The 56,988-nt window shown below is 42.9% G+C and carries 66 protein-coding genes, 1 tRNA gene and 1 other RNA gene (2 of these 68 running past the window's edge); 30 read left to right on the top strand and 38 right to left on the bottom strand.

The window, feature by feature from the left end; translation table 11 throughout:
- Together NV379_RS14900 and NV379_RS14895 are read left to right on the top strand one after the other, a co-directional pair.
- Positions 1-1,032: the 3' portion of a YqhG family protein gene (locus NV379_RS14900; protein WP_258208106.1), read on the top strand. Its footprint begins 30 nt before the window's first position; 1,032 of the gene's 1,062 nt are visible here — the last part of the coding sequence; its start codon lies off the left edge, out of view; its stop codon occupies positions 1,030-1,032.
- 124 nt (positions 1,033-1,156) lie between these two features.
- Positions 1,157-2,113 (top strand): hypothetical protein, encoded by a 957-nt coding sequence (locus tag NV379_RS14895; RefSeq protein ID WP_258208105.1) that lies wholly within the window; start codon positions 1,157-1,159, stop codon positions 2,111-2,113.
- A gap of 38 nt (positions 2,114-2,151) precedes the next feature.
- Here the strand turns inward: NV379_RS14895 and NV379_RS14890 are convergent, their stop codons facing one another.
- Positions 2,152-2,379 carry a YqzE family protein gene (locus NV379_RS14890; protein WP_258208104.1) on the bottom strand — a complete coding sequence of 76 codons (228 nt, stop codon included), beginning with the start codon at positions 2,377-2,379 and terminating at the stop codon, positions 2,152-2,154.
- 151 nt (positions 2,380-2,530) lie between these two features.
- Between NV379_RS14890 and NV379_RS14885 the strand changes: the two genes are divergently transcribed.
- The gene (locus tag NV379_RS14885) at positions 2,531-2,731 is read left to right on the top strand and encodes a hypothetical protein (RefSeq protein WP_258208103.1); all 201 of its coding nucleotides are present in this window, start codon (positions 2,531-2,533) and stop codon (positions 2,729-2,731) included.
- A gap of 59 nt (positions 2,732-2,790) precedes the next feature.
- Here the strand turns inward: NV379_RS14885 and NV379_RS14880 are convergent, their stop codons facing one another.
- From NV379_RS14880 to NV379_RS14860, 5 genes are all read right to left on the bottom strand, one after another.
- The gene (locus NV379_RS14880) at positions 2,791-3,447 is read right to left on the bottom strand and encodes a Bax inhibitor-1/YccA family protein (protein WP_258208102.1); all 657 of its coding nucleotides are present in this window, start codon (positions 3,445-3,447) and stop codon (positions 2,791-2,793) included.
- A gap of 84 nt (positions 3,448-3,531) precedes the next feature.
- The gene (locus NV379_RS14875) at positions 3,532-5,046 is read right to left on the bottom strand and encodes a serine/threonine protein kinase (RefSeq protein ID WP_258208101.1); all 1,515 of its coding nucleotides are present in this window, start codon (positions 5,044-5,046) and stop codon (positions 3,532-3,534) included.
- A 130-nt stretch (positions 5,047-5,176) separates the two neighbouring features.
- The gene (locus NV379_RS14870) at positions 5,177-5,782 is read right to left on the bottom strand and encodes a winged helix-turn-helix domain-containing protein (protein ID WP_258208100.1); all 606 of its coding nucleotides are present in this window, start codon (positions 5,780-5,782) and stop codon (positions 5,177-5,179) included.
- 12 nt (positions 5,783-5,794) lie between these two features.
- Positions 5,795-7,060 carry an MFS transporter gene (locus tag NV379_RS14865; RefSeq protein WP_258208099.1) on the bottom strand — a complete coding sequence of 422 codons (1,266 nt, stop codon included), beginning with the start codon at positions 7,058-7,060 and terminating at the stop codon, positions 5,795-5,797.
- A 249-nt stretch (positions 7,061-7,309) separates the two neighbouring features.
- On the bottom strand, positions 7,310-8,557 hold the full coding sequence (locus tag NV379_RS14860; protein ID WP_258208098.1) for an MFS transporter: 1,248 nt from the start codon (positions 8,555-8,557) through the stop codon (positions 7,310-7,312).
- A 227-nt stretch (positions 8,558-8,784) separates the two neighbouring features.
- Here NV379_RS14860 and NV379_RS14855 point away from each other — a divergent pair, with 227 nt between their 5' ends.
- A complete protein-coding gene (locus NV379_RS14855) occupies positions 8,785-9,798 on the top strand; it encodes an aldo/keto reductase (protein ID WP_258208097.1) in 1,014 nt (337 codons plus the stop codon).
- A gap of 116 nt (positions 9,799-9,914) precedes the next feature.
- Here NV379_RS14855 and NV379_RS14850 read toward each other — a convergent pair.
- Positions 9,915-9,998, bottom strand: a tRNA-Leu gene (locus NV379_RS14850).
- Positions 9,999-10,144: 146 nt separating this feature from the next.
- Here NV379_RS14850 and NV379_RS14845 point away from each other — a divergent pair.
- Both NV379_RS14845 and NV379_RS14840 read left to right on the top strand, forming a co-directional pair.
- Entirely contained in the window at positions 10,145-10,291 is a 147-nt protein-coding gene (locus NV379_RS14845) for a hypothetical protein (RefSeq protein ID WP_258208096.1), read from the top strand.
- Between the two features lie 41 nt (positions 10,292-10,332).
- Positions 10,333-10,632 (top strand): hypothetical protein, encoded by a 300-nt coding sequence (locus NV379_RS14840; protein WP_258208095.1) that lies wholly within the window; start codon positions 10,333-10,335, stop codon positions 10,630-10,632.
- Here the strand turns inward: NV379_RS14840 and NV379_RS14835 are convergent, their stop codons facing one another.
- The 4 genes from NV379_RS14835 to NV379_RS14820 form a co-directional block, all read right to left on the bottom strand.
- Positions 10,633-11,358 (bottom strand): adenosylcobinamide amidohydrolase, encoded by a 726-nt coding sequence (locus NV379_RS14835; RefSeq protein ID WP_258208094.1) that lies wholly within the window; start codon positions 11,356-11,358, stop codon positions 10,633-10,635.
- 14 nt (positions 11,359-11,372) lie between these two features.
- Positions 11,373-11,615 carry a hypothetical protein gene (locus NV379_RS14830; protein ID WP_258208093.1) on the bottom strand — a complete coding sequence of 81 codons (243 nt, stop codon included), beginning with the start codon at positions 11,613-11,615 and terminating at the stop codon, positions 11,373-11,375.
- A 155-nt stretch (positions 11,616-11,770) separates the two neighbouring features.
- Entirely contained in the window at positions 11,771-12,085 is a 315-nt protein-coding gene (locus NV379_RS14825; protein WP_258208092.1) for a hypothetical protein, read from the bottom strand.
- Between the two features lie 86 nt (positions 12,086-12,171).
- Positions 12,172-12,744, bottom strand: a complete 573-nt coding sequence (locus NV379_RS14820) for a xanthine phosphoribosyltransferase (protein ID WP_258208091.1) — start codon at positions 12,742-12,744, stop codon at positions 12,172-12,174.
- Between the two features lie 165 nt (positions 12,745-12,909).
- On the opposite strand from NV379_RS14820, the gene NV379_RS14815 reads away from it, so the two are divergent.
- Positions 12,910-13,545, top strand: coding sequence for a DUF4309 domain-containing protein (locus tag NV379_RS14815; protein ID WP_258208090.1), 636 nt, complete (start codon positions 12,910-12,912; stop codon positions 13,543-13,545).
- A gap of 86 nt (positions 13,546-13,631) precedes the next feature.
- Positions 13,632-14,669 (top strand): YkvI family membrane protein, encoded by a 1,038-nt coding sequence (locus NV379_RS14810; protein ID WP_308860293.1) that lies wholly within the window; start codon positions 13,632-13,634, stop codon positions 14,667-14,669.
- On the opposite strand, the gene NV379_RS14805 is transcribed toward NV379_RS14810, so the two are convergent.
- The 5 genes from NV379_RS14805 to NV379_RS14785 all read right to left on the bottom strand — a co-directional run bounded on the left by NV379_RS14805 (position 14,598) and on the right by NV379_RS14785 (position 21,435).
- Positions 14,598-15,029, bottom strand: coding sequence for a hypothetical protein (locus NV379_RS14805; protein WP_258208089.1), 432 nt, complete (start codon positions 15,027-15,029; stop codon positions 14,598-14,600). The two genes, NV379_RS14810 and NV379_RS14805, sit on opposite strands and share 72 nt — an antisense overlap.
- Before the next feature lie 19 nt (positions 15,030-15,048).
- A complete protein-coding gene (locus tag NV379_RS14800) occupies positions 15,049-15,357 on the bottom strand; it encodes a hypothetical protein (protein WP_258208088.1) in 309 nt (102 codons plus the stop codon).
- Between the two features lie 89 nt (positions 15,358-15,446).
- On the bottom strand, positions 15,447-18,929 hold the full coding sequence (locus NV379_RS14795) for an AAA family ATPase (RefSeq protein WP_258208087.1): 3,483 nt from the start codon (positions 18,927-18,929) through the stop codon (positions 15,447-15,449).
- Complete coding sequence (locus tag NV379_RS14790; RefSeq protein WP_258208086.1) at positions 18,926-20,281, bottom strand: metallophosphoesterase family protein; 1,356 nt, start codon at positions 20,279-20,281, stop codon at positions 18,926-18,928. Before NV379_RS14790 ends, NV379_RS14795 begins: the two co-directional genes overlap by 4 nt.
- Before the next feature lie 11 nt (positions 20,282-20,292).
- On the bottom strand, positions 20,293-21,435 hold the full coding sequence (locus NV379_RS14785; RefSeq protein WP_258208085.1) for a glycosyltransferase family 4 protein: 1,143 nt from the start codon (positions 21,433-21,435) through the stop codon (positions 20,293-20,295).
- A gap of 197 nt (positions 21,436-21,632) precedes the next feature.
- Here NV379_RS14785 and NV379_RS14780 point away from each other — a divergent pair, with 197 nt between their 5' ends.
- On the top strand, positions 21,633-22,733 hold the full coding sequence (locus NV379_RS14780; RefSeq protein WP_258208084.1) for a GGDEF domain-containing protein: 1,101 nt from the start codon (positions 21,633-21,635) through the stop codon (positions 22,731-22,733).
- A gap of 100 nt (positions 22,734-22,833) precedes the next feature.
- Here the strand turns inward: NV379_RS14780 and NV379_RS14775 are convergent, their stop codons facing one another.
- From NV379_RS14775 to NV379_RS14760, 4 genes are all read right to left on the bottom strand, one after another.
- Positions 22,834-23,091, bottom strand: a complete 258-nt coding sequence (locus NV379_RS14775; protein WP_258208083.1) for a hypothetical protein — start codon at positions 23,089-23,091, stop codon at positions 22,834-22,836.
- A 123-nt stretch (positions 23,092-23,214) separates the two neighbouring features.
- Positions 23,215-24,198 (bottom strand): hypothetical protein, encoded by a 984-nt coding sequence (locus NV379_RS14770; protein WP_258208082.1) that lies wholly within the window; start codon positions 24,196-24,198, stop codon positions 23,215-23,217.
- Positions 24,199-24,286: 88 nt separating this feature from the next.
- Positions 24,287-25,084, bottom strand: a complete 798-nt coding sequence (locus NV379_RS14765) for a Cof-type HAD-IIB family hydrolase (protein WP_258208081.1) — start codon at positions 25,082-25,084, stop codon at positions 24,287-24,289.
- A 30-nt stretch (positions 25,085-25,114) separates the two neighbouring features.
- Positions 25,115-25,861: a pseudouridine synthase gene (locus NV379_RS14760; protein WP_258208080.1), complete on the bottom strand. Its 747-nt coding sequence runs from the start codon at positions 25,859-25,861 to the stop codon at positions 25,115-25,117.
- 155 nt (positions 25,862-26,016) lie between these two features.
- Here NV379_RS14760 and NV379_RS14755 point away from each other — a divergent pair, with 155 nt between their 5' ends.
- Complete coding sequence (locus tag NV379_RS14755; RefSeq protein WP_258208079.1) at positions 26,017-26,526, top strand: thioredoxin family protein; 510 nt, start codon at positions 26,017-26,019, stop codon at positions 26,524-26,526.
- A gap of 34 nt (positions 26,527-26,560) precedes the next feature.
- Here NV379_RS14755 and NV379_RS14750 read toward each other — a convergent pair whose 3' ends face one another.
- The 3 genes from NV379_RS14750 to NV379_RS14740 are packed head-to-tail and all read right to left on the bottom strand — an operon-like array spanning position 26,561 to position 28,913.
- Entirely contained in the window at positions 26,561-26,980 is a 420-nt protein-coding gene (locus tag NV379_RS14750) for a DUF309 domain-containing protein (protein WP_258208078.1), read from the bottom strand.
- Between the two features lie 3 nt (positions 26,981-26,983).
- Positions 26,984-27,790, bottom strand: a complete 807-nt coding sequence (locus NV379_RS14745; RefSeq protein WP_258208077.1) for a GTP pyrophosphokinase — start codon at positions 27,788-27,790, stop codon at positions 26,984-26,986.
- A 16-nt stretch (positions 27,791-27,806) separates the two neighbouring features.
- The gene (locus NV379_RS14740) at positions 27,807-28,913 is read right to left on the bottom strand and encodes a quinone-dependent dihydroorotate dehydrogenase (RefSeq protein WP_258208076.1); all 1,107 of its coding nucleotides are present in this window, start codon (positions 28,911-28,913) and stop codon (positions 27,807-27,809) included.
- Between the two features lie 150 nt (positions 28,914-29,063).
- Here NV379_RS14740 and NV379_RS14735 point away from each other — a divergent pair, with 150 nt between their 5' ends.
- Positions 29,064-29,198: a hypothetical protein gene (locus NV379_RS14735; protein WP_258208075.1), complete on the top strand. Its 135-nt coding sequence runs from the start codon at positions 29,064-29,066 to the stop codon at positions 29,196-29,198.
- Between the two features lie 63 nt (positions 29,199-29,261).
- Here NV379_RS14735 and NV379_RS14730 read toward each other — a convergent pair whose 3' ends face one another.
- The 3 genes from NV379_RS14730 to NV379_RS14720 form a co-directional block, all read right to left on the bottom strand.
- Positions 29,262-30,683 (bottom strand): L,D-transpeptidase, encoded by a 1,422-nt coding sequence (locus NV379_RS14730; protein ID WP_258208074.1) that lies wholly within the window; start codon positions 30,681-30,683, stop codon positions 29,262-29,264.
- A 138-nt stretch (positions 30,684-30,821) separates the two neighbouring features.
- Positions 30,822-31,058, bottom strand: coding sequence for a ferredoxin (locus tag NV379_RS14725; RefSeq protein WP_258208073.1), 237 nt, complete (start codon positions 31,056-31,058; stop codon positions 30,822-30,824).
- A gap of 79 nt (positions 31,059-31,137) precedes the next feature.
- Positions 31,138-32,430: a DNA polymerase IV gene (locus tag NV379_RS14720; protein WP_258208072.1), complete on the bottom strand. Its 1,293-nt coding sequence runs from the start codon at positions 32,428-32,430 to the stop codon at positions 31,138-31,140.
- A 112-nt stretch (positions 32,431-32,542) separates the two neighbouring features.
- Between NV379_RS14720 and cimA the strand changes: the two genes are divergently transcribed.
- Positions 32,543-34,153: a citramalate synthase gene (gene cimA, locus NV379_RS14715; RefSeq protein WP_258208071.1), complete on the top strand. Its 1,611-nt coding sequence runs from the start codon at positions 32,543-32,545 to the stop codon at positions 34,151-34,153.
- 69 nt (positions 34,154-34,222) lie between these two features.
- Here cimA and NV379_RS14710 read toward each other — a convergent pair whose 3' ends face one another.
- A complete protein-coding gene (locus NV379_RS14710; RefSeq protein WP_258208070.1) occupies positions 34,223-34,759 on the bottom strand; it encodes a TlpA disulfide reductase family protein in 537 nt (178 codons plus the stop codon).
- A gap of 175 nt (positions 34,760-34,934) precedes the next feature.
- Here NV379_RS14710 and NV379_RS14705 point away from each other — a divergent pair, with 175 nt between their 5' ends.
- Positions 34,935-36,236 carry an MFS transporter gene (locus NV379_RS14705; protein WP_258208069.1) on the top strand — a complete coding sequence of 434 codons (1,302 nt, stop codon included), beginning with the start codon at positions 34,935-34,937 and terminating at the stop codon, positions 36,234-36,236.
- A 90-nt stretch (positions 36,237-36,326) separates the two neighbouring features.
- Positions 36,327-37,019: a zinc metallopeptidase gene (locus tag NV379_RS14700; RefSeq protein ID WP_258208068.1), complete on the top strand. Its 693-nt coding sequence runs from the start codon at positions 36,327-36,329 to the stop codon at positions 37,017-37,019.
- A 63-nt stretch (positions 37,020-37,082) separates the two neighbouring features.
- Here NV379_RS14700 and gltC read toward each other — a convergent pair whose 3' ends face one another.
- Entirely contained in the window at positions 37,083-37,973 is an 891-nt protein-coding gene (gene gltC, locus NV379_RS14695; protein WP_258208067.1) for a glutamate biosynthesis transcriptional regulator GltC, read from the bottom strand.
- An 86-nt stretch (positions 37,974-38,059) separates the two neighbouring features.
- Between gltC and tpx the strand changes: the two genes are divergently transcribed.
- Complete coding sequence (gene tpx, locus NV379_RS14690; protein ID WP_258208066.1) at positions 38,060-38,578, top strand: thiol peroxidase; 519 nt, start codon at positions 38,060-38,062, stop codon at positions 38,576-38,578.
- 79 nt (positions 38,579-38,657) lie between these two features.
- On the opposite strand, the gene NV379_RS14685 is transcribed toward tpx, so the two are convergent.
- The 4 genes from NV379_RS14685 to cshA form a co-directional block, all read right to left on the bottom strand.
- The gene (locus NV379_RS14685; RefSeq protein WP_258208065.1) at positions 38,658-39,044 is read right to left on the bottom strand and encodes a DUF1499 domain-containing protein; all 387 of its coding nucleotides are present in this window, start codon (positions 39,042-39,044) and stop codon (positions 38,658-38,660) included.
- A 135-nt stretch (positions 39,045-39,179) separates the two neighbouring features.
- Positions 39,180-39,367: non-coding RNA, 6S RNA (gene ssrS / locus NV379_RS14680), on the bottom strand.
- 36 nt (positions 39,368-39,403) lie between these two features.
- On the bottom strand, positions 39,404-40,177 hold the full coding sequence (locus NV379_RS14675) for a YesL family protein (protein WP_258208064.1): 774 nt from the start codon (positions 40,175-40,177) through the stop codon (positions 39,404-39,406).
- 159 nt (positions 40,178-40,336) lie between these two features.
- Complete coding sequence (gene cshA, locus NV379_RS14670; RefSeq protein ID WP_258208063.1) at positions 40,337-41,980, bottom strand: degradosome RNA helicase CshA; 1,644 nt, start codon at positions 41,978-41,980, stop codon at positions 40,337-40,339.
- 436 nt (positions 41,981-42,416) lie between these two features.
- On the opposite strand from cshA, the gene NV379_RS14665 reads away from it, so the two are divergent.
- The 5 genes from NV379_RS14665 to NV379_RS14645 all read left to right on the top strand — a co-directional run bounded on the left by NV379_RS14665 (position 42,417) and on the right by NV379_RS14645 (position 46,180).
- Positions 42,417-43,226 (top strand): YitT family protein, encoded by an 810-nt coding sequence (locus NV379_RS14665; protein ID WP_258208134.1) that lies wholly within the window; start codon positions 42,417-42,419, stop codon positions 43,224-43,226.
- A 128-nt stretch (positions 43,227-43,354) separates the two neighbouring features.
- The gene (locus NV379_RS14660; protein ID WP_258208062.1) at positions 43,355-43,543 is read left to right on the top strand and encodes a hypothetical protein; all 189 of its coding nucleotides are present in this window, start codon (positions 43,355-43,357) and stop codon (positions 43,541-43,543) included.
- A 113-nt stretch (positions 43,544-43,656) separates the two neighbouring features.
- Positions 43,657-43,887 carry a Sec-independent protein translocase subunit TatA/TatB gene (locus NV379_RS14655; protein WP_258208061.1) on the top strand — a complete coding sequence of 77 codons (231 nt, stop codon included), beginning with the start codon at positions 43,657-43,659 and terminating at the stop codon, positions 43,885-43,887.
- Positions 43,888-44,034: 147 nt separating this feature from the next.
- Entirely contained in the window at positions 44,035-45,228 is a 1,194-nt protein-coding gene (locus NV379_RS14650; RefSeq protein ID WP_258208060.1) for a putative glycoside hydrolase, read from the top strand.
- Between the two features lie 88 nt (positions 45,229-45,316).
- Positions 45,317-46,180, top strand: coding sequence for a metallophosphoesterase (locus NV379_RS14645; protein ID WP_258208059.1), 864 nt, complete (start codon positions 45,317-45,319; stop codon positions 46,178-46,180).
- Here NV379_RS14645 and NV379_RS14640 read toward each other — a convergent pair.
- Positions 46,175-46,384 (bottom strand): DUF3906 family protein, encoded by a 210-nt coding sequence (locus NV379_RS14640; protein ID WP_258208058.1) that lies wholly within the window; start codon positions 46,382-46,384, stop codon positions 46,175-46,177. The two genes, NV379_RS14645 and NV379_RS14640, sit on opposite strands and share 6 nt — an antisense overlap.
- Positions 46,385-46,486: 102 nt before the next feature.
- Between NV379_RS14640 and NV379_RS14635 the strand changes: the two genes are divergently transcribed.
- Entirely contained in the window at positions 46,487-46,933 is a 447-nt protein-coding gene (locus NV379_RS14635; RefSeq protein WP_258208057.1) for a peroxiredoxin, read from the top strand.
- A 72-nt stretch (positions 46,934-47,005) separates the two neighbouring features.
- On the opposite strand, the gene pfkA is transcribed toward NV379_RS14635, so the two are convergent.
- The 3 genes from pfkA to NV379_RS14620 all read right to left on the bottom strand — a co-directional run bounded on the left by pfkA (position 47,006) and on the right by NV379_RS14620 (position 49,498).
- The gene (pfkA, locus tag NV379_RS14630; protein WP_258208056.1) at positions 47,006-47,974 is read right to left on the bottom strand and encodes a 6-phosphofructokinase; all 969 of its coding nucleotides are present in this window, start codon (positions 47,972-47,974) and stop codon (positions 47,006-47,008) included.
- 32 nt (positions 47,975-48,006) lie between these two features.
- Positions 48,007-49,047 (bottom strand): tetraprenyl-beta-curcumene synthase family protein, encoded by a 1,041-nt coding sequence (locus tag NV379_RS14625; RefSeq protein WP_258208055.1) that lies wholly within the window; start codon positions 49,045-49,047, stop codon positions 48,007-48,009.
- 136 nt (positions 49,048-49,183) lie between these two features.
- Positions 49,184-49,498, bottom strand: a complete 315-nt coding sequence (locus tag NV379_RS14620; RefSeq protein WP_258208054.1) for a hypothetical protein — start codon at positions 49,496-49,498, stop codon at positions 49,184-49,186.
- Positions 49,499-49,621: 123 nt separating this feature from the next.
- Here NV379_RS14620 and NV379_RS14615 point away from each other — a divergent pair, with 123 nt between their 5' ends.
- The 3 genes from NV379_RS14615 (at position 49,622) to NV379_RS14605 (ending at position 51,981) form a co-directional block, all read left to right on the top strand.
- Positions 49,622-50,797, top strand: a complete 1,176-nt coding sequence (locus NV379_RS14615; protein WP_258208053.1) for an MFS transporter — start codon at positions 49,622-49,624, stop codon at positions 50,795-50,797.
- 80 nt (positions 50,798-50,877) lie between these two features.
- Positions 50,878-51,522, top strand: coding sequence for a nitroreductase family protein (locus NV379_RS14610; RefSeq protein ID WP_258208052.1), 645 nt, complete (start codon positions 50,878-50,880; stop codon positions 51,520-51,522).
- Between the two features lie 120 nt (positions 51,523-51,642).
- Positions 51,643-51,981, top strand: coding sequence for a L,D-transpeptidase (locus NV379_RS14605; RefSeq protein ID WP_258208051.1), 339 nt, complete (start codon positions 51,643-51,645; stop codon positions 51,979-51,981).
- 170 nt (positions 51,982-52,151) lie between these two features.
- On the opposite strand, the gene NV379_RS14600 is transcribed toward NV379_RS14605, so the two are convergent.
- Positions 52,152-52,349, bottom strand: coding sequence for a cold shock domain-containing protein (locus tag NV379_RS14600; protein ID WP_258208050.1), 198 nt, complete (start codon positions 52,347-52,349; stop codon positions 52,152-52,154).
- A 196-nt stretch (positions 52,350-52,545) separates the two neighbouring features.
- Between NV379_RS14600 and NV379_RS14595 the strand changes: the two genes are divergently transcribed.
- The 3 genes from NV379_RS14595 (at position 52,546) to NV379_RS14585 (ending at position 54,110) form a co-directional block, all read left to right on the top strand.
- Entirely contained in the window at positions 52,546-52,779 is a 234-nt protein-coding gene (locus NV379_RS14595; RefSeq protein WP_258208049.1) for a hypothetical protein, read from the top strand.
- A 283-nt stretch (positions 52,780-53,062) separates the two neighbouring features.
- Positions 53,063-53,893: a TerC family protein gene (locus tag NV379_RS14590; protein ID WP_258208048.1), complete on the top strand. Its 831-nt coding sequence runs from the start codon at positions 53,063-53,065 to the stop codon at positions 53,891-53,893.
- A 34-nt stretch (positions 53,894-53,927) separates the two neighbouring features.
- The gene (locus tag NV379_RS14585) at positions 53,928-54,110 is read left to right on the top strand and encodes a hypothetical protein (protein ID WP_258208047.1); all 183 of its coding nucleotides are present in this window, start codon (positions 53,928-53,930) and stop codon (positions 54,108-54,110) included.
- A gap of 26 nt (positions 54,111-54,136) precedes the next feature.
- On the opposite strand, the gene NV379_RS14580 is transcribed toward NV379_RS14585, so the two are convergent.
- The gene (locus tag NV379_RS14580; protein ID WP_258208046.1) at positions 54,137-54,268 is read right to left on the bottom strand and encodes a hypothetical protein; all 132 of its coding nucleotides are present in this window, start codon (positions 54,266-54,268) and stop codon (positions 54,137-54,139) included.
- Positions 54,269-54,281: 13 nt separating this feature from the next.
- Here NV379_RS14580 and pepF point away from each other — a divergent pair, with 13 nt between their 5' ends.
- The 3 genes from pepF to NV379_RS14565 form a co-directional block, all read left to right on the top strand.
- Entirely contained in the window at positions 54,282-56,072 is a 1,791-nt protein-coding gene (gene pepF / locus NV379_RS14575; RefSeq protein ID WP_258208045.1) for an oligoendopeptidase F, read from the top strand.
- 160 nt (positions 56,073-56,232) lie between these two features.
- Positions 56,233-56,583 (top strand): hypothetical protein, encoded by a 351-nt coding sequence (locus NV379_RS14570; protein WP_258208044.1) that lies wholly within the window; start codon positions 56,233-56,235, stop codon positions 56,581-56,583.
- A 112-nt stretch (positions 56,584-56,695) separates the two neighbouring features.
- Positions 56,696-56,988: the 5' portion of a cation:proton antiporter regulatory subunit gene (locus NV379_RS14565; RefSeq protein WP_258208043.1), read on the top strand. Its footprint extends 202 nt past the window's final position; 293 of the gene's 495 nt are visible here — the first part of the coding sequence; the start codon lies at positions 56,696-56,698; its stop codon lies beyond the right edge, outside the window.

Raw genomic sequence — 56,988 nt, 5'->3', positions numbered from 1 at the left:
CCTGTAATGGACGCAAAGCGAATTCAAGAGTATGTGCTGCGTTATTTGCAAGTATTAGAATGCGACATTATCGAAAAAGGGTTACGCAGCGTAACGGTTAAGCTTTCGCCTGAGGCAGATAAGGAGCTTACGGGACGTCCTTACTATTGGAGCTTTGTTGAACGCACAGGTGCTCCACCTGAGACAATGACTTATGTTTTTAAATTCGAGACCGAAGATGAAGTTGACTCCTTCGGGTTTAGCAGCAATGCGCCAAGTTCTGCGCCGACTGTGAATACAACACCACCTGCTGCATCTACAGATAGCAACCCTGCTGGCACTTCGAACAATGAAGCAGATGGTTCGGGAGAGAACATCCTTGCCCGATATTTAGGCTTTGTTCCCGTTATTCCGGCTAGCCGCATCCCTGAGGATACACTTACTTTCGGTTCTCGCCGGCTTGAGCAGATCTTCCAATCTACACGCAAGCGCGGTCGCATTGTACGGCTATTCGAAGAGCCTACACGCCGTGGTACGGTGAATTCAATACCTTATGATACGTGGCTGAACGTTAATTTTAAAGTTGAATACGTATGCGATATGAAGCGTAGTGAGATCCACTCCTTCGGTATCCGGTTAGATAACAGTGAGATTCAAGCGAATTTCTATGATCAAATCCGTATGAAAAAGTTAACGCCGCGTCTTCCCGCTGGCATTCATTTATTGCGTGACCGTTTATCGATCTCGAAGGCAATCTCACAGCTCGAATCTCATCTCGAACAGCTCATTAAGAAAACCGATCATTCCTGGTCGGATCGTGCGAATGAGCGAATGTCGATGGAACTTACACGGATTCAAGACTACTATGACAGCTTAGAAGACGACAAGAAACTAGAACGCAAGCGTGATCGTAACGAGGAAGAGGAGAATAATCAAGAAGATATTCATGCGCAGTATAAGCAAGCAACGGACGAAATTCATTGGCAGTATCGACCAAGAATCGAAGTTTCCGTCATCAATTGCGGTTTATTTCACCTGCCTAACAGCGATTAGGCAGTAACTGACGAAAGTCGCTAAAACTTCTTATGAATCAGAGGACACATTGTAACACTATTTTTACAGCAAGACTTATACAATGACATTACATGACCACCATAAGCGAAAATGGGTGAAAATAATGAGCAATTACAAGTTACGACGCGCCGTAATGGCACTTGGGATCAGTGTAAGTCTATTGACCGCACAGCTCGCTTTTGGACAAGTTAATAGGATATATGCACAATCAGCGCCAAATAACCCAACAATTAATCGTGATCAGCCGCCTGTTGTGACAGATCAAGTCATTCCAGTGGATCAAAGTGAGCTTCATGACAAAATTACAGATTGGAAGAAACGACTCGCTTCGCAGCCTGGTTGGGAAAGTTGGAAGCAAGCTTCTTGGAGCGTGTATCCACTTGGACCTGGGACACATGGCTGGATTGTCGAGTTAACAAGCAATGATCAAAAAGTTGGGTATATGATTGTTTCTGGGGATATGCAAGGGGGATATGTTCTAACGGAATATGGGAAAGGTCCTAATCCGTTATTTAGCTTGGAGACACTGCATCGTGTGTTGACTGACCGCGAGATCATTGCAGCTACGCTCTCAATCAATGAACTTGTGCATAGCACTTCGATTAAGATCAACAGAATCTATGTCAATGCGCTACAAGCATTGTGGGAAATCGTCATCAATGGACATAAAACATATTATGATGCGGTTACGGGGGCATTGGTGGAGCTCGACAAAGCCCCTACCCTCTCTCTGCCAGAACAAGGACTGACTCCCATTGGATTAACAGACAAGCTACCCAAAGTCGATCAGCGTGCACCATTCGATCCTTATGAGCGCATGCCTTGGCTAACTGGAAAGCCCTTAACCATATCAAATTTCGTTAACTTCGAGAATGCTTTTCAATCGAGTAGCGAACTCCGACTCGTATGTGAACTGTTTAATGGACAATTGTCGATGCCATTACCTGTTATCGGATACGTACAATGGGATCAAAGTGAACCTTTAATCATTGTGGACCAAGAAGGCGAACGCTATATCCCTCTAACAACCGCTTTGCAGACAGGGAAACTCTATTCCTAATCTTCTTAGCCCACTACTAAAGTGCTTTGTCATTTCGCTCATCTTTCGCTAACTTCACGATTTACACCATTCGTACTTGTCAGATCTACTCGCTTGGGTCTAATCATCATCATAATCGCCGCTGGAATCATCCCAAACCATTTGGTACTCCAAGGTTCACGTGCTTTAGGCTCTGCTTTGGCTTTCTTTCGCTCGTCTTTAGGTGTATTCAAATATCGAACAACTTGCACGGTCGTGTACTTGATCAGATCATCACTTTTCGCCATGATTATCACCGTCCTTACCCTTATTGTAGCCAGTCCATCACGGAAATAATCGTTACACGCGTTACCGAATTGTTCAAATTTCGCCATTCTAATTCAATATCATCCACATACATTTTATAGTGTAACAAACAATCGAAAGAGGTGCCTGCACATGGAAAGTGTGTTTACTAGCAAAAAAATGGAGATCGAAATAAACGCTCCTGAAAAACAGCTCTTATTCAAAATTAGAAATGATAAATCCGATAAACCAGCAACCGTCCTTCTTAATCAAAATGATTTGTTTCATCTTATGCATGCACTGCTCTCCATCAATCGTAACTTTAATCAAGAAAAGCCATATTTTGCAGATTAAAAATGAAATAACAAAAAGAGGCTTGGGAATCGTCCCAGCCTCTTCTTTATGTCCCATAATTAATCTCTTCCGCCTAGAATAGAAACAAGGAACTTTAGGATATAAATAAACAGATTGATGAAATTCAAATACAAATTCAGTGCAGCCATTGGCACTTCTTGCGGATGAATTCCTTGGCGGTATTGGGAAATATCATACAATACCCAACCACTGAAGATTAGAATACCTGCCATCGACCAGACAAGTACGGTCGCAGATCCGAAGTTGACGAACATCGAGACTAGACCCATGACAAGCAGACCAATTGTCGCTGCCATTAAGAAGCCGCCTAAGAACGAGAAGTCACGTTTCGAACGAGCCGCATATAGCGCTAATCCGCCAAATATAACCGTCGTTGCTAAGAATGCACCCGAGACCACCTGAGCGCCTAATATTCCACCGTATGCTTCAATAACCGGATATAACGTGACTCCAGTTATGGCTGTGAACACATATAGGAACGTGTAACTGATCGCTTTGCCGCGCATTCGCATGACGAATGCTGCAATTAACATGACAACCTCAATAATGACGAACATCATAACTAGGCTTTTCGGAACGAACATTGCACCGATCAAGGTACCGAGGAAAGAGACTAGTAATGAGATTGTAAATGTGCGCAGGACATGCGCTAGACTGCCTTGCTGAATATGAGAAATCGTTTGTGTATGCTGCATTTAGGTAAATAACCTCCTTCATCATGCTAAGGGACAAATCTCCCTCTATGAATCGATTCTATTCTATTGTCACCTTACAAATTCCTACTTAAACGTAAAAATTCTTTTGAATAACGGCGATTTGCGCTTTATTGTCGTTGATTCACCAAACAGACTTTCTAATGCCATAACCCCTTCTTCTTTCATTTCAAAAGGATCTGTTTGACACGGCATAGCAATCAGTTGTTGCTTTGTTAAATCTGCCTTCATATCTCGGATCATGCGCTCATCGGCAAGAGGGACAAGGTAAATCCAGCGACTTTGGTCATAAGTACGGTACTGGTTACTAAACTTAAGCAGCGAGGCTCGTTTCCATTCACTTGCAGATGCGATGACAAGCTGTTGATCCGCACGAAGGAACTCTTGCATCCACTCATTATTCTCATGGTAGCCAATATCTAATATGATATAATCATATGCCGCGGCGCGCAACTTGATCATATCAACTGCCGAGTTAGACTTATAATACATCACACCTCTCATCTCAAATTTCGTCGTTTGGCTAGGTGTATGCTGTACTTTTATTCCTTCGTATACAGCCTCTAAATTCGCAAAATCCTCTGAATAATTCGCCTCGACAACAGCTACTTTAGCTTGATTTGCAGCGAGAAAACTTGCAATCATGAACGCTTGATGCGTAGAACCAACGCCAGGACTTACACTCGTAATCGCGAGCGTCCTTAAGCCGCGTATATTTCGGGATTGCTGTAACGCATCTTGTACGTGTTGACTTGCCGCTGCTTGATAAGAAGCTTCACGCGTAATCGACATCAAGTGCTGTTTCACATCCACTACACGTTGATAACGGTTAGCTGGTGATGTTTGCAGCAGTCGCTGAATGATAGGATAAAGGTGAGCGTTTAAACCTTGCTGCACCTGCTCGAGCGGTTTTTGTAGCACATAATAATATTTACCCCCTGAGAGCAAATAGTACATTAGGGCGCCCAGTGCATAAAGGTCTGTTCGGTTGTCTGTCTGTTGATTCTCAAATTGTTCAGGTGCTGCAAATCCAATCGTGCCGATCTGCACCGTGTCTGTATCTTTACCCTCTTTAAAGCTTCGCGCAATGCCAAAGTCAATGAGGCGAATCATGTTCTGCTCATCAATCATGATATTAGCTGGTTTCAAATCTCGATACACGATAGGATGCGGCTGCTCGTGGTGCAAATACTGAAACACTTCACACAGCTGCAAAGCATAATGAACGACACTAGACTCTACCATCTGCTTGTCTGCTCGTAGGAAAATATCCTGCAACGTATGCCCTTTGATATAGTCCATGACGAGGTAGCTCAATCCCTCTTGATCAGGGGGATAATAATCAATAATATTCGGGAGCAGCGGATGATTGAGCTGCACTAACATTTGTGCTTCATCGATAAATTGCTGTACATCTTGATTGGCTATGACCGTTTCCTTGATCGCCCATTGCTTTCCTTGCAGCTTCAGATCGTCTGCCAAGTATACCGTCCCCATGCCCCCAGACCCAAGCACAGAAACAATCCGATACCTTCCCCCTAACACGTCACTTACTTGAAGCTTACTTCTCCTACTACTCAATCATCAATTCCTCCTGTTCATTCATGAAGTTACCTTCTAACTATGTACGTTGACCTAATTCGACAATTTGGTGCGATTTTCCTTTTCATCTCTTATTTGTTCATCGAAAAAGAGAGCGCTATGCGCTCCCTTAGCTCTTCTCGGCATCTTTCATGCGATAAGACATGAGTATGAATACGTAATCATCTTTCTCTCCATCATCAGGTTCAGAACTTTCTGTATTCAGATGCTCTATTAAATTCTTCTGCCCATCCGTTCCTGAGATCAGAATGTCATAGGCGTCAATTTTCTGCTTCACTTGCTTTGCTGTCAGTGATTTGTAAGCAATTTTGGCACTTGTAACGTCTTCTTCATCCTCAAGCTTACCTTTTTGCATGACATTTTCAAATGCAAACATCGCTTGATTGAACACACGAGACAATTCTTGCATAATGATACCTGAATTTTTCTGAGCGAAAGCTGGATCAATATTGTAAGCACGAGTTGCATCTTGATTGGTCTGGTAATATTTTTCAATCAGATTGCCTTGCGTCTTCGTTTCAACTAATTGAAGCACACCGATTTCTTCTAGCTTATTCACATGATAATACAATCTGGAAGGTTTCTCGTCTAACTTCTCTGCAAGTTGTTTAACCGTAACAGGCTCTTTCTCAGCATGCTTCATAATCAGATATCGCCGTGGATCCAGCATGACCTTAATCATTTCTACATCCGATAAATTTATATTTGAATTCAACGTATTTCCTCCTTACATCGAAGAAGGTACAGCTCCCTCTGTTTGCACTGAAGCTTTCCCCGTTTGTAGTGCCTTGTAATAGTTTAACAGAGGGAAGACTAGTGCGACAAGAACAACCAGTATTCCTGCAATAACTATCGTATAGACTGGTGAAATAATCGTAGCTAACGCTCCACCAACAAGTAGTCCCACAACTGTACCCAAATTAACGATCGAATCGAGTAACGCAGAACTTCTACCCCGTACATCAGGAGGTGTGAGTAATACGAACAAACTGCCTAGCGGTACGTTCACAAATGCGGCTACAAACCCAACTAATGCAATCCATACATAGAGGATACTTACACCAATTAAGGCAAACAACATCTCCACCCCAAAGATCATCACACAAACGATTCCAAACAATGCCAAGGCGGTTAAGAGCATTACATGTGGAGAAGTCTTCTTTAATACTTTGGGAGCTGAAAGTGCACCAACTATACTTCCTAGTGCACTCATCGTCGTAAGGAAACCATAGTGTTCAGCAGGAATCTTAAATGTAAACAGCATCATTGCACTTTGCGTAGCGTTAATCATTGCAGCCGATAGCATGACTGGAATGATAAGAATGATAAGCGCGACTAACGCTTTGTTTCCCACGACAACCTGAATGCCTTCTTTTAAAGAAGCCCAGTAGGGCATCTTATTTTCCTTCGTAATCGGAGAATCACTCTTCTTAATATGCTTAAGTAGCATCCAAATGAATAATGCAGATAACACATAGGTAAAGGCATTAAATGTAAACAACCAGCCAAAGTGTCCTAGTGGAATGAGCACACCTGCGAGCGATGGACCAATCAATTTCATTGCCATCATCGTGGATTGGCTTAAGCCCACTGCATTCGTCATATTCTCTTCGCCTACAACTTGCGGAATGACTGCTGTACGTGCTGGCTCGAAGAATACCGTTCCAACTGCTGCTAGACAGATCAAGACATACATACCAATTAATGAACCCTGCGCGAAGATCATCCCAAGTACAAGAACGCCACGGAATATGTCTGAAGCGATCATGACAAGCGGTTTCGGAAACCGATCCACTATAGGACCGATGAACGTTCCGAACAAAATGCTCGGGAGCACGTTCAACAAAATTACAAAACTAAGCAAGATTGGATTATCTGTTGTCTGGGCAATTAAGTATATGACTACGAGTCTGGATATACCGTCCCCTAATTCTGAGATCACTTGCGCTAACCACAATTTCCGATACGCAGGTAGTTTTAATAAAGCAAACATGCTTATGCCCCCTAAAAAATGTATTCTATCGTTAAAATTTATTTTAGCGGTGAAAACTTTTTTAGTCAATACATAAATTATAATTTTCTAAAAATTAATTTTGCAAAAGAAAAACAGCTGTTTCGGAAATACGATTCCTAACAGCTGTTTGGCATTGATTTCATATTAAAGTGTTTACGTCTTTAGGTTTGGACTTATGTAGTATCGGCAACGTCATGCTTCTACTTAAACTTTTCTTTTTCTACGATTCTAAGCAGCACCCACCACTTGAGATTCTATGTTTGATGGTTCCCTCTTCCACGCTGCATAAATCGTAAATATACTAATGAATCCGCTAAGTGCAAGTGCTCCCCCAAATATCACAAACGTAATACCTGGGCTAAGCAGCTCCCCAATCAATGCACCAAGACCCATTCCGAGAAGACCGACTGTACTGAAGAAACTTGATACAAATCCCATCGCTCTACCCATCTTCTCCATCGGAATGAGCTGCTGCATCAAGGTCGAAGCACTAATGTTATAAATAATATTAAATACGCCCATCATGAACGCAAACGCGAACATCGCGTACAAATTCGTCGTCAATCCTATTCCTAGTTGACCAACGCCTAAAATGCACACCGTGCCCCCTAAACGTAATGCCATTGGTATTTTCATAAAATATTTACTAAAGAAAGAAGTAATGATCATGCCCGCACTCAATGCGGAAATGACATAACCGGTGTACATCCCCGGCAAATTCGCTAAGCTGATATGTGCAGTTAAGACAACATCAAAACCTGTGACCGCAATTATACAGAAGAAGAACATCGCAAGAATCGCAAGAATGACGGGGTGCCTTAGCGGTTCAACCCCTTCTCTCAAACGTTTACCAAATGACTCCTTCACTTTAGGCTCATCTTTTTTTCCACTACCGCTCACCTTATCGAACTTCCCTATGGAATACAGTAATGCTGCTGCTATAAGATACGATGCACCATCAATCAAAAAACCAACTGTAGCCTGATCTTTCGGGAATAAAGTCAAGACGAATACAGCAAGACCTGGTCCCACTACTTTCACAATTTCATTAAGCATCTGTCTAGACGCATTCGATGCCATCAATTGATCAGATTCGACTAACATCACTTGGAGTTTACTAGAAGCTGGTCTTGCAAACGCTGCAAACACGGCAATCAGAAAAGCAGTTATGTAATAAAAAGTCATTGTCGTTGGCAGGAAGAACATACCGATGAGTACCGCAGCACTTAGGATGTTCGTCACGACCATCACGCGCGCAGGAGAACGTTCTTCTACCCAGAAACCGCCAGCAAGCCCTGCGATAATTGAGCCAATTGTTGAGGCTAATGTCACACCCATTGTTGAAATCAGCGACCCTGTTCGTTCAAAAGTCATGACAATCAATAACATGAACGTGAAGTTGGAACCCAGTTGTGAAACCATGGAAGACAATAATAACGATCTGAATTTTCTGTTTTTATTAACTAGTTCTAGCACGATGATGTTCCTCTCTTATTTGAATGATGATTATTTTAGATGTCAAATTTAACCTCCTTGACTATTAATATACCTAAATTACAAAATAGATCAACCATTTTTCTTAAATCAACGGCAATATTCGTCTTTCTTCAAATTGGTTCCTTCAAATCATTCCAAATTGGACCTAATCGTAACCAATTGAATCCAATATAATAAAATTCATCAAGGAATAGGGGGCAATATAGATGGACTATCGATATATGGGCAATACCGGTTTGAGAGTAAGCGAGCTTGGCTTGGGTGCCATGACGTTCGGGCGTGAAACGACGGCGCAGGACAGCTTCGCTATAATGGATCGTTTCGTAGAAGCTGGAGGTAATTTTATAGATACAGCGGATGTGTATAACAATGGTCTTTCAGAAGAGATCGTCGGAAGTTGGTTGAAAGGAAAGCAGAGGGACGACCTCGTTATCGCAACGAAAGTACGGTTTGCTATGGGGGACGGGCCTAATGATGTAGGCCTAAGTCGCAAGCATATTATGGCCAGCATTGAAGCGAGCCTGCGTCGTCTTGGGACTGACTACATTGATCTTTATCAGGTACATGCTTGGGATCCGCGGACACCTCTAGAAGAAACACTCGGAACATTGAACGATATTGTTCGACGCGGTTATATTCGTTATATCGGAGCCAGTAATTTCAAGGGCTGGCATTTGCAGAAAGCAATTGATCTCTGTAAGCGAAACGGTTGGGAAGCCTTCTCTTGCCTGCAACCTCAATATAATTTACTTACCAGAGCGACGGAATACGAATTGATCCCGGTCTGTGAGAGCGAAGGACTAGGCGTCATCCCATGGAGCCCACTGCGGGGAGGATGGCTCAGTGGGAAATTCCACCGAAGCATGAGTGCAGTGCCGGAAGGTACACGAGTAGCGGCAGCGGAAAAAGAAGGATGGGGAGAGTCCTGGAGTAATTACAACAACGAGTTCACCTGGACTATTCTGGACGAGGTGTATGCCGTTGCTAAAGAAGCGGAAAAGACTCCGGCGCAAATTGCCATCAATTGGCTACTGCAGAAGCCGGGAGTGACGGCACCCATTATCGGTACCCGTACGATGGAGCAACTCGAATCCAACATGGGCGCCGTGGGCTGGTCATTGACCGATGAACAAGTGCTTCGGTTGGATCGGGTCAGTGAGCTGCCTGTCACTTATCCGTACAATAAGGATTTTGTCCAGCAACCGACACCCCATAAATAATCGATATTTTACAGAACGAGCTCTTGAATTTGCCCTTATGGCGATTCAGGGGCTTTTTTTGGAACAAAATAAAAACCCTTCTATAAATCCCAGAAGAGTTTCCTTTATACATATAATGCGGCCAAGAGGACTCGAACCTCCACGGTATTGCTACCACTGGCACCTGAAGCCAGCGCGTCTGCCAATTCCGCCATGACCGCAAGTTTGGAAGTAAATTCAATTTATCATGCGCCTAATTATCTGTCAATTGCTGTTTGAATGTTGCGACACAGGCTTTTATATAGCACGAACGCTCCTACTTTTACTTATACTGTAAGATGAAGGATGTACGAAGGAGCGAATACAAATGGCTGACAAAGATGAACCAGAAGAGAAGAAATCCATCCTGCTCGTGACGCTGGGCATTGTTATTGCTGCATTCTTAAATGGTCAAGGATTGGAAGAAGACGAAGATGAGGACGAAACCCGTACTGAGCAACCTCGCAGAAGGTAAAGCAATTACCCCGATAATCGAAGAAATTGAAGGTGGGATTCATGGCAGGAGGTAAAAGCAAGCGACTTGGAAACAACGCCAATAATAACTCAAACTCCGACAATGGTTGCTCGCCAAAAAAAAAGAAGGGTATCTTATTAGATTCCCTTACTCCTCAGCAGCTCGCTGTCGTCGCTGCCCTGCTTACTAATGCACTTGAAGTCGAGTCCATTCTCCTGGACAGAAATCAATCCATTGAAATCCTACTCACAGGATCTTTACGTCCGAAAAAAAATCAACCTGCCATGATGGATCCTGGAGAGTTATTCGCTTTGCTAATAGACGCCCAGAAAAATCGATGATCAGCCATATGCCCGCCGCATCATGGCCTCTTCGTATTTGCGTCCTGACTCCATTGCCGCTTCATACACTGTTCTACCAATTAAGTGTCCAAGCCATGTCGCAGTTCCCGCATAACGATGAGACCGTCCCCTGCCAGTTGCTGCTATTACGATAGCATCTGTAGAAGTTCCTGTTGCAAGAAAACTTCCCTTCTTCACTTTCACACCTAAATCTTGTAAGACAGCTGTCTTCGCTTCTGTTGCAGTTATAATTGCACTTGCCATTGCCGCATCTGTTACATCACCATCAATAAGTACGATAATGTTAATGGTTCCTGGATACAATTCATCTGGCTTTACAGGTAAACCTGCACGAGTTGTATTACCTAACCCCATCGTCACCCATGTACTGACGCGCAATGTTTGATCGCCATCTTCCCCTACGCTTGTTAACTTCATGCCTTTATAACCCACGTCAACGACATATGCTGCTGTTAACATGCCTGCAACTTGTTCATAAATAAATCCTTGCTCCTGCAAGAACTGCTTCATCTCAGCAACAGGATCTGTACTCATATAGCTCTTGGGTACTTGCCGGTTCATGATTAGTGCGTGTTCACCATAACCGCCGCCCCACATATTCGTACTCAAGGTATGTAGAGGCTTCTCACTTTGAATCAATACATATCGACAGTCGTCTTCGATCACAATTTGAGAAGTGACACCTTCTATTTCCCTGAGCTCCATATCTATAATCTCCCTCATTCTTCAACACTTGGAAGGTTAGGAAGCGTAAATTCCTTCGGTCTTTCATCTGTAAAAGGTTGATACACATAACCCCGATGTAACTTCAAGACACGACGGTTTTGCTTGCGGATTAGAACGAATTCATCATCCCACGCAAGGACAATCCCTTTAACATCATTTACAGGATCCGCATCACGAATCACACGTAACTTCGTTCCTTCGATACGGTATTGATCTAATATTTCATCTGTAATCATAGGGTCCACCTCCTATTGGTAGCATACACCAGCGTTATACTGGAGTAAACTTTTGTAAACGCTTCACTCCATTAAGATTTGAATAAAAAAATCTGCACGCCATGATGGCATACAGATCTTCCAAATTATGTTACAATATCGACGTTAGTTCATAATTATGATACGTGTTCTTTTGTCTCAAACCAGTAATCCAGAACTTTTGAAGACATTACGCGTTTTTGAATATACTCCGCTTGCTTCTCGGAGAATTGCTCTTGCCAATTGACCGACAATTCAGAGCAAAGTTTAACGACGGTTAGAAGTTCAGACCACGCTACATAGCGTTTGTACCAGAAAAATTGCGGGTGTTCGATCATATACGGATACAAGTCATCAAACTCAGTATGTTTACAATCCAGAGCACGCTCAAAGTGAGTCTTCGCTTCGGCTAATTTTTCAACAAAATATTGTTCTGAAATATTTTCTTTCATAATGAAGTTGATGCCTCCTTTAACTACCCTGATCTTATTATAATAGATAATCTCATTTCAGAAAAGGCGCAACTACCCGTTATTGTTTAAGATTCAAACACAATTTTACCATCTGTCAGGGATGCAATCTTAGCTAATGACTCCACTTTAATGCCCAATTCACGCAAGGAATGACCACCATTTTGGAATGATTTTTCAACAGCAATACCAATTCCAACAAGCTCAGCACCTGATTTTTCAACAATTCGAACGAGTCCGCGTGCTGCATCACCATTAGCAATAAAGTCATCAATGATGAGTACCCGATCTTCTTCGTTCAAATATTTTTGTGCGATCACAATGTCGGTAACGATCCCTTTCGTGAAAGATGGAACTCGCTCTTCATAAACATGCTCACTGATCGTGACTGACTTTTTGCGTCTAGCAAAAATTAATGGAACACCTAGTTCTAGCGCTGTCGCGAATGCAATTGGAATACCAGATGATTCAACTGTCACTACTTTCGTCGGATTACTAGATTTAAACCGAACTGCAAATTCACGACCCATTGCCATAATCAGATCAGGATCAACCTGATGATTTAAGATGGAGTCAAGTCTAAGTACGCCGTCTGATACAACATCGCCTACTTCTTCGATACGTTTTTTTAATAGATCCATGAACATGCCTCCATACAAAATGGTCTATGAGTACGTTACCATAGGGAACTCTTAGGATTCAAGCACTATTTTGCAACGAAATGCTACTAAATTGAAACTATTTTTAATAACATTAAGTCTATAATAGAGAAATAGATCATCGGAATACGAGAAAGGAAGATTCGGATGCGCAGAAATTGGCACATCGCTCTACTCACTTGTCTATGTGCCGGAATGTTGATAACGGCTGGCTGTGACGACAAACATGCTAACGTTGAGGCAACACCTACACCTCAGGTTACTGATAATACGACAACGATCCCTCCGTTTGGAGAAGATTTGATAAATCCAACTTTGACACCATCACCTGATCCGACTACAGGCGCAATAAACGAGACGACGAACAACAAGCCAATAGTCGATAAGAAAGATTCTTATCAGTCCACTAAACCAACATTAATGGGTCTCTCCCTTCAGAGCAGCAGAGAATCCACGATTAATAAATTTGGGAAACCACCTTCACAGTTTAAGATGGAAGACGATGCGGATATCATCAATGTACTCGAGTACAAGGATTTCTCGGTGGGGTTCAATAACGTGAATAAGCTGCAATTCATTGAGATACGTTCTCCCTATATCGACCCCGGACTGAACGGCGTCCGTCTAGGACAGAAAGCGCAGGATGTATTCTCAGCACTTGGCAAGCCGGATCAGAATAGCGCGTATGTATTAAGCTACAAATCCAAAGGCACGGTGCTCAAATTTGATATGGATATTAAAGCTGATCGAATTCAATCGATTAAACTATTTGCCGGTACATAAGTATCGGCTTTTTCATTTTTACCTGTCATGTACGAGCCGCCCCGAACATAACTTGTACTAATCGACGAGAGAAAGGCGGAGAGTGCATGTTGCGTCACTTTGGCGGTGTTATGCGAATTGCTTTTACATATATCGGTACGATTGTAGGCGCTGGATTTGCGACCGGACAAGAGATTTTGCAGTTTTTCACCAAGTATGGCTCGATGGCGACGTTTACGATCATGCTTGCTACGATTCTTTTTATATGGATTGGCGTCAAAATGATGGTGATGGCTTACGATATGAAAGCCAAGTCTTACGAGGATTTGAATCGGATGCTATTCGGACCGCGTATTGGGTCGATTGTGTCATTGTTTATGATGGTCATCTTGTTTGGGATATCAACGGTTATGCTCGCAGGTGCAGGCTCTGTCTTTGCCGAACAGCTTCATATGTCTTACCAAACAGGCTTGCTGCTCACTTTATTCTTATCCTATCTCGTTATTTCGCGCGGTATCGGAGCCATTATGACGGTCAATACCATCATTGTCCCCATTATGATCCTATTCTCGGGTATCATCGTCTGGCATACCTCAAGCAGTCCCTATGCAGGCAATTGGATGTTCCTCACATCGGATTATTCCTGGAATCAAATTTGGCTGGCACCGCTTCTGTATGCCGCCTTTAACCTCTCTACTGCACAGGCTGTACTTGTCCCGCTTGGAGCTGCAGCTCCGAACAAATCGGTACTCTACTTAGGTGCGGGAATCGGCGGCGGCATTATTGGACTCTTGCTAATTGGTGCACATATCGCCCTCTCCTCACAGATGCCGGGGGTTACTCAATTTGAAATCCCCATGGCCGGTCTTGTGACGAAGCTTGGCTATGCCGTTCAAATCATCTACATCCTCGTCATTTATTGTGAAATTTTCACAACCTATATCGCGGACATTTACGGTTTAACCTTACAATTGGAGCAACGCTCTAAGATCCATAACAAGTTCATTCTTGTTCTACTCTTAGCTCTAAGCTATATTGTTTCACAAATCGGGTTCAAAGTCTTACTCTCTGCGTTATATCCCGCTTTCGGCATGATCTCCATGGTCTGGCTTGGCTTTATGGTTTGGAAGAGACGCAGCATGTAGCGCGTGATACAGCATCATGAATCGTAAGAATAATAGCACCATCCCAAGAAACGAGAAAATAAATCCACCGACCAAATACGCAATATGATAATCAGGGAAACTTGCTTTATCACGCAATACCGCGAATAAATCTGCACCAAGCATAAGCATACCGACCAAGAATAAACCGATTAACATATAATCAAGCACGTTCCAACGTAACAATTCAACAGGTAAATGGTGCGGCTTATTCCCCGCATCTTGACCTTCTGACAACTTACGAGCTTGCAGCATGAACCATACAGTATAGATCGCACCGCCTGTGACAGCAAGACCGATCAGACTACCGATGATTGCAATAATGACATTGAGTTCAAACACCTTCATTCCTCCTAAATAATTAATACACGAGCATATAAACAAGCAGAACAGTTAGTGAAAAGCTAACAATCGGTAAAGCCCACAGCACATACGGAACTGCAGAACTTGGAGGCATAGGCACTTGTTTAAGATAAATGCGATAGCATAAATCAATCAACTGCGAAGATCTAGTCTGTCTGTATGTAGTAGCAGAAGAAACTGGCGGTTCGCCTACGTGCATTTTCCCTTTTTTCCAACCAACATGATACGTAATTTCACGCGGTTTGGCTTGTCCTTTATCTGGACTATGATTACTCTCGCTATTTATCTCTTTCTCGTTCTCCTCCACATCTGACCCTCCGCTTCTGTTTCCATATCGTATGAAACAAGCCCTCTTCTCTTCACCTAAAAAAGAGGGCTTGTTTGTTATGTGTTTTCCTACAACTCAATAAGTTGCAAGCCCGGGATGTGACGCAATGCCGCGTCCCGTACATGCTCATGGCATGTAAATAAGAGAAGTTGACGCTGTCCGCTAATTTCTTGCAATAGCTTCAGGCATCGCTCCATCCGCTGTTGATCAAAGTTAACTAGAATATCATCCATGATCATCGGCACGACTGCACGAGAAGCATACTCTTCTGCTAATGCAAACCGCATTGCCAGGTACATCTGCTCGGCTGTGCCACGGCTTAAGAATGCAGGCTCGACACCTTGTCCGCTCGGCTTAACGGCTTCAAGCTTATTCTCACCAAACGGAGCTCGAACACCAACAAAGCGCCCCCCTGTCATCTCTGCGAAATAGCGGGATGCCCGCGTAAGCACGCCGGGCTGACGCTCTCGTTCATACATCTCGCGCGCCTTGCGCAGCAGATGGGCGGCAATTGCACAGGTCGCATATTCGCGACCAAGCGCCTGTAGCGTAGCGACTTGTTCCTCACGTCGCTGCAGCTTGTCCCCATGACCGGCGCCGCCCTCTAGCTGCTCAATCTGACCAGCTAGGCGCCCTCGCCGGTCGCGCAGTTCATTCGCTTCCTCGCTGAGAAGCGAATGTGCAGTCTCCTGCTCGCCAGCAAGCGCGGCGAGCTCAGGCTTGCCATGCTCAGCTAGCATGGCGTAGAGCTCTTGCAGGCGCTGGCTGCCAACCAGCGCCGTCACCGAGGGGAGCAGATGCCGCTGCTCCCCTAACAGCTCCGCCCGCCGCTGGGCGTGGCGCGCTTTCACGCGGAGGTCCGCTTCGGACTCCGCGGAGGCAAGTGCGAGCAGCTCCGATTCGCGGAGCTGGAGTCCTTCCAGGCGCGTGCTAAGCGCCTGCGCCTCTAGAGCGGCAGCGCGCTGCGCCTCACTTGCGCGCGCTGCCGCCTCACGCTTGCGCAGTTCCTGCGCAAGCGCCTCCCCTCGGCGTTTGATGCCGAGGATGGGTCCCTCTTGGACTGCGGCTATGCCAAGCAGTCCATCCACCTGCGCCGCGTATTCGCGCGCGGCGCCCTCTACTGCAGCAAGCCGCGTCTGAAGGCGCTGCTTGTTGAACAGAAGGCTATGTCCCTGCTCAATGAGCGGCAAGCTCTCCAGCAAGCCGCTTGGAGTTAACGGCGCAGAGAATCCGTACTGCTTCAGCCACTGTGCCCATGCATCCTGTAACTGTATATCTTCATGATGTAATTCGGCTACTCGATTCGCTATGTCATCGCTCTGCTTAGCAAGAACTTGTAATTCTTGCTTATTCTCAGCCAGCTGATCTGTAATTCGCAAGCGTCCATCTTGATCACGTTCCCAGCGCTCGAATCCTTCTTCCCACTTAGCCAGCTCTTTAGCAAGCCATACCTCAACTTGCATCCATCCTTGTGCGAAAGTGGCGGATAATCCACCATCTTCACTTCGTGTCCGTTGTCTCACCATCGAATCTGACACTGTATAATCTTGCTGCGTAAAACCAAGCTGATGATCTTCTCGACGTAACATCGCATCATCAATTCCACGTTGTTTACGCTCACCATCCCAAGAATGATCCATTAAGCCTTCATTCGAAGAACTTGCTAATTCTGAAGATGTCATCAATGGTTGAACAAGCACGCTTAATGCTTCGCAAAGCTTCTCTATCTGACTTTCGACATGTGCAAGCTTAAATTGAAGATCCGAAGGCAATTTCACCCCAGACTCCACAACATCTGCATCCATCACGTATCTTCGGGAACCTCGACCTCTGCCATTTGATTTCGGCGATGAACTTTTAGCCAATTGATAATATCCCAAGCATCCAGCAAACACCATTATACCGAGTATGGCTGCAATGATCGTATCTCCACGAACGAATAACCACACCGCTAAACCAATTCCAACAATAGCACCAGCCATAGCTCCGATCTTTCCAAGTGCAGAACCGGTACTATACTTCGATTGCAATCCATCGCTATTTACATCGACGTCCCTCTGCATACTTAGCAGCGCCTCTTGATGCATCCGATAATCTTCTGCTCGCTGCTTCAAGTGACGATACTCTGTCATCGCATTATGATACTCGTTATACATCTGCCGAATCGTTCGCAGCTGCTTTTTCATATCCTGAATTCCCGGAATCCCGATAAATTTCTTATACAATCCAGTTGAACCTTGAACGGAATCATACTGTGTTTTCTTCATCTGAAGCTCATGTATTTTACTTTCCTGCTTCTCAATTTGCTCCATAACGGTACGATGCGATAAGCTTTCTCTTTGCTGCTGAATCGCGAGCTGAGCAAATTGCTCTTTCCACTTATTCAATTGTTCACGCATTGCTGCCGATAAAGCGAACTGCTGCAATTCGAACTCTGACCAACTTGGATCAATGGAACGAAGTGTCCGAGCCAACTCTTTCCCCTCGTATTCCAATTCCGATTGCAACGTGATCATCGTGCGCTCATCATTTTGATAAATCGGCATCCGCTCAAGTAAAATTTCGATCTCACTTTGCTGCGATAGCACTTCCTCATTAGGCTCATGCTCTTGTAACTGTCTCATTAATTCGTCTAGCTTGATTTGTACTTGCTGTAGCTCCTCTTGCAGATGATACGTTTCCGCTTGTATGGATTCCCATTTACCAACTACATCTTCTGGAAAATGTTCAGGAATAGCTGGTAATTCTTCGAGTTCCCGCTTTAATTCCTGCAGCCTTACAGCAGGCTCAAACGCTTTGTAACAAGTTTGAAGCCAATCAAGCCGTTCTTTCACAAGCTTCTTCTTGTTTTCCAACTCTTCGATTTGAACTTCCACGGTTTGCACATCTTGTTTCAGGTATTCATACTGATTCGCATGTTCCTTACTCCTACGCAGCGCCGCATCCAGCTCCTCTAACTTTTTGAAACCGACATTCAAATCTTGTTTCTTACCTTTGGGCTTGTACAACTGTTCCAATCTTTGAACTAATTTACGTTCACTATCCATTAATGCAGCAGGTGGAATACCCAAACCTGCACTATATAAATATCCATTAATTTCCTCTTTTTGCAAATTGCGAAGTTCCTGCAATTCGGTTAAACCAAATGCAAATAATGATCGGAACACCTCTGCAGACATCCCGCCAAGTAGTATGGCAAGCGCATCTTCTCCACCTACTGATCCGTCTTCAAATGTAACTTTAACAGTCCCTGCAGATACCGAGCTTCGACCTCTAACTCCACCCTGATCATGTCGCTCTACTAGCACACGCTTTCCTTGGTCATCAACCAAGATTAAACTTCCACCGTGCGCACCTCCACCTAACGGGACATAACGATCAGCAAGCTGACTTCGAGGTGCAAATCCGAATAAGATTGCACGCACAAATCCCATTAGTGTACTTTTACCCGCTTCATTCGCTCCATAGACAAGGGTTATCGCCCCATCCAGCTGCCAAGTACGATCTCTCAAATGACCGAATCCATCTACTTGAATGCTAACAATCTTCAACCTTCCCACCCTCCATCTGTGAGATAGTCCATTACCATGCTCTCCGCATCTTGAAGTAATTGAAGCAGCTCCTCTTCCCGATCTGGAATAACGAACTTACCTAAAGACGATTGCGAAGTAAGGTTCATTAATGCCTCTCCTACGAATGCACGCAGTTCAACTTCACTTCGCTGCAGTTGTCTAGATTCACGAAGCAAATCTCCAATTAAATTAGGTTGTGTGAGCCATGTATCGATGTCTAATTCCCTAACAGTTTGATCAATAATGGATTCAATCCAGACGAATGCTGTATCAAATGAATCTGCTAACACTCTCATTCGATCTTCTATATATGTATCCTGTTCATGATCTGTCAAATAGTTCCTAAGCTCCTCCGCTCGAAGTTCCTCTAGCAGTTCGCCCAATGCTTGCCCCTTACGCAGCTGATCATGCAGAACACCTCTTCCTTCGAGATAGACGCGCACAATCGTAGATCGACCGTCCTGACTGACCCGTAGCTCCTCCAATTTCTCTTCGAGCGCGTCTTTCAGCTCTTGTTCGGAATCCATCCCTGCAATGGATAGCTTCACGCCTTCCCAACGGATCCGATCAAGCGGATAAAAGGTTAAGCTGGTTTGAGTCGATTCATTCACATCGACGATATAACAACCCTTTACGCCAGTTTCACGAATACTTCGCCCTTGAATATTTCCCGGGTACACAATTGGTGGTTGACCCTCTACATGAAGCTCTTGGCGTGTATGAATATGACCGAGCGCCCAATAATCAAATCCACTGTCAATAAGTTCTCTCTTCGTACAAGGTGCGTAGTTATCATGATCAGAAGCCCCATCCACATTCGTATGAAGCATCGCAATCTGATACACACGTTCATTTGAAGAAAATGGCTTATATTTAACGGACAAGTTGGTTGTTACTGCTGCTGTGGGATAAGAAATTCCATGCACATAAGCAATCACACCTCGATCCGGTTTACGGACAGGAAACACGCCAACCTCATCTGTCGGGAATATACGCACACCCTCAGGCCACGTAAGTTTAGCCGCGCGTCCATCAAGCGGATCATGATTCCCATGAATGATAAACACTTCAATTCCTTGATCCGCTAAAGCTTGTACCCCTTTTTGCATGCGAATCTGTGCTTTCAGTGATCGGTCTGCTGCATCGTACACATCACCGCTGATGAGCACAAAATCTACTTTTTCACGAATCGCCAAATGCACCAGTTCTTGAAAAGCATGAAAAGTTGATTCCCGAAGACGATCACGAATCGCCTCGGGAACCCTTGTCATCCCTCGAAATGGTGAATCCAGATGAAGATCCGCACTGTGTATAAATCGAAAAGACTGCATTTCCGTCCTCCTCACAATGCTTCTTGCTTATCATGATCATACTTCTCATAGACCGAGCGCAGTTGACGAATCACCCGGCTAAGACCATATGTCTTACGCGCCTTCTCTGAAGCTGCTCGCGCCATTTCATAACGAAACGCAGGATCAGCGATAAGCTTCTCTAATGAGACAGAGAGAGCAAGAGCATCCCCAGGTGGAACGAGTAGTCCATTACGTCCATGCTCAATTTGCTCCGCGATCCCACCAACATTCGTTCCAACAAGTGCAAGTAAACAAAGTGCCGCCTCAGCAAACACAGATCCGAACGCCTCCGCTTGGGAAGGCAGAACAAATATATCAAAGAACGGCATGAATTCTTCTGGATGCAGCATGTAGCCATAGAAGATTGTCTCTTCATAAATATCTAACTCAACTGCCATTTGCTCTAGTTCTAATCTCATCGGTCCATCTCCAATAATATGAAGAACAAAGTTCTGACCGCGCTTCTTCAGCTCCGCACATGCTAACAGCAGTGTATCAAGACCTTTAGCTGGAACAAGACGACATACCGTAATTAATTGAGGAATGGCGTTCTCATGTGGCATTGGTCGGAATCTCTTCTCATCAAACCCGTTCGGTATGACGCCGATGCGCTCTGCATCCTGCACGTAATCAGCCAAATAATTTTTAAACGAATTCGACACGGTTAACAATTGATCCAAATTCGCTTCTAATTCTCCATAGATCGAAGTTAGGAAATCATGTTCCTGGCTGCTTGCTGTAATTTTTCCATTTAAGAACAGCTCTCGTTCATAAGAGGAGTGAATCGTCATAATAACCGGTGTGTCCGGGAATAAATGCTTCATCGCAAGTGCCGCAATTGGGTGGTGGGCATGAATGAGATCATACTTCTTCGTCACCCGCATTCTCGTCCACCATATATAATCCTTATAAGTCTGAATGTATTTATCAACTAGTAGATTGCCTTCATATTTATGATAATCGAATGTTTCGAACTTAATTTCATCTGTACCTTTCCCACGAACACGTTTAGGCAGTGAGAACAGTTCCATCTCCCAGCCGCGCTTATTAAACTTTTCTAGCACATACGGAACCATGGAAGAAACCCCACCAGGCTGCTCTGGAGGGAAAAATAACGCTTGCAAAATTAACATATAATTAACACCTTTCAAGATGTAATAGGAAACTTTTGATTGTAGACGAACACATGATCTTCCTCTCTATTGTAACTTGGAAGCAGTTAATAAGAAAGAGATCATCTTCATTCGACAAAGTCATTCATAATTCTTCACATTCTGCTATAATAAATATCACTCTTATTAGTAAAGATTGTAATGGAGGATTACGTCACATGCTTTATGCTTATACAGTCATTTTAGTTATTCTTGCACTTATGTTGACGATTTCACTGCGTCTGCTGCTTTCCAGACGTAAAAAAGCTTATTTTTCAATGACCGTATCGCTCACCTTCTTACTCATGAATTACGCGATCTTGTTCTTCATACATGCGAACCAAGCCATGAACCCGTTCTTGCAATACAGCTCTAACTTGCTCCAAGTCATTTCATTCATTCTCGTGAACATGGGAATATTCCAGCTTTACAATCCTACCCGAAGAAGGCAATATTTATTTTTCTACAGTCTTATTTTCTTTGCTGTAGTCATTTCACCATTGTACTTTTACATTCCAACTTTAATGGGATTTGAGTCAACACATCCATTAGCTATTCAGAACATTGGACTAGACATCTACATGTTTATTCTCATCGTCATGTGGGCGTATATGATTCCACCACTCATTGGTCAATCACGTAAATATCAACTTGCTCTTCTTCTATATTGCATTTATCACATCTCTCAATTACTGAACAGTTACATGTTTGAGTCTGAGCAGCCGTTTTTATCCATTGTAGAGCATGTGGGTTCGGTACTATTTTACTTCATTTTATTCTCCTTCTTATTTGAACGTGTCGTAGAACTGATGAATGCCATATACACTTCTTCTATTACGGATGGGTTAACGCGTGTGTACAATCGCAAATACTTTTATCAACGTCTTGCCAACTATTTAAGTCATAACATCACGGTCGCGATTATTTTCAGTGATATTGATAATTTTAAGAAGTTAAATGATACCAAAGGGCATCAATCCGGAGATGAAGCTTTGCAGCAAGTCTCACAGATTATGCAAAGTTTATGCGAAGATTACGGTATCGTGGGGCGATATGGCGGTGAGGAGATCGTGGCGATGATCACTGACCCTGCAGTTCCCGTTGGAAAATTCGCAGAGACATTCCGCAAGAGAGTTGAGGCGGAAACTTGTGTGACGGTATCTGTCGGTTATGCGGTTTATCAAATAGGTCAGACACCTGACGAGCTTATTGGAAGAGCCGATGCGGCTATGTACCAAGCGAAGACGACAGGTAAGAATAAGGTATATGCTTTTCGTTAAATAACCTCATCGATTGAAAAAGGGCTTCTCCCACAAATCTGCATCAGATTTAGTGAGAGAGCCCTTTTTTTATATGTAGTATTTTTTATATGTAACATCATTAATTTCGCCGCTGTAACAATAAATTCGAATTAATCTCTTTCATTCTGTCATTCTCATTACGCAAATCATGTTCGATCATTTCGGTTAATTGATTCATATGCTCCATGACAGAGTCAGGCAGTTCAGCTTCATCTAACGACTTCACAACATATAACAAGCATTGCAGTGTCTCATCCATCAGACTCTTTTTTCGTCCACTGAGTACAACTTCAGCTAGAAACACCAGATGTCTTAATTCTTCTTCATTTAATTTCATCCGCACTCACACCCTTCTCATTCCATTATCTAACATTTACAAAGGGTTGTGAAGAACATTTCGACAAAAAAAGCGCAAAACCGTCATTTCGGTCTGCGCTTTGATTTATTTCAATCGATGAAGTTAATGAATAGGCTCTGTCTCTAAGAACAACTCATCGATCACTTCATTGTTACAGAGCATTGTCACGTTAATATGGTCACAATCCCGCTCCTTATCAACTTCATCCATTAGCAGCTTCGCAATTTGCACCCGATCATCCACCTCATTCGTTGAGCGGAAATCGATAAAACCTGTAATTTGCTGTCTGCTCAAGTCAACAGTAGCTGAACCGATAGGCATAGCACCATATGACATATTATAGATCTCATACGTGACAGAATCGTCATCATCTCGGACCATTTCAATATGATACTCATTATGTTCCAATTCTGCATCAAGAATATCTTGTTCGGAGTAATCCAGTAAAGCCTCATGAAGAAGTTCAACCGTATCCACGATCTCTCCGTCATAGACCATATCAAGCACGAAGGAATCAATTGCTGTTTCCTCGAACTCTGCCGCAATAAGGTCAGCTGCACCTTCAATCTCATCTTCCATCGGATCAAACACCCAATCTACGGTGCCATATACAGCTTGTCCTTGAATTTCACAGAAAACATCTGCCATCACTTGGCCATCTTCATTATGAATTTCATACTCAGCTGCACCATGGGATATTGCAATTTGGACAAGTTCAAAGAACGAACAAGGTCGATCAAATTCGAGGAATTCTTCTTCATCGTCCTCTTCTACCTCATACATCTCAATTTCTTGTTCATCCGAAGTGGAGATCACTCGTTCATAAGAGCTATGCGTCACGATCACATCACATGCATCTACACCTAGTGCATCGATCAATCCTTGTACATACTCCTCAACGTGTTCCAAGACTTCTTCTTTGTCTTCATCACTTAGTGAGCCCTCTTCCAACTGAAGCGCACCAGAAATACGATCGGATTCCCGATAAACCAAGCTCAAAGTCCCGACAAACTGATCTTCCCATACAATATCACTTACTTCTCCGCCTGCTGTTCGCAGGTCAGGTCTCAGAATGAATCCAGCCATCGCTTCTCACGCCTCCTCGTAGATATGGAAAATAGGACGGAAATGTTTCACATTCCCTTCATACATTTCCCAATTCTGGCGAAGAATATCACGCGTTTAAACAATATTTCTCAAGCGCAGCAGCAACCCCATCTTCATTGTTCGATAATGTCACCGCATCTGCTGCTTGTTTCACAGCTTCTGGCGAATTATCCATCGCAATACCTAGCCCTGCAAACTCAAGCATTTCAATATCATTATAATAATTGCCGATTGCAATAATCTGCTCGCGTGGAATGTTCCATGATGCAGCTAGCGCCTCAAGTGCATTGCCCTTCGTCGCTTCCTTGTGCATGAAATCGATGAAGAAGTCACCACTACGAATCATATGAAACCGACTCGCAACCGGATGGTCACGAAGCTGTGCTTCAACCCGATCCATCACATCTGACTCTGCACTAAGTGTCATTTTGACTAATTGATCATGCGTAGTCGCATCTTCGCGAACAATCGGATCAATAAAGAACTTCGCATACATCTCACGCTCTTCCGGTCTGCAAGACTCTACGAATAAATCAAACGCAGTACTCACGTCAAAATGAATCTGATTCTCTCTACAATAATGAATAAGCGGTGTAATTTCTTCCGCTGAGAATGCAAATTCATGGATCAGTTCGCTGTTATGTGACAATACAGTCGCTGCGCCATTATGCGCAATAGCCGTGCCTTCAAACCCAATCTCTTCAAGGATAGGAAATATCGATTTCGGACTTCTGCCCGAACAAAGTACGATTTGAATACCCGCTTGATGAGCACGCTTAAGCACTTCTTTCGTGCGCTCTGTCAAAACGTGATGATCATCAATTAAAGTTCCATCTACATCTAACGCAATCAGTTTGTATGTCATCGTCTCTCTCCTCCAGCATGTTGCACGAATTTAAGCGTTCTGATGCTGCTTAAGCTCGGCTAATTCTTGTTCAGTTAACTCTCTTGTCTCTCCAAGTGGTAACGCTGGATCAATGACAAGCGGTCCCATCGAGATTCTTTTTAAGTATACGACTTTTTTTCCTACGGACTCAAACATTCGCTTTACCTGGTGAAACTTACCTTCGACAATCGTAAGCTCAATCTCCCCGTAAATCCCATCAACTTGATTGCCAGATGCAATAATCTTAAGCTCCGCAGGTAGCGTCTTATACCCATCATCTAACGTCACACCTTCAGCAAATGCTATACGGTCCGATTCACTTACATCCCCGTCAATCTTAGCATAATACGTCTTGGGCACATGTTTACGTGGAGACAGCAAGTTGTGTGCCAGCTTGCCATCATTCGTAAGCAGTAATAACCCTTCCGTATCCTTGTCCAATCGACCGACAGGAAACACATCGAACGGCTGATACTCACTTGGCAGTAAATCCACCACTGTACGATCCTTCCAATCTTCTGTCGCGGATATAACCCCTTGCGGCTTATGCATCATAAGATACACGAACTCGCGATACACGATCGTTTCCCCAGCAACAACAATACGATCTGTTTCCGGTAATACTTGCAAACCACTATCTTTTACAACTTTATCATTGACAGTTACAACACCGCTTTTGACAAGCTTCTTTAGCTCCGAACGCGTGCCATAACCAAGATGGGCTAGTACTTTATCTAATCGCTGTTTAGCAGCCATACCTGGATTCAACTCCTTTATCTATAAATCATGATCCTTCTTATGCATTCACGAAACAGTCATCTTTATCACATTTTCCCAAAAGGATAACTGCGATAAGTAGCGAATATATGTTATGATGTTCAACTATACAATGATTATCGAAGAGGTGTAAAATGAAAAAACTGCTTATCTTCTTAGGCGTCATCATCGTTTTATTCGGCGGTTTATATGTTGTCAATCAACAGTCCCAAAAAGCTAAGAACGCTGAATTTAAGGACAATATTTATGGCGTAGATCCGTCCAAGCTTCACCCAGAGACGGTTAAAATTCTTAAAGACCCGAACTACAGCCAAACCATTCTGCCTGCTGAACTAGACAAGAAAATTGCTAATAAAGAAAGCTTCTTCGTCTATTTCTATGCTTCCACTTGCGTTCACTGTAAGGCTACAACTCCTAAGCTTGCGCCAATGGAGAAAGACATGGGTGCCAATATGGTGATGATCAACTTAGAAGAATACCGTAAGGGATTCCAGCAATACAACATTGAATTCACCCCTACACTAGTTGCCTACAAAGACGGCGCGCCAGTAGATAAGATGGTTGGCGGCGTTCCTGAAAAAGATGGCGGCGAAGGCAATACCCTTGAAATGTTTAAGAAGTTTTTCGAAAAATATAAAGTATAAGATGTAGAAAATGACGAGTGAGCTGCAATCAGCCTTACTCGTCATTTGTTTTTAGAGGTGGATTAATTACCAAATCCTCTACAGCTTGCAGTAATTCAGGATGTACAATGTGTATATCAAGATCATAAGGCATAAATGGAGCAGTATCTATTCCTTCAAGCTTATGTAAGTATCTAGACGCATCTTGCACAAGTAGCTCCAGATGAATGCCCAAGATATAATCCGCATAAGGCTCAAGCTTCTCAATTGCCGCTCTAAGCAGCTTGATCGCTCCGCTTACATTTCCATTACCATGATGATACAAACCGACTGCAACCTGCAGCAGCCCTTGATAAAGGGGTTTGCGACCTTCTTCCAGCCACAATTCCTCCATCACATCATGACACTCGTAATAATCTCGGGTCTTATTAAATTCATATAGAAATCTTATTAACAACGGGTCCCAATGCTTCATCGTCTATTGTACGCGATTAGCGCTCTTTGCCTTCACCATCGCTGCCTCAACCTCTTTTGAGAGCTTGCGCATTTCCCCTTCATCATTTCCCCATAGTTCATTAAAGCGCAATTGGAACTGCACCGCTTCACGAACTCTGTGGTAATAGAACAACTCTTGAATATCATTTAGCACCTTTGTCACGACACTTGAGTCGTCTTCAAATGCAATTTGTGCAGTCACGATCTCATCGCGAATATTCGACATCTCTTGATCTAGAATGTATGCAGCTTCTGCTGCACGACTCAGACGTATACGAACATCTTCTGGCAAGACACTCCCTTTATACTTATAGCTAAGCGAATGCTCAATAGTCGCCCAGAAGTTCATTGCAAGTGTACGAATCTGTAGTTCTGCTAAGACCCGCTTCATTCCAAGTGAGGTTTGTACGGGGTATTCCACAATGACATGGAAGGAGCGATATCCACTTTCCTTCTTGTGCGTAATATAGTCTTTCTCATAGATCACTTTCATATCTTGGCGTTCACGAATCATCGCTGCAATAAGCATGATATCCTCGCCAAACTGGCACATAATTCGAATACCTGCAATATCTTCAATGCCTGTTTCCAAATCATCCATTTCGACATCTAGACGTTTTGCTTTTTCTAGAATACTAGATATTTTCTTCACGCGTCCTGTAACAAATTCGATAGGTGCATATTCTTCACGGCGTTTTAACTCCGTGCGTAGCGTCTTAAATTTAATTTTTAGTTCCTCAACTGCTTGTTCATAGGGAAAAAGAAATCTTTTCCAATCTCGTCCATCCATCGCTTTAGCCTCCGCTCTAACGAATTCCGTATACTCCTGCACCGATGGCTTGTGAAATATGGGTGTAGCCATCTTGCTTCAACAATTCTCGTAAACCTTCATTAATTTTCTTCACGACACCCGGTCCTTCATAGATGAGTGACGTATAAATCTCAACAAGACTCGCACCAGCTTTTATTTTATCATAAGCATCTTGCGCATTAAAAACACCACCGCTCCCAATGATCGGTAGTTTTCCTTCAGTTAGCTCATAAATTTTGCGAATGACTTCTGTTGATTTATGAGTAAGCGGCTTACCACTTAAACCGCCAATTTCTTGTCTGTTCGGATGCATAAGTCCATCTCGCGATATCGTCGTATTGGATGCAATAATGCCCGATACGCCCGAATCTAGAATAATCTTTGCTGTCGATTCTAATTCAGTATCACTTAGATCCGGTGCAATTTTCACCAGAATCGGCTTGCCGCGATCTCCATGCTTCGCTTGCTGGATCTGCATCTCGTCCACGACCGCTGCGAGCAAATTCGCTAATTCATTGCCATGCTGTAAGTTACGCAAGTCCGGCGTATTCGGTGATGAAATATTCACAACAAAAAAGTCCGCTTGTACATATAATCGGCGAATGCATGTGCGATAATCTTGCTCCGCATCTTCATTCGGCGTTATTTTATTTTTCCCAATATTGATAACAACGGGGATAGTACGACGCTTTGTATGGGCAATATTCGTTGATAGTTCTTCAATTCCCACGTTATTGAAACCCATTCGATTAATTAATGCCTTGTCTTGCGGCAACCGGAATGACCTTGGTTTCTCATTACCTGACTGCGGCTTCGGTGTTACAGTTCCTACTTCAATAAATCCAAACCCTAAATTCGAGAAACCTTCAACCGCATGCGCATTCTTATCAAGCCCTGCCGCGAGTCCAATAGGGTTCTTAAAAGGAATACCCCATAATTCCGTTTCCAATTCCTTATATTGAGGCACACCATAGATTGCGCTAAGCAATCCACTCATACCAGGCACTTTACCAGCGAGTCCAAGGCCCCCGATCACAACATTATGAGCTTTCTCAGGGTCCATCTTAAACAATAATTTCTTACCTACATTTTTGTACAACACGTTTGACACACAACTCCGTTCGACTAGACTCTACAAGACAGTTTATACGTTTCGCTTTGTGATTGCAAAATTTTTTTGCTGTAAAACCGCTTTCATTTTGATATAATAAGCCTATAAAAGCACATGTCACAACAGTTTAGGAGGATTGCGATGAGCAAAGCTCGTAAAGTAGCAATGAAGTCAAAACCTAAGAATGAAGTGAACAAAAAAGCGATCATCTGGGCGAGTTCCATATTCGTAGCCTTAGTTGTCATCATGGTAGTATTACTCATTATCAATCCTTAAGAGAAACGAATAACTTCTCCCTTACAACATGACAATAAGCCCCCCACTTGGAAGGGCTTATTCTTAATTTAACCACTTATATACCTTACGAGGATTTTCCTCTTTCGCCTGAGGCGGCAACTTAAACACTGGAGGTTTCGATCCAGGCTGCTCTTCTTGTCCCTTTGATCCTGCCGGCGGAGGCAGCACGTTATTGCCAATCGTCACTTTCGTCAATAAAGGCACCATATCAAACAACTCTTCAACATCTTCCTTACGCATCCGAATGCAGCCAAGCGATTCATCCTTGCCAATACTATCCGGTTTATTCGTACCATGAATGGCATACAAAGTATCGGAAAGTGTCATCCCTCTAGAGCCAAATTCACCATTCGATTTACCATTGGGGTTGCGCACTTTCTCACTAATCTCAAATGTACCTTCTGGTGTTCGATCTGCTCCAAGTCCAATCGGGTAGCTGCGAATCATAACCTCGCCCGATACAACAGCTAATCGATAATTCGTCTTATCAATAACGATTTCGAGCGGTTGCTGCAGTGGATGTTGCGACTGCATATATTGCTTTTGCTGCAGAGGTTCCTGTGTAGGATCTTGTATACCAGTGCTTGTATTTACTTGAACTTGTGCACCTTCTGCTTTCTTCGCTTGCTCAGCCTTCAGCTTCGCATCGAACAATTGCCGCATACGTGGTGTGACGCCACTAAGAACATTATTCGGATATGGTGCTGTCAACTGTTCAATTAGTTGTGGTTTCTTCCCCAACTTCTGTTCGAATGCTGTCATGGCTGAAAGTAGAACTAGCTCTTCCTCTTGCTCTTTCTGCCATTTCATAATCGACGCCCGATACGGCGTGGGATCGTCAGGTTCACAGTTACAAGCAGCAGCGTCGTAATAACGAATAATCGCTTGGCTGCTCTGCTCCGTGTTCTGGACACTTAGGAACGGCTTCGAGGCACTTTGCCAGAGCTGCCACTTCTGATCTTTACTTCGCTCTACTGCAAGCAATACACGATGTGCGGAGCCGGTCGTTCCTAGCATAAACTCAACTGCTTCCTTCATTCCTCCTGCTTGATCCAGCTTATTCATATAATAGAAAGCGATATTTGTGCTACTTATCCCTTGTTCTTGTTTTGATTTCAAACGCGCTTGCTCAGCTAGCCACGCGTTATCTTGGTCCCAGACATCCGTAGGTATAAGCAGAAGGAGTAATAATAGCAATGCAACCCCAAGTGCTCTCCAAGAGCGTTTCTTTCGCTGTGTGCTTTGCCGTGCTTCACGTACCACCTTACGCATTTGAAGAGCTGCTTGCGATGTGTCGGTCTCGTATGCTTCATATATTTCTTCCGATTTCGCGTAGCAATAGGCTGCTTTCCCCAGTTGCCCCTTCTCTGCATACTCTTTGCCTAGTAAATACCAAGCGAACTTATCCTTGGGATGCTCATGCACATATTTTTTAAAATAATGATGATTCTCTTTGTCGGTCATGCCCGCACCCCTTATCGAATGTAATCGCTCAATACCTTCTTTATCGGCATCGTAAGGAGAATTTGTAAACCTCTTAATGCATACAAAAAAACCGCTTCTCTATTAATGAAGAGAACCGGTTCTTATCGTTACTTATAATTACTTGTTAAATGGAGCGTCTGCCACTTTAATGGAATCTGTTGGACATCCATCTTGTGCATCTTGCAAATCATCATAAAGATCTTCAGAAATTTCTGTATTACCACGGTTGCAGTCGTTTTGGAAAATTACTTCTGCAAGACCTTCATCATCGTAATCATAGATATCTGGTGCTGTTGCGCCACAAGCTCCACATGCGATACATGTATCTTTTTCTACCCAAGTATACTTAGCCATCTCTATATTCCTCCTCAGAATTATCCACACTCTACAATACAATATAATACAAAATATATTAAAGTTCAAACGTAAAATATTATTCTTCCTCTGAGAGAGGACGTTGCTTTAGATGGTCCATTTGCAAGGAAGTCCCGCGAATACGGGGATTGCGGAGCAAAGTGGACGGATCGTCGCTTACCATGCCAAGTGTCACAACTGCATTCTCCCCAAATTTGTCACGAATTGCGTCCATAACTTCGGTCAATTTCTCTTTCTTCGGCAGTTCTTCATATTCGAATAAATCCAGTTGCAGTGGCTTTTCCATCTTACTGCTTAGGTTCTGTGCGGTCACTCCTAGCAAACGAATCGGATCACCGACTTTCCAATGTTTATCGAGGAGCATACAAGCATAATGATAAATATCTTGTGTAATATCTGTCGGTGCGATCGTCATGGAGCGAGTGACCGTATGCATATCGGGATCACGAATGGTAAGCTGCACGGTTTCTGTGACAAGTTTTTGACGGCGCATTCTTCTTGCAACTCCATCAGCTAAATTTAGTAATACTTTAACTGCAGCAGCTCGATCTTGAATGTTATGCGGCAGTGTTGTTGTGTGACCGATCGATTTATTCTGCTCCCGATTCGGATTGACAGGAGAATGATCAATTCCCGCAGCTGCATTCTTAAGTGCAGGACCTGTGATGCCAAAGTGACGAGATAACATCTCAATATCTGCATGCGCAAGCTCACCAATTGTTCGAATTCCGATACGCTCCAGCTTCTCAGCCGTCTTACGACCGATTCCGAAGAGCTCCACACAAGGACGTTGCCACATGACATTGGGAACATCACGCAGTCTAAGTACAGTAAGACCATTCGGTTTCTTCATATCCGAAGCCATCTTCGCTAGTAGTTTATTCGGTGCAACTCCGATCGAACACGGCAGCCCAAGTTCACTCAAGACTCGCTGCTGGATCGTTGTCGAGATTTCTAGTGGTGTACCAAACTGCTTGGAACCTGTTATATCAACATAACACTCATCTATCGAAACTGGTTCTACTAATGGAGAATATGCATATACAATTTTCATAAACGCTCTTGAATACTCCCGATACAGATCAAAGTCTGGTTGAAGTAAGATTAGCTCTGGGCAGCGCTTAAGCGCCTCTCGTACGTGCATACCTGTCTTGACTCCCTTAGCCCTTGCTGCATAAGAGGATGTGACAATAATGCCTTTACGCTGCTCTACAGAGCCTGAGACGGCTATTGCCTTTCCTTTATAACTCTCAGGTTCAACCGCTTCATGGACCGAACAATAGAAAGCATTCATATCAATATGAAGAATAACGCGGCCATTTTTCGGATAACTAGAACTGGATTTCATCATCGGGATACACCTCTTTATTTTCAGAAAAAACAACTAATTAACAGATTATTATGATATAATCACTAATTATACATTCGGCAGTTCATAGCGCAAATGAGGGGGACCGTACACGGTGAAAATAATCAGAATATTCGATACAACTCTGAGGGACGGAACTCAAGGAGAAGGCGTATCCTTGTCCGTTGAAGACAAACTTAAAATTGCCCAAAAGCTTGATGCTCTAGGTGTCCATTATATTGAAGGCGGTTGGCCTGGAAGTAATTCCAAAGACATCGAATTTTTCAATCGAATTAAAGAAATTCCACTCAAACACGCCAAAATTTCCGCATTCGGCTCTACTAGACGCAAAGCGACACTAGCTGTGGACGATGCGAATTTGAATTTGATCGTACAATCAGGTGCTCCGGTGGCTTCGATCTTCGGCAAGTCATGGGACTTCCACGTACATACTGCTATTCAAACAACGTTAGAAGAAAATCTAGCGATGATTTATGATTCGGTTTCCTTTTTAAAAAATAATGGTCTAGAAGTTCTATACTTAGGTGAACATTTCTTCGACGGATACAAGAACAATCCCGAGTATGCGCTTGAAACAATTCGCCAAGCGGAAGAAGCAGGCGCAGATTGCATTGTGTTATGTGATACGAATGGCGGCTCTTTGCCTGATGAGATATTCTCAATTGTCACCGCTGTTAAGCAAGCGATCTCTGTTCCAGTTGGCATCCACGCGCATAACGATTGTGAGCTAGGTGTTGCTAACACACTTGCTGCAGTAAAAGCAGGTGCCCAGCATGTACAAGGCACAATCAATGGTTATGGAGAGCGCTGTGGAAATGCGAATTTGTGCTCTATCATTCCGAATCTACAATTGAAATTAGGTTATTCTTGTGTGTCTGACGAGCAGCTTACAACGCTTCGCCTCACAGCTCGATTCGTTAGTGAAGTTGCGAATATGCATATGCCTGCGAATCAAGCTTATGTCGGAAGCGCTGCATTCGCACACAAAGGTGGCATTCATGTCTCCGCGATTATGAAAGCTGCATCGACCTATGAACATATCGTACCCGAGAAGGTCGGTAATAAACAACGCGTGCTCGTATCTGAACTTGCCGGTCAGAGCAATCTCGTGACAAAAGCACAAGAGATGGGCATCGATATCAGCCAATCCCAGAAAGCACGTGAAGTTATTCAACGCATCAAGGAAATGGAGCACGAAGGTTTCCAATTCGAAGGTGCTGACGCCTCTCTTGAATTGCTCTTGCGTGAAGCGATGGATGGGGTAGAGGAGACTTTCGCTATTGATTCATTCAAAATCTTGGTGGAGAAGTCAGCTGACCGCGGAGTTGTTACGGAAGCCATCGTACGCATTCGTGTAGGCGATCAGACGATCTTCACGGCCGCGGAAGGCAATGGCCCTGTTAACGCACTCGACCAAGCACTACGTAAAGCACTCGTGCAATTCTATCCAGACATTGCGAATATCCACCTAACTGACTATAAAGTACGCGTGTTTGATGAAAAAGGCGCAACTGCCGCCAAGGTACGTGTACTCATCGAATCATCGAATCTCAAACACTCTTGGAATACCGTAGGCGTATCCAGCAACGTGATTGAAGCGAGCTGGCAAGCACTTACAGACTCCATTCGTTATGCTTTAATTGGTAAGCAGATCAGTTCCAAGTATGAACCCGAACAAGAGCGATTAGGTCTCGTTAATCATTAATTCCATTATGTAAAAAAACAAGCCCATCGATCGTGACGATGGGCTTGCTTTCTGTTCAAGCACTACTATTTACTTGTCATCTAGTACAGCCTTGATCTTCTTATTTAATGAGTTATAGGTCTCCGAGTAAAATACATCTCGAATGACCCCCTTCTTATCTACAATAAAGCTTGTCGGTATCGCAATCACGCGGAACTTCTCCGAGATCTTCCCATCTTTATCGAGTAAGACAGGGAACTGGAACTGATGACGATCCACGAATGCACGTACGTTACGCATCGAATCCCCTTGTGTAATATTCACAGCATAAAGATCAAATTGCCCCTCATAGGCTTGATACAACTTCACAAGATCCGGTGCTTCTTTCTCACAAGGTCCACACCAAGAAGCCCAGAAATTAATCATTAGCGGCTTGTCCCGCTCCCCGCCAACTTTAAATTCTTCCCCTGTAAGAGAAGCGAGTGTAAACGAAGGCACCCGATAATCCGGCTTAGGCATCTCCTCGGCAGCAACACTTACTTGTTCCTGTTTTGTTTGTATATTTTGATACACGGCAATCCCCACGAGCATGATGAGGATACTGAGCACAGCAATATTTTTCTTCACACCATTAGCCCCATCTCTTGGTCAAATCTTATTCCTTCATTCCATTCATACTTATTATTATATTCTTCTTGCCAATTCAAATACAATTTGTTGCCAAATATGTTCACAGTATGTCCTCAACTGAGTTGGGAAACCTAAACGTACGAATCCATTTGAGGAAATAAGGAGTGCGCTCATGGCAACGACTAAACCGCATAAATTAAATATTAGTTTTCAAAGTGACATGGACGAAGACTTAAGCGATGAGACCTCCAGTACGAATAACAGCACGAATAAGAAAGCTGGGAAAGGGAAGGTTTGGGAGTTCATCGCACTAGCGACGATTCCACTTGTTCTTGTACTCGGCAACTCCATGCTCGTCCCAATCCTGCCCGAGTTACAAAAAGAACTGCACGTCAGCCAATTTCAAAGTTCCCTTGTCATCTCATTATTCTCCATCACGGCTGGACTCATCATACCCATTCTTGGCTATTTATCTGACCGGTATTCGCGCAAAGCGGTCATGATTCCTTCTTTAATTGTGTACGGCTCCGCAGGAATTCTTGCAGGCTTTGGAGCAATCTGGGGTTCCTATACGGTCGTTATCATCGCACGGGCAATCCAAGGGATGGGGGCAGCTGGCACAGCACCTATTGCAATGGCATTGGTCGGTGACCTGTATGATGATGGGACACAAAGTAAAGCCTTGGGCTTAATTGAAGCTGCCAATGGTGCAGGTAAGGTACTCTCTCCGATCATCGGTTCAGCGCTCGCTTTGATTGTCTGGTACGCTTCATTCTTTGCTTTCCCTGTGTTTTGCTTGCTTTCACTGCTCGCTGTTATTTTTATTATCAAGGAACCGAAGAAAAAGACCGAGCCACCAAAGCTTAAACCTTATTTACAGAAAATCGGGGCAATTCTGAAGGAGAAAGGTCGTTGGTTAATTACTTCCTTTTTCGCTGGATCACTTGCATTGTTTATTTTATTCGGTGTCCTGTTCTACTTATCGAATATTCTGGAGAAACCTCCATACAACATCGATGGTGTTATGAAAGGCTTAGTTCTCGCCATCCCTTTACTCGGACTTGTGGCAACTTCCTATACAACAGGCGCACTTATTAAGAAGAACGGTACACTCATGCGCTGGCTGATGAACATTGGGTTACTGCTAATGACAGCATCCTTAACGCTTACGATCTTCTTTTATCAAAACATCTATGTATTTATTGGCTTCCTTACGCTCAGCGCAATTGGTACAGGCTTGCTCTTGCCATGCTTAAATTCCATGATTACGGGTTCCGTCAAGCAGGAAGAGCGCGGCATGATCACCTCGATCTATAACTCCTTGCGATTTATCGGGGTTGCGTTTGGTCCGCCGCTGTTCGGTTGGCTGATGGACATTTCGCATGCTGCTTTGTTTATCACAATCTCTGCTTTATCGCTGATCACACTAGGATTAGTCTTCTTCCTTATTAAACCAAAAGGACAAATCAATTAAATTTCGCACAAAAAAGTGAAACCACTCATTCCTTCTTACGTAGTAGTTAATCATACACAAAAATAATTCTATGTTTGGAGGAATGTTGAGATGTTTCCGTTTGTTTTTCACTGGATGGACTTTGTCATTTTCGGAGCGTTTGGATTGTCAATTTGGGCATCATTCCGCGTTCGTGGAACGTTTAATAAATGGGCACAGGTCCCAAACCTTTCTGGTTTAACTGGTTATGAAGCTGCCCGCCGCATGCTTGATGCAGAAGGGCTGCACGATGTTCCCATCGAACCTGTACGTGGAGCTTTAACTGACCATTATGATCCGATTAATCGCGTTGTCAGATTGTCCGAGCCTGTGTATTATGAAAAATCAATTTCAGCTGTATCCGTTGCTTGCCACGAAATTGGTCACGCAATCCAGCACGCTGAGAACTATCCGATGTTAGTACTCAGACACCGAATGTTCCCAACAGTTAACTTTGCATCCGGCGTTGCACCATTCTTAATTATTGGTGGATTTATTTTCCAACAATTTTCATTCTTATTAACACTTGGTATTATCTTCTTCTCCGTTGCTGTTCTGTTCCAACTCGTAACACTACCTGTTGAGTTTAATGCATCAAGTCGTGCTAGAGAATTGATGATTTCTAACGGTTTCATCAATAATGAAGAAGAACGCGGTGTAGCCAAAGTACTGAATGCCGCTGCACTGACTTATGTGGCCGCAGCACTCGTCTCCGTACTTGAGCTAATCAAATATATTTTGATCGCCAACTCCCGTAACGATTAAGCAATTTGCCTAGAAGCAAACAAAAGCTTTCTACGACATTCAAGTCGCAGAAAGCTTTTTTCATTATTTTCGATTAAAGTATTCGAGTAAGAATCGTCTAAATACCTCTGCAATTAGTGGCAATTTTTCGTCACGGCGTCGAATCAAACCAACTGTACGAGTCACTTTAGGTTCGATTACCCTCACCTTCACCGGCTTTAATGTTCCATATTCAATGAGTGCCAATTCAGGAAGCAGGCTGACCCCCATACCCGCGGCAACGAGCCCTCTAATGGTATCCGTCTCTTCCGCCTCAAACTCAATCTTAGGGGTGAATCCGGACTTCAGACAAGCATCCATTACAATCGAGCGCAGGGAATACGATTCTGAGAACATTACGAATGGCTCATCTTTCAGTTGACTGAGCTGTATCCCATTATATTCGGCAAGCATATGACCTTCTGGTAAGATCGCATATAATTCTTCCGTTAACAATATCTCCCCCGTCACATGTTCATGTGATTCAGGGAACGGTGAAATAAATGCAAGATCAATCTCACCCTTGCTGACATCTTTAATTAGGCTATTATAAGTTCCTTGTTTCAATAAAAACTTCACATTCGGGTGATCTTTACGAAATGATGCAATGACCTTCGGTAGTAGCGTTAGCACGACACTGTGTGGAAATCCAATTCGAATCTCCCCTGCATCAGGGTCCAGAAATTCTTGAATCTCATTGACTGCCTTTTCTAAATCCGTCATTATCCCTTCAATTCGGCTTAAGAATAAACGACCGACTGAAGTTAATTGAACATTGCGCCCTTTTTGGACAAATAAAGTAACACCAAGTTCTTCTTCTAACATATGAATTTGCCGACTAACGGCAGACTGAGCCACCCTTAATTCTTCTGATGCCTGAGTCACATGCTGCTTTCTCGCAACTTTTACAAAATAGAGAAGTTGACGCAATTCCACGAGTGGACAATCTCCTTCCAAACAGCTTATAATAAATAAGTTCAAATTTTTCAATTTTTCTATGTTACATAGAGGAGGAATTAACCATGTCAATCGAACGTAATGACGTTTCTACTTTTAAAGGCGCTCCCCTTACACTTGTTGGACCCGAGTTAAAGGTTGGGGATCAAGCTCCTGATTTCACAGTTAACAAAAACTTGCTTACAGAAGCTACTCTCGCAGATTATGCAGGAAAAGTAAAGCTAATTTCTGTAGTCCCTTCACTTGATACAGGTGTATGTGATGCACAAACTCGTCGTTTCAACGAAGAAGCAGCTAATTTGGGTGAGAATGTTGCTATTCTTACAATCTCCGCTGACTTACCATTTGCACAAGCTCGCTGGTGCGGTGCTGCAGGTATCGACAAAGTTGAAACACTTTCTGACTACAAAACAAATTCCTTTGGTCTTGCTTATGGCGTATTGATCAAAGAATTCCAATTGGATATGCGTTCAATCTTCGTTATCGATGCGAACAACACCATTCAATATGTAGAATACTTATCCGAAATGACAGAACACCCGAACTATGAAGCAGCGATCGAAGCTGTCAAGAAACTCGTATAATTCTGACATTAAACACAACAACAGCAGAGTTGAAACGTCACCCATGACATTTCGAACTCTGCTGTTTTTTTAACTGAAATTACGTAATTTTACTTAACTCAAGCTTCGCGTCAAGTAATTTGTAAATTTCTAATATCGTACGGTAGTTAGAGCCTAAATCACCGAGCGACCCTCTTGAAGCGGAATAAATATCAATCGCTGACTTGAGCGGATTAATACCATACAATGTCAAAGTGATATCTTGTCTTCTGCCAGACACTGTCTTCTTTTCTACGACGATCTCCCCTACGGACTTCACTTCATGAAGGATTTTGTAACCTTGCGTTTTATTGAGCAAGTGGATGACTTCATCCCACAGCTTATCCCTCGACATCTTATAGTACTTCGTTTTTAAAGCAGGGTCCTTCGCTTTTTCCCCGGTCTGTTCATGACTTCGAACTAAACCAACCAAAATACGCTTTAACAACTGACTTCCTCCTTTGAAGAATATAGCATACAGGCCTTGAGAACTATACTCTATCATACCACTGTTTAGCATGAAGAAAAAGCCTCTAGATCAAAAACATCCAGAGACTCTACTTGATTTATTCGTATTAAAAAAGAAAAACCCGCGATGCCGTCCGATTTTTGTGTTTCGAACCTGCTCTCGCAGGTGGGTGACCGCAGCGACGCTTTTGAGGTCCTTGGCATAATGGCAAGGCATGTCAGCTACGTCGCAATGTGGGTCTCCCTAGAAACTCGTCATTGGTTCAAAACAACTTAAAATCGTAACGTACATCGCAGGATGTAAACATATTATAAAGCAGTCAATTAAACATTTCAAGTTTAGCGAGTTGGCAATTGTTCCGCCTCATCAAGATCTGCTTCTTCATTTGCTTTTTCTTGGTTTTCCTCAGCCTTTGCTTGCAGTCTTGCAAAAATGCGATTGAACTGCCAGTAAATAAAGAACGTAGAAACGCTTCCACTGAAGAAAATAACTAAGAAAGTGAATTGGAAATAGGAGAAGTACCAGATCACGCCTGTTACAACAAGCAACAATATCGATGCGATCGGATGAGCGATTGTAAGCAAGAACGCATTTTTCACGAGTCCAAAGAACTTCATTTTCAAGTGCACCATAATACAGAAGAAATTAAATAGTGCTGCGACGAAAATAATGGAGAATACAATAAAGAATATCGCTAAGAAACTCCAAGTGCCGCCTTTTGACATGAAAAATTTATAATCCACATAAATAATAGCGGTTGCAAGCATAGCCAGAATACCGCCTAACATCGCTTGTACATAGTTTTCCTTGTACCCTTTAAAGAACGTACGCAGCATCGGCACATCGTCTACACCTTGTATCCATTTACGGATCAATGTAAACATCGCTGCTGTAGCTGGGAAGATTGTAAACGGTGCGATGATCCCCATGAGCACAAAAGTTTGGATGTAGAATCCTTCCGGCGCTGTAGCTGGATCAATCATAAACAGCATCATTATGGGAATAAACGGTACAAATAGCGAGCATACAAGCCACATTAAGTTTGAAAAAGCAAGGCGCATGATCCATTCTGATATCCGATAGGCGCCCCCCATAAAACCTTTTAATTCCACAATAAAGGCCCCCTCTTCTTGCTCTTAATTCTTATAGGTGAATGTCTATTAATTATAACGTAAAAAGCCTTATTCCGATAGAGTTTGGGAATTATTAATGTATTGCGAAACGCGCAAAAAAAACGAGGACACTTAAAGTGCCCTCGATCATTGTGTTGATTAGGATTGAACTTCTTCTTGACGCTTCGAACGGTTGCGATCTCCACCACCGGAGTAGCTGCGTTCTCTGCGCTCGCCGCCGCCATAGCTGCCGCGATCACGGTTAGAAGAACGGTTACCATCACGGGAGCCGCTATCACGAGATCCACCATCACGAGATCCACCATCACGGTTGTAGTAAGGACGGCTGCTTCCACCTTCACGGTTTCCGCCGCGGTTGTAGGAACCACCACTGGAACGGTCATTGCGTCTTTCACCACCGCCACCATAAGGAGCGCCCATACGACGACCATTGGAGCGAACGTCTGGACGACGTCTTTTTGCACGGATTGGATCTTCAGGAGTCAATTCAACATTAACTTCCTTCTTATCGCCTGTTAATAATTTAAGAGCAGCAGCAAGCAAGTTTACAGAGTCATATTGCTCTAGAAGTTGGATTGCTACGCCTTTGTATTCGGATTGAGCATCATTTTGCAATAATTCAAGAATGCGCTCAGCTGTAACTTTTTGCTTACCTTCCATTGCTTCAGCAATGCTTGGCAAAGGTTTCTTCGTAATTTTGTGACGCGTCATTTTCTCGATGAAATGCAAGTGATCGATCTCACGAGGTGTTACGAATGTCCAAGCTGTACCTTCTTTACCTGCACGTCCTGTACGACCGATACGGTGTACATAGCTCTCAGGGTCTTGTGGAAGGTCGAAGTTCACAACGTGTGTAACGCCAGATACGTCTAGACCACGAGCTGCAACGTCTGTTGCAACAAGTACGTCAATGCTGCCATCACGGAACTTACGCATTACGTTGTCACGTTGGTTTTGGGACAAGTCACCATGCAAGCCTTCTGCTGCATATCCACGCTTTTGAAGGGCTTCAGATAGCTCATCAACACGACGCTTCGTACGACCGAAGATGATTGCAAGATCTGGAGATTCCATATCAAGCAAGCGAGCAAGCGCGTCGAACTTTTGTCTCTCATGAATCTCAATGTAAGCTTGTGCAATAAGTGGTGCACTTACTTGCTTTGGAATCACAGATACGTGTTCAGGGTTAGTTAGGAATTGTTGAGCCAATCTTTGGATGTTCGGAGGCATAGTAGCCGAGAACAACATGGTGTGACGCTCGCTTGGTACAAGCTTCAAGATGGATTGGATATCTTCCATGAAGCCCATATCCAGCATTTCATCTGCTTCATCCAATACTACCGTTTGTACATCGTCAAGCTTGATTGTCTTACGGTTAATATGGTCAAGCAAACGTCCTGGTGTACCGATAATGATTTGTGGTTTCTTTTTCAATGCGCGAATTTGTTTAACGATATCTTGACCGCCATAGATTGGAAGGGAACGAACTCCCTTGAAACGACCCAATTTCCCGATTTCTTCCGCTACTTGAATCGCAAGTTCACGGGTTGGGCACATAATTAGAGCAATAATCCGATCTTCGCTCATTTCGATTTTATTCAACAACGGAATACCGAAAGCAGCGGTTTTACCTGTACCTGTTTGTGCCTGACCGATTAGGTCGCGGCCTTCCATTGCGAGTGGAATTGTTTTTTCTTGAATGGGTGTTGCTTCTTCAAAACCCATCTCTGTAATCGCACGTAAAATTTTTGGTTCTAGTCCTAGCTCTTGAAAAGTCTTCAATTTAATCTTTGTCTCCTTTAATTTAAGCAGGCTCCTACGAGTCCATCCGGGGATCAACGTTTCGCGCAAACATTAATGTGGCGGCCAGACTCCACAGGCCTCTTCTCTTAGTCATATCCTTAAGGACGACTTCTATCTTCCACTTTATCTAGTCTTCATTTCGAAGATGATTATGATGCATCGACAGCATCGACAGTCTTTGCTACCTTTTGTAAAAGAAATCCGTTCTTAAGAACACTCTAAAGTAGTATAGCATAATCTCTTCACTTTTTTCCAACCCCACTTATACACAATTTATATTTATGCCAAACTACAATAATTGGAATATTTATTTTATTTTTCATTTAACACCAGACATATTGCAGTTTTTTTGTTTTGTATTATACTCAGGATTGTTTTATATAATCTGCCGAGGTGATATTTTTTGAAAAAGGTCATGGATATATTTATTATCCTAGTTGCAAACTTGCTTATCTCAATTGGATTCAATCAATTTTTAATCCCTCATCAGCTATTAGCAGGCGGTATTTCCGGGATTGCAATGCTTATCGGATACTTTAGCGATCTGCATATTCCGATCCTTTACTTCCTATTAAATTTACCAATCATTGTCTGGGGTTTTGTCGTGATTGGACGTCGTTTTATTATTATCAGCTTACTGTCCGTGGCCATAACTTCTTGGATGATGACATTCATTCCAACGGATGGTTTTGTACACGCACCGATCCTTGCCGCTGTATTCGGCGGAGTGCTCATTGGAACCGGAACAGGTTTATTGCTGCGCATTGGCGGTTCTAGTGCTGGGTTCGATATTGTAGGATCAATTCTGACTAGACATTACGACTTCCCCCTTGGCGGCGTTCTTATCGTACTCAATGGAGTCGTGATCGCAGCTCTAGGTTACTTTAAAGATAACTGGGATTTAGCCCTATATTCAATGTTAGCCATCTATATTACGGGTGTTGTTGTGGACATGCTCCACATTAAACATGTGAAAGTTACAGCTTTTATTGTCACTTCAAAGAAAGAACAAATGCTCGAAAAAATGCTGCGCACACCGCGTGGAGTAACCATCTTAAAGGCCGAGGGTGCGTACTCGAGTATGCCAAGTGACGTCCTCATGACGGTTATAACAAGGTATGAGCTCGTCGAGCTTAAACGGATTGTAGAATCCGTTGATGAGGACGCATTCGTCAACATTGTGGAGACAGCAGGAATTTGGGGGAAATTCAATCGTTTGTCCTAATTGAAACACCCTGTCATTTCCAATTAATTGTGATATAATAACATTGAATTTCATTTCGATTTCGATCTGGTTTTAAAGGTATTTCTGCTAAGTCATTTTCTAATCATGAGATTGGAAGGGTGAGGGAGATGGAAACCGTAAAACTGTCTAGAATTGTGATGAACTTGACACCCGAGCTCTACTCATTCCTCAAGTCGGATGAGCTTGAATCTGATATCGTACTACGATACGGATTGGATCGCCTAGATCCCGAGGATGTCATCGAAATTATTCAAATTAGCATAACGGAACACCGCAAAGACGCCTTGCTCCACTAAAGGCGTTTTCTTTTTTGCGCAAAATGTTGTATTTTTGTAATAATTATCATAGAGATGCTGTATAAACGCCCTATATTTCATGCTATGATATTAAATATTTGGAGGTGTTAGTTATGGGTGCATTCTCACCTTGGCACATTATATTAATTGCGGTTGTCGCTCTATTGTTATTCGGACCGAACAAGCTTCCAGAACTAGGACGCGGCATGGGTAAAATGTTTAGAGAATTTAAAGATGCAACAAATGGAACATCCACTTCTTCAAGCGATGCGCAATCTAAGAAGGAAATTCCAACAGCTGAAGTCATTCGTTCAGATGAACAAGCCCAAACCCAGCACAAATAAACCGTTACATACGATAAGTATGAAAGCCTGCCCTACACTTCGGCAGGTTTTTTTGTGTCAAAATATTTTAATAGTTTCCCTCTGTGCGATTGTAATCTATTGATTTATAATAGAACGAGTACGTAAATAAGAGAGGAAAATTGACACATGGATATGTTACTCGCATCTTTAATCATGGTATGGGGAAATCTGTCTGCAACAAGCCCTGACGTTACATTCGAGCAAGTTGCTAAAGTATCCGTCGAAGCGAAGAGTACAGCTGTCGCTGTTGCAAAGCCGGCAGATCCACAGGCTAAAGAAGACCCACTTGCACATTTATTCCCAACAAACAAAGTCGATCCACAGAAAGATGCGCCTGAAGTGAAAGGCATCTACTTGACCGCTTACAGCGCTGGTGGGGCTAAGAAATTCGATTCACTAGTCAAACTCCTTGATGATACTGCACTTAACTCGATGGTCATCGATGTCAAAGACGACAACGGCTATATTACTTGGGAGACAGGCAATGAACAGCTTAAGGCAATGGATACGACACAGAAATTGATTTCGGACATGCCGAAAATCATCTCCACAATGAATGAACATCAAATTTACCCAATTGCCCGAATAGTCGTATTTAAAGATTCGATTCTTTCCAAGAAAAAGCCGGAATTATCCTTCGTTCATCCAGATGGTACCCTATGGGCAAATGGGAAGAAAGAAAGCTTCGTGAATCCGTATGCCAAAGAAGTATGGGATTACAATATTGAAGTTGCGAAAGAAGCAGCCAAAGCAGGCTTTAAAGAAATTCAATTCGATTACGTTCGATTCCCTGAAGGTTTCGAAACTCGAGCAAATACATTGAAATACACCAAAGATGAGCGTTCACGTATCGAAGTTGTATCTGCCTTTACGAAATATGCAAGAGAACAATTAGAACCCCTTGGAGTTCGTGTCTCAGTGGATATATTCGGATATGCGGCATCCGTCCCTGCTGCTGAAGGGATTGGACAAGACTTTGAGAAGATCTCAGCGAATGTGAATGTGATTTGTCCTATGATCTATCCGAGTCATTACACAACAGGCTGGTTTGGCGCTAAAGTACCAGATGCCGCTCCTTATGTGACCATCAATGGCGCTTCCAAAGATACGACGAAGAAACTTACTCATATTGAAAGTATGGGCTTAAAACCTGTTATTCGTCCATGGATTCAAGACTTCACTGCCACATGGGTTCCTGGTCACATTACGTATGGTAAACGTGAGCTGGAAGAGCAGATTCGTGCACTGAAAGACAATGGAGTAAATGAATTTTTACTTTGGAATGCCAACAATCGCTATACACCTGACGTGAACTACTAATTTTCATACGACTTCTAATCGGTGCCGCTTATCCATATCATGTTTGGGTGCGGCACTTTTTTTATTCGCTATGGGAGAGGACATGCAGATGAAACGAAAACTATCGCGACGACAATTTATCAAATGGGGTTTTGGCGCAACTGCTGCTGCAGCAATCGCTGGAGGATCTTATGCCATATGGGGCGAGCGATTCAACTATGAAACGAAGAAAGTAGAACTTCCTTGCAAACGTCTTCCCTCATCACTTGATGGCTTACGTGTTGCCCATATTAGTGATACACACCTAGGATTTTTCTATAACTTGGATCAATTAAAGCCAGTTGTCGAAAAACTAAACGCGCTGGAACCTGACCTTATCTGTTTTACAGGAGATTTATTCGATCATATTGTAGAAAATGCGAAGGAGTGTTCAGCACTTCTACGCACACTTCAAGCACCACTTGGCAAATGGGCATGTCTGGGTAATCATGATTATGAAGCGAAAGTGCGCGCTGTGAAATCTGTACTGACTGAGGGTGGATTCCGTGTGCTTCAGAATGAACATGAACGCATCAGAGCTGGGGCAGGCGGGGACTTCCTAACAATTGCAGGGCTCGATGATTCCTTAGTAGGACGTCCGAACATGAAGGCTACCCTGCATAATATGGACTCGCAAGCGTTCACGATCCTTCTCTCTCATGAATCAGGAGTTGCCGATCAAGCGCTCGAATATCCAATTGACCTTGTATTATCCGGTCATAGTCATGGTGGACAAGTAAGAATACCTCTGGTTGGGGCTGTGTTCGTCCCCCAAATGGGTGATACCTATATTATGGGGCATTACATGTTACAGCGTGATCAATCTCCCCCACTTCACGTCTATGTCAATCGAGGGATTGGGACAACACATCTTCCGATTCGGTTTCTATGCCGTCCTGAAATCACCTTAATTACACTGCGTTCAACCTTATAACTTGCCCGTTTCAATGATATAGCCATTACCCTTATCCAGACGCTTCTTCTCAATCATCGATAGCTGTTTCACTTCCGGTGTTGCGATAAAATGTTTGGCTAAATTCGACTCTGCGTAGTCAAACGCTTTCTCATCGGAATCCGCTACGACTATTAAATACACAAGCTGATCGCTTAACTCGATTTCCATTTTGTACATAAACATGGGGTAAATCCTCCTTCAACTAATTGGTAACCCTAGCCATTCATGCTATGATGTTATCATTAACAATCCGATTTGCCCATAGTTTTATAGGGAGGTACAGCAATGATTCAAATTGGTACGGATGCTCCTTTATTTATGGCTGACAGTACACACGGTACTTTTCAATTAGCGGATTATGCAGGGAAAAGACCAATCGTTCTTATCTTTTATCCGATGGATAACACACCTGGCTGCACCAAGCAGTTATGTGCGGTAAGAGATTCTAAAGTTGCCTATGCGAAGTTCGATGCCGTTGTTGTCGGCATTAATCCCGCTTCTGTCGAATCCCACCAAGGATTTGCGGATAAACATCAATACAACTTTCCAATCCTATCTGACCGCGATGAGTCGATTCGCAAGATGTACGGTATTACGAAATTTCTATTCCTCATGCAGCAGCGCGTTGTCATCGTAGTTGGCAAGAATGGTCAGATTATTTTTGCTGAAAAAGGACTTCGTCCAACGGAAGAAATACTTGCGGTCCTTGCAACAGATGCAGGCTCCGCATAGAAAAAAGCGAAGAGCACCCGATATAACTCGGCAGCTCTTCGCTTTTTGTATGATCCATTAGAAAATATAAACTTACTGGGACAAACGAAGTGCCAATTCATACATATCCATGTTGAATGGTTTCTTCGTATTTACGACTAAATCGATGTCTGTAAGAACAAGTTCGTTGTTGATTACGCCGCAAGCTTTACCAGACTCACCAGCAATCAAGCTGCGAACTGCAAAATCGCCCAGACGGGATGCAAGAATACGGTCATTGTGTGTTGGCGTACCACCACGCTGAATGTGACCAAGTACAGTTACACGAGGATCCATGCCGCTTGTATCCGCGATCACTTGGGATACTTCTTCTGCTTTACCTACGCCCTCAGCCATTACGATGATACTGTGGCGCTTGCCTCTTGCAAAGTTTTCCTTCATGTGTGTACCAATTGCTTCCAGATCGAATGGTACTTCTGGTACTAGAATTGCTTCCGCACCACTTGCAAGACCTGCATAAAGAGCAATATCTCCACAGTGACGACCCATTACTTCCACAATGGAAGAACGTTCATGGGAGCTCATTGTATCACGCAATTTATTTACAGCATCCACTACGATGCTTACTGCTGTGTCAAAACCGATTGTTACATCAGTGAAAGGAATATCGTTATCAATCGTACCTGGAAGACCCATTGTACGAATACCAAGCTTAGACAATTTGTTCGCACCTTGGTAAGAACCATCTCCACCAATTACAACAAGACCATCGATACCGCGCTTGCGTAAGTTCTCAGCACCTTGTCTTTGACCTTCTTCTGTACGGAACTCATTACAACGAGCGGATTGCAAGATTGTGCCTCCACGTTGAATGATGTCACCAACACTACGTAGATCCATTTCACGAATGTCATCATTAAGTAGACCTTGGTAACCGCGTTGTACACCGTACACCTTTAGTCCAGAAAATAATGCACTACGTACAACAGCACGTACCGCTGCATTCATACCTTGTGAATCTCCACCACTTGTTAGTACTGCGATTGATTTGATTGTTGTCATTGTAAGATCCTCCTCCATATTGCTGCATGCGTTTATGATGTACTTTTTTGATTAGTGAAGCGAATCACTAATGAATTTACAAAAAAGAATAATCGAGTCAGTGGGCTTTTAACCATTAATTTTCTAGATACAGCCTTAACTTCCGGTTGTGTTCGAACTTTCGGGTCGGATAAGTAAAGTGCTAACAGTCCTTCAATAATCATCCGATGGAACAATGGATGTTCCAAGTGCATAATTTGCCCCCGAGCTTGTTCTACCATGTAAGCAATACGCAATGTTGTCGTATTCATATTGTCATAATACGTACAAAAATTCAAATCCCCACCTACTTGATCTTCTTGTTGATCGATTAAGTAATCGAGCAAAATATGAAGTCCATTCACCGATGGGAAATAAGCTTGCGTAATTCGCTCCACTTCTGAAGCTTGTAAATTCGTATCAGCCGCCGCTAAAAACAACATAAACATACCTAGTGTGGAACCCGTCGCTGCGGCAAACTCATTCCAGTGTAATTCTGGATAGTTATCGCGGTGTTGTTTCCACCAATTGACCAAAGAATCTTCACGAAGATCACGATGGATATGTTTATAAACTTGCAAGTCTGTATATAGTTTCACAAAACTTGTTACAGAAGAAGCAACTAACGGATATGAGGGAAGTTGTCCAATACAGCGGCGACATTCCTCCACAAGATCATGCAAATAACCGCCATCATCTTGTTCCGTTCTCAGCGCGTAGTAATTTTGTAAAGTCGCGTTTGGATTTACTGCATCTAGCATAGACTGATGCAATAAGCGGAAATCCTCTGGATCCAGTGATGTACTGCGATCACATAGGTTGTCCAAATAATCACTTATCGTCTGAAGAGCAACAATTAATGGAATCAGAACATGGCGCATGGAAATATTCGCTGCCGCATATACAGCGCCACCCTGACAGTGAAACTCTTTGTGTGTAATACTATCAATTGCTTGCTTTCTTAGTTCAGGATCTGGAATGCATTCCGCCTTCTCACGCCACTGTGCAAGTGTTGCTCGAACCTCCGGAAGTACAAATCGATACACACGACTCATTAATGTGATAGGTCCCTTGGGGACCCTATTGTGGCTTGCTAGATATTCGCTCAAGCATGTCCCCCACTTTACGATCAACTAGTTTATATAAGGCTCATCTATTTACACCTATTATTTGCAATCATATCCAAATTTATCAACCATGCATACGAACTTCAATTTCTTGGTTCACACGAAACCACAGATGAAGATCATTAATCCTGCTTGCGCGATCTGCAATTGATGAATTCAATTCACAAGAAACTTCAAAGTTATCTTCCTGATCCAATTGACGCTGTTTGGCAATAATTACACGTTCAATCTGCTTAATGCGTTCAGGTATTGTACCACGAATCTGTTCCCAACGCAGTAAAATAGCGCACCTCTCCTCAGTGGAATATTCTTCCCATTCTCGCTCAAGTTGTGGCGTCTCAATACCGAGTCGATCATCATAAATGAAACTGTAGCTCATATGGTCTGGCTCCTTCTCCCTGTAGAGTCTAGAATATCTTCTAGTTCTATTATATGATGGAACTCATGATCATGGCTACTTTACAAAAGGCTGTCAACTTCTTACGAAACTTGGTGATACAACTTGGTACGATCAAATAAGCTCATGTATTTGATTCTCTTTACTTTTGTCGTCTTCTTCTCTCAGGCACTTATTAACACCTTTTTCCCGCTGTACTTCGATTCCAAGGGTTGGTCAAAAACACAAATCGGTGTACTGACATCACTTGGACCGATGATTGGTATGTTCTCTACAATCGGTTGGGGAATTGCCAGTGATAGGATGCGGACGATTAAGAAAATAATGATGATCCTGTTAATCGGGCAATTTGCCCTTACCATTTTCTTACTTCAAACCGACCAATTCGCATTCATTATTCCGTTAATGGCGATATTTTTCTTTTTCCAACAACCTATGATTCCTTTGAACGACACGAACTTGATGCTGTCTGCCGGAACTTACGGTAAGAATTACGCTTCTCTGCGCATATGGGGTTCATTAGGATTCTCCTTTGCATCCGTTGTATTTGGTCAACTCACAAATAGCTTTGGTGCCAACATTACGATTTATTTGAGCCTTATTGTGACGGTCATTATTTTCATTTTCTTGATTCCAGTTCAAGATACGCGAGGATCTTCGAAGAAAATGCAGTTCAAAGGCATGTTCCGTATTCTCTTTAATTCCAAAATGGTTGTGTTCCTTGTGCTTGTCTTCGTCATGTCACTTGCTCATCGGACGAACGATGCTTTCCTTGCCGTCTTTTTGCGTGAACATGGCGCACCCAATTCGCTGATTGGTTACGCATGGATGTTATCGGCTACAAGTGAAATCGCTGCATTTTTCTATCTAAGCAAATATGGTCATAAATATAAAGAACTTGCACTACTCACTATCGCTGCACTTATGTACGGTGTTCGATTAACTCTTGTCGGATTTACGACGAATCCGTATGGACTCGTTGCGACACAGCTCATGCACTCGGTAACATTCGGCATATTCCTCGTCACCGCTCTACGGTACATGCAATCGATTATTCCTGATGAATATCGGGCAACAGGACAAGCGGTATTCTCTGCTGTTTGGACGTCAGCAGCAGGACTTGTCAGCGGTCTAGTAGGCGGATGGATATATGATTCATGGGGTGGTTCCACCTTGTTCCGAATTGCTGCAGTGTGTGGGTTCGTTGCTGCAATCGGCTTTGCCACTGCGAATGTCCTTAGCAATCGAAATAATGGACAGTATTCAAATGATGCGAATTAGCGTATAATAAATAAAGACTTTTAGTACCAAGTCCTAATTAGACCTATTATTTCGAATTTAATGAAAGCAGGAAATCAGACATGGATTACACTTCATTCAAACAAATCGTCCTTGATCGCCGCTCTGTTCGTAAATATACGGACGAGCCTGTAACAGTTGAGGACATTCGAGAAATCATTGACTGTGCCCGCTATGCGCCTAGTGATACGAATTCTCAAACTTGGAAGTTTATCGCGGTGATGGATCAGGAGAAAATCAAGCAGATCGAAGCACTGACTTGGGAGCAATTGCATGCAAAAGCAGCTGAAGCCGAAGGTAACGGTCTTGCACGTGAAGCGAAGTTGTTAGTGAAGTCATTCGGACCCTATGCTACAGCATTCTCTGATGCACCGGTACTTATCATTTGTTTAGCAACACCTTACCAATCCAAATTCCGTGATCGTATCTTCGATCCGATTAACCTAGTTGAGCCTCATGTATGGGAAGAAGAAGGAATTAAGAGCTCTTGCCTAGCTGCTCAGAACTTAATGCTTGCTGCACATGCCAAAGGACTTGCGACTTGTCCAATGACAGGACCTGTTCTCCTTGCACAAGATCAGATTCGTGAGATGCTGCAAATTCCGGGTGAATATCAAATCAATATGGTGATCTCACTTGGAAATCCATCCGAGCGTCCAGGCCGACTTGCGCGCAAAGAAATCGATGAGATTCTTGAGATCGTATAAACAAATATATGAGTTAATCTAATAACCCCACCTCTTGCCTACACGCAAGGTGGGGTTTTGTGTACATTGGATGCTATGAAGCATACAGTATTCTTATCAAGTAAGAAGGGAGCGTTCATGATGACTAATCCCTATATTATCGTAGACTTATCGGATCTTATGCTTTATTTGCTGCAAGATGATAAAGTTGTCCGCGGGTTTCCTATTGCAACAGGCGCCATGCTATCTCAAACCCCTACTGGAGAATATACGATCGTTAACAAAGCCATTAATCCTGGTGGACCCTTCGGCGTGCTCTGGATGGGATTATCCAAACCTCATTATGGTATACATGGTACGAATGATCCTTCTTCAATCGGACACAAAGTATCGCATGGTTGTATTCGAATGTTCAATGAAGATGTACTTCAGCTTTCTTCACTTGTTAACATCGGCACCTCCGTTATCATTAGGAGATAATTTACGATCATACGCAAGCTTACAGCACTAACGATATCCCCTAGATATAAATGCGGGAGCTTCGTTGGTGTTTTATTATTACCTGCAAAAAAAGACAGCCTCCAGCGTGCCGGAATACTGTCTATAATTTGAGAATGATTGCTGTTTACAGCGAGCCAATCCCTTGCTTATTATAATTTAACTACGTTTGCAGCTTGTGGACCACGGTTGCCTTGTGTAATTTCAAATTCAACTTCTTGGCCTTCATCTAATGATTTGAAACCTTCAGCTTGAATCGCAGAAAAGTGGACGAATACGTCATCCCCGCCATCAACTTGAATGAAACCGTAACCCTTCTCTGCGTTGAACCATTTCACTTTCCCTTTCAAATGAACAACCTCCTAAACTTACGTCTCAAGGACGGATACGAAAATTATATCATCAAAAAATTCTGAAATCAACGAAAACCAAGCCCATAATTTTACAAATAAAGAAGAAATAATAATGTATCTGTCCCCTTTCTTGCAATACATGTGGGGCTACGGTATGATGGGGCAAAACGATAGTGAAACGGAGTTTAAGTACATGATTAAAAAACATCAAATTTATAAAACAGATAACTGGAACATGCTTACAGTCGAAGTGAACGGCACACGTTTTGTCGTACGTGAAATTTCCGATCAATGGGGTGAGGATTGCCAAACCTTCCTTAGCCGCCAAGCATTAAGACATTGGGCTGGTGAGCACTTTGCCGCTGAACACTTCTCAGGAACAGAAGAAGAACGCCAACAAATTTTAACCAATATTCATGAAGTTTAAGTATTGACAAGATACTTGTACTCTCGATATAATGAGCAGAACAAGTGAATAGCACACTCCAAAGGGGAGTAGCTAGATACGATATAATCGTCAATTCGAGCATTTATGCTCCGGTTATATTGGCAACGTAAAGTTGTTAGCAAGACCTTTGCCAATCATTTTATGGTAAAGGTCTTTTTTGGGTTCAATGAAGCCTTTACCGTTACGGTGGAGGCTTCATTTTTTTGTGCGGATGATTCACCTGAAAGCAGTAAACATTAATTTTAAAGGAGTGGTTGATCAAATGGAATGGTTTTCAGTTGAAATGCTTACCGCATTATTAGTTATTATCGGAATCGACCTCGTACTTGCCGGTGACAATGCAATCGTAATCGGAATGGCAGCGCGTAATGTACCTAAAGAATCACAGAAGAAAGTTGTATTCCTAGGTACAGCAGGTGCAATTATTATTCGAATTATTGGTACGTTAATTGTAAGTTGGTTGCTTGCAATTCCGGGTCTATTGTTTATCGGAGGACTCATGCTTCTCTGGATCTCATACAAATTGTTGACAGATAAAGGCGGCCATGAAATTGAAGCGAAATCTTCGGTTGCTGCCGCGATCAAGACGATCGTTATCGCTGACGCGGTGATGGGATTAGACAACATTATCGCAGTTGCAGGTGCAGCACACGGTAATTTCTGGCTAGTCGTTATTGGACTTCTAATTTCCGTACCTATTATCGTATGGGGAAGCACATTGTTCATTACATTAATTGAGCGATTCCCAGTTATTATCTACATCGGTGCGGCGATCCTTACATTCACAGCCGCTAAGATGATTGTCGGTGAAAGCTTTATCAAGCCATACTTCGATAACAATCCAGTTGCCAAGTATTCGTTCGTTGCACTACTTATCGTAGCCGTTCTTGCTATAGGGAAAATCAAGCAATTAAACGGAAATACTGTTAAAATGAATGGAAATGGCGATTTATCCTTACCTGCTGATCTTGTTCATGAAGCAAACATTAACTTGGAAGATACGTATGTTGCCAAAATTGGTGACGACGGTAAACTGCAACTGACCAAAAGTGACAAGCTTTCTGATGATGCTCGATCCCACAGTGCAGGATAATTGGATTCGCCCCCTATAGAGGAGACTGTAATCCATGAATCAAACAGAAAACATCTTAATCTTTATTATCCTATCGTTCGTACTAGCCATTATCCTTATTACGAAAAAGGATACAATCCCTCCGCGCATCAAAAGAACGCTTGCGATCTTCGCAATCGCCTTTATGCTCTTATCATTCGGATTAATTGTGTATAGTGCATTCTCATTGGGAAGCTAATTCGTTATAATGTAACTACGAGGCGGTCATACTAGGTGGAAGAATTCTTCCACCGGAGGTGTGGCTGTCGTGCGTTTATTACCGTTCATGTTGTCCATTAGCTTACTTGCGAGTGCGACAACATCGACGATTAGCTCTTCAAAATCTACTGATACCAATTGGAGGTCACACATGTCTACTATCCCTACACGTAAAGATGTTCCTATCGAACATCAATGGAAGTTAGAAGATATTTTTCCAGAACAGAAAGCTTGGGATCAAGAATATGCAGAAGTTAAATCCAAGCTTGCTAAAACGGCAGCATTACAAGGTACTTTAAACAATGCAGAAGCGATCAAAAAAGCATTTGAACTGGATGATGAGCTATCCCTACATACGGAGCGTCTTGTTGTGTACGCGAACATGAAGCACCACGAAGATACAACAGACCCAACTTTCCAAGCTTTGATGGACAAATCATCCAAGCTTAGCGTTGAGGTTGGTGAAGCACTTTCGTTCGTTTCTCCTGAAATATTGTCTCTTTCCGATGAGAAGCTTCAAGAACTTGTTAAAGATCCCGCCCTTCAAACGTACAAGAAGAGCCTTGGAGATCTTATTCGCCAAAAGCCTCACGTTCTTTCCAAAGAAGAAGAAACGTTGCTTGCAATGGCTCGCAATATGTCTGGCGCACCTAGCACAATCTACAGCATGATCAATAATGCTGATCTTAAATTTCCGAAAATTAAGAATGATAAGGGAGAGGAAGCTGAATTAACACAAAGCTCCTACATTCAATTCTTGGAAAGCCGCAATCCAGAAGTTCGTGCAGCTGCATTCCACGCGGTATACAGCACCTATGCGAAGCAGAAGAATACGATTGGCGCAACACTGAGTGCGAATATCTCGAAGAATATCTTCTACTCCAAAGCGCGCAAGTACCCTTCTGCACTTGAAGCTACACTATTTGGCGATAATATTAAGCCTGAAGTATACACGAACTTGGTAGATACAATTCACGAATCCTTACCAATCATGCATAGATACTTAGCACTTCGTAAAAAGCTGCTTAAAGTTGATGAGCTGCATATGTATGACTTATTCACACCACTTGTGGAGCAATTTGATATGCACATCACTTATGATGAAGCCAAACAAACCGTTAAAGACAGCTTGAAGCCACTTGGTGAAAAGTATCAAGAGATCCTGCAAGACGGTTACGATAACCGCTGGATTGATATTTATGAGAACCAGAACAAGCGTAATGGTGCATACAGCTGGGGTTCCTATGGTACGCATCCTTATGTGCTGCTCAACCACAAAGAAAACTTAAACTCTATGTTTACACTCGCTCATGAAATGGGTCACGCGATTCATTCCTACTTGTCCGACGCAAACAACCCATATCACGAAGCTCAATACACGATCTTCCTAGCGGAAGTGGCTTCCACGCTTAACGAGGCGCTACTGATGGATTACTTGCTGAAGAAGACAACAGATCCGAAGGAGAAATTGTACCTGCTTACTTACTACGCAGATCAATTCCGTACAACGGTGTTCCGTCAGACGATGTTCGCTGAGTTCGAGAAGATTACGCATGAGAAAGCTGAGAAAGGCGAATCGTTAACACCTCAAGAATTTAGCAAAATCTATTATGACCTAAATGTGCTGTACCACGGTAAGGATATGGTTGTGGATCAAGATATTGAGATGGAATGGGCTCGTATTCCTCACTTCTACAACTCATTCTACGTCTACAAATATGCAACTGGTTTCTCTGCAGCGACAAGCTTCGCGAAACAAATCTTGGATGAAGGTAAGCCTGCTGTAGATCGCTATCTTGGCTTCCTGAAGAGCGGAGGCAGTGACTACTCCATCGAAATCTTGAAACGTGCAGGTGTGGATATGTCAACACCTGAGCCGATCAAACAGGCGATGAGCGTGTTTAAATCATTGGTTGATCAGATGGAAGAATTAACGAAATAAGCTGCTAATTTGGCTATAAAAAAGTTCAAGGAGTTAAGCCGCTACAATGCGCTTAACTCCTTTTTTCGAATTAAATGTGAAAAAAATTGCTTTCTGTCTTGGAGAAGTATACTCCACTATGGTATGCTTATATAGAGTCTATACAAGGAGGTGAAGAAATTTGAACCTTAGGTCAATTAGAATTGTTGGTAAAATGTTGCTTATTATCGTGTTCACACTATCGATGATCTTCGCCTTCCACAAGCCAGGCATCGAGAATTTGCATGCTGAATCAACTCACAAAATCAGCATCAAAGAAGGCAAGAAATCCATCGCAAGATTAACCCACTCTACTGTTAATTTGAAACGTCTTATAGAAAAGATGGTCACATTAAGCCTATTTGTTTATTTGTACGCCTCGATTTGTTATGTCTTGTTAACCTCCGTTCACTTGTTTTCCCCTTCTATAGCCCGAGTTAAAAAACAACAATTACTACGTCCCATTAAATTTACATCCCAATATGTAAGCTAATTTTAAAAATAACCTTTACAGGTTTATTTCCCATGTGCAAAATTTATCAATTTGATAAGTTCTCTTTGTCGTGGGCAAAAAACGAATAAGTTAATTGGAGGCAATATTTATTATGAATATTCGAGAATCTATTTTACCTGGAATCGGAAAGAAATTTGAACTTCTTACACGCAGCAACGAAAATCTAACCCTTATTGTTCATGATGATGGTAGACGAGAATTATTCCAATATGATGCAGAGGATAGCGATCAATGTCACTCTTTAATCACACTGGATGATGATGAAGCTAGACAAGTTTCCGCCATGATTGGCGGTGTGACGTATAAACCTAAGATGGTTGAAACAATAGAAGTGGCCCTTGACGACCTTATTATCGAGTGGTACAAAATTGAACCGCATTTCAA

Origin of the sequence: Paenibacillus radicibacter, from assembly GCF_024721995.1 — a bacterium.
Classification (GTDB): Bacteria; Bacillota; Bacilli; order Paenibacillales; family NBRC-103111; genus Paenibacillus_AM; species Paenibacillus_AM radicibacter.
Note: the sequence above shows the minus strand (reverse complement) of the source record. Positions and strands in the feature narration are given on the sequence as shown.

Bases quoted from the DNA above. Each gene is read 5' to 3' on its own strand.
- NV379_RS14645 (WP_258208059.1), top strand. From the start codon at position 45,317: ATGAAACGAAAACTATCGCGACGACAATTTATCAAATGGGGTTTTGGC.
- NV379_RS14765 (WP_258208081.1), bottom strand. From the start codon at position 25,084: ATGACATACAAACTGATTGCGTTAGATGTAGATGGAACTTTAATTGAT.
- NV379_RS14735 (WP_258208075.1), top strand. From the start codon at position 29,064: ATGAGCAAAGCTCGTAAAGTAGCAATGAAGTCAAAACCTAAGAATGAA.
- NV379_RS14605 (WP_258208051.1), top strand. From the start codon at position 51,643: ATGACTAATCCCTATATTATCGTAGACTTATCGGATCTTATGCTTTAT.
- NV379_RS14755 (WP_258208079.1), top strand. From the start codon at position 26,017: ATGAAAAAACTGCTTATCTTCTTAGGCGTCATCATCGTTTTATTCGGC.
- NV379_RS14760 (WP_258208080.1), bottom strand. From the start codon at position 25,861: ATGGCTGCTAAACAGCGATTAGATAAAGTACTAGCCCATCTTGGTTAT.
- NV379_RS14845 (WP_258208096.1), top strand. From the start codon at position 10,145: ATGGCTGACAAAGATGAACCAGAAGAGAAGAAATCCATCCTGCTCGTG.
- NV379_RS14885 (WP_258208103.1), top strand. From the start codon at position 2,531: ATGGAAAGTGTGTTTACTAGCAAAAAAATGGAGATCGAAATAAACGCT.
- NV379_RS14590 (WP_258208048.1), top strand. From the start codon at position 53,063: ATGGAATGGTTTTCAGTTGAAATGCTTACCGCATTATTAGTTATTATC.
- NV379_RS14775 (WP_258208083.1), bottom strand. From the start codon at position 23,091: ATGAAATTAAATGAAGAAGAATTAAGACATCTGGTGTTTCTAGCTGAA.
- NV379_RS14655 (WP_258208061.1), top strand. From the start codon at position 43,657: ATGGGTGCATTCTCACCTTGGCACATTATATTAATTGCGGTTGTCGCT.
- NV379_RS14730 (WP_258208074.1), bottom strand. From the start codon at position 30,683: ATGACCGACAAAGAGAATCATCATTATTTTAAAAAATATGTGCATGAG.
- NV379_RS14650 (WP_258208060.1), top strand. From the start codon at position 44,035: ATGGATATGTTACTCGCATCTTTAATCATGGTATGGGGAAATCTGTCT.
- NV379_RS14785 (WP_258208085.1), bottom strand. From the start codon at position 21,435: ATGTTAATTTTGCAAGCGTTATTTTTCCCTCCAGAGCAGCCTGGTGGG.
- NV379_RS14750 (WP_258208078.1), bottom strand. From the start codon at position 26,980: ATGAAGCATTGGGACCCGTTGTTAATAAGATTTCTATATGAATTTAAT.
- NV379_RS14745 (WP_258208077.1), bottom strand. From the start codon at position 27,790: ATGGATGGACGAGATTGGAAAAGATTTCTTTTTCCCTATGAACAAGCA.
- NV379_RS14660 (WP_258208062.1), top strand. From the start codon at position 43,355: ATGGAAACCGTAAAACTGTCTAGAATTGTGATGAACTTGACACCCGAG.
- NV379_RS14865 (WP_258208099.1), bottom strand. From the start codon at position 7,060: ATGTTTGCTTTATTAAAACTACCTGCGTATCGGAAATTGTGGTTAGCG.
- NV379_RS14840 (WP_258208095.1), top strand. From the start codon at position 10,333: ATGGCAGGAGGTAAAAGCAAGCGACTTGGAAACAACGCCAATAATAAC.
- pfkA (WP_258208056.1), bottom strand. From the start codon at position 47,974: ATGACAACAATCAAATCAATCGCAGTACTAACAAGTGGTGGAGATTCA.
- NV379_RS14790 (WP_258208086.1), bottom strand. From the start codon at position 20,281: ATGCAGTCTTTTCGATTTATACACAGTGCGGATCTTCATCTGGATTCA.
- NV379_RS14640 (WP_258208058.1), bottom strand. From the start codon at position 46,384: ATGTTTATGTACAAAATGGAAATCGAGTTAAGCGATCAGCTTGTGTAT.
- NV379_RS14770 (WP_258208082.1), bottom strand. From the start codon at position 24,198: ATGGCTGGATTCATTCTGAGACCTGACCTGCGAACAGCAGGCGGAGAA.
- NV379_RS14890 (WP_258208104.1), bottom strand. From the start codon at position 2,379: ATGGCGAAAAGTGATGATCTGATCAAGTACACGACCGTGCAAGTTGTT.
- NV379_RS14705 (WP_258208069.1), top strand. From the start codon at position 34,935: ATGGCAACGACTAAACCGCATAAATTAAATATTAGTTTTCAAAGTGAC.
- NV379_RS14720 (WP_258208072.1), bottom strand. From the start codon at position 32,430: ATGATGAAATCCAGTTCTAGTTATCCGAAAAATGGCCGCGTTATTCTT.
- NV379_RS14665 (WP_258208134.1), top strand. From the start codon at position 42,417: ATGGATATATTTATTATCCTAGTTGCAAACTTGCTTATCTCAATTGGA.
- NV379_RS14585 (WP_258208047.1), top strand. From the start codon at position 53,928: ATGAATCAAACAGAAAACATCTTAATCTTTATTATCCTATCGTTCGTA.
- NV379_RS14815 (WP_258208090.1), top strand. From the start codon at position 12,910: ATGCGCAGAAATTGGCACATCGCTCTACTCACTTGTCTATGTGCCGGA.
- NV379_RS14700 (WP_258208068.1), top strand. From the start codon at position 36,327: ATGTTTCCGTTTGTTTTTCACTGGATGGACTTTGTCATTTTCGGAGCG.
- tpx (WP_258208066.1), top strand. From the start codon at position 38,060: ATGTCAATCGAACGTAATGACGTTTCTACTTTTAAAGGCGCTCCCCTT.
- NV379_RS14880 (WP_258208102.1), bottom strand. From the start codon at position 3,447: ATGCAGCATACACAAACGATTTCTCATATTCAGCAAGGCAGTCTAGCG.
- NV379_RS14625 (WP_258208055.1), bottom strand. From the start codon at position 49,047: ATGAGTCGTGTGTATCGATTTGTACTTCCGGAGGTTCGAGCAACACTT.
- NV379_RS14825 (WP_258208092.1), bottom strand. From the start codon at position 12,085: ATGAAAGAAAATATTTCAGAACAATATTTTGTTGAAAAATTAGCCGAA.
- NV379_RS14820 (WP_258208091.1), bottom strand. From the start codon at position 12,744: ATGGATCTATTAAAAAAACGTATCGAAGAAGTAGGCGATGTTGTATCA.
- NV379_RS14830 (WP_258208093.1), bottom strand. From the start codon at position 11,615: ATGATTACAGATGAAATATTAGATCAATACCGTATCGAAGGAACGAAG.
- NV379_RS14595 (WP_258208049.1), top strand. From the start codon at position 52,546: ATGATTAAAAAACATCAAATTTATAAAACAGATAACTGGAACATGCTT.
- NV379_RS14620 (WP_258208054.1), bottom strand. From the start codon at position 49,498: ATGAGCTACAGTTTCATTTATGATGATCGACTCGGTATTGAGACGCCA.
- NV379_RS14810 (WP_308860293.1), top strand. From the start codon at position 13,632: ATGTTGCGTCACTTTGGCGGTGTTATGCGAATTGCTTTTACATATATC.
- NV379_RS14895 (WP_258208105.1), top strand. From the start codon at position 1,157: ATGAGCAATTACAAGTTACGACGCGCCGTAATGGCACTTGGGATCAGT.
- NV379_RS14725 (WP_258208073.1), bottom strand. From the start codon at position 31,058: ATGGCTAAGTATACTTGGGTAGAAAAAGATACATGTATCGCATGTGGA.
- NV379_RS14780 (WP_258208084.1), top strand. From the start codon at position 21,633: ATGCTTTATGCTTATACAGTCATTTTAGTTATTCTTGCACTTATGTTG.
- NV379_RS14855 (WP_258208097.1), top strand. From the start codon at position 8,785: ATGGACTATCGATATATGGGCAATACCGGTTTGAGAGTAAGCGAGCTT.
- NV379_RS14835 (WP_258208094.1), bottom strand. From the start codon at position 11,358: ATGGAGCTCAGGGAAATAGAAGGTGTCACTTCTCAAATTGTGATCGAA.
- pepF (WP_258208045.1), top strand. From the start codon at position 54,282: ATGTCTACTATCCCTACACGTAAAGATGTTCCTATCGAACATCAATGG.
- NV379_RS14610 (WP_258208052.1), top strand. From the start codon at position 50,878: ATGGATTACACTTCATTCAAACAAATCGTCCTTGATCGCCGCTCTGTT.
- NV379_RS14635 (WP_258208057.1), top strand. From the start codon at position 46,487: ATGATTCAAATTGGTACGGATGCTCCTTTATTTATGGCTGACAGTACA.